This is a genomic window from Sphingomonas aquatilis, from assembly GCF_014196115.1.
GTDB classification, from domain to species: Bacteria; Pseudomonadota; Alphaproteobacteria; order Sphingomonadales; family Sphingomonadaceae; genus Sphingomonas; species Sphingomonas aquatilis.
The window spans coordinates 279449-333023 of the sequence record NZ_JACIDB010000002.1; the positions used below are offsets into that span (position 1 = coordinate 279449).

Below are 53575 nucleotides of genomic sequence, written 5' to 3' on the forward strand. Positions count from 1 at the left end.
AACTGGCTGAGCCACAGGTCGGGGCCGTCCTCGACCAGGGTAGAGGTGCTTTCCAATACGAAGCTGCCGCGGGCGAGATGGGGATCGGCCGCCGCGAAGATCGACTTGGGCAAGGCATCGGCCAGTAGGGGCATGTCGTCGGGGTTGAGGCGCAGCAGCGCGGATTCGCTGGCATCGGCCAGCAGCTCCGCCGCCGCTTCGATCCGCGCGTTCAGCATGTCGGCGCCGACGCCGCATTCGCCGACCAATTTGCTCACCAGCATCATCACCGTGGTGCGCAGCTGGTGCGCGATCCGGTCACGGTCGAGCTGGTGGCCGTTGGCGAGCGCCGCGGCAAGCTGCGTCATCAGCGCCGCGTCGCGGTCGCCACTTTCGCGTGCCGCAGCGGCGGCAGCGGCCAGGCCCTCGGCATAACCGGCGGCATGCGCGGTTTCGACGGGATCGATGAAGGCCGTGGGTTCGGCCTCGGCGTCCAGCGGGTCCCAGCCCTGCGTCGGCTTGTCGCCGTCGCGATCGGCGGGGCTGAAATGCTTCGGTCCGACCGGGCGCTCGTCCGCATCGTCGGCGGCAGCGCGCGCGCGCGAATAATCCGGCGCGTCGCCGCCCAGCTCGCGCTCCAGCGTCGCCCACATGTCGCGCGGGGTGAAGCCGGGCACCGGCGGCGCGAACGCCGCCTGCAACAGATGCGTCGCGGTGTCGTGGCGCGAGGCGAAGCCGGCGACGAAGTCGGTCGGCTGGAGCGGCACGGTGCCGCGCGCGAAGGCGTCAGACATAATCGTCGTCGCCCGCGCCCATCACGATCGTGCCGTCCTTGGCCAGGTTGCGCGCGATGGTGATCATCGCCTTCTGCGCCTCCAGCACCTCGGCCAGCTTCATCGGCCCGCGCGCTTCCATCTCGTCGCGGATGCCGTCGGCGGCGCGCGCCGACATGCAGCCCAGGAAGCGGTTGCGGCCGTTTTCGTCGGTGCCCTTCAGCGCGCGCGACAGGATGTCGCCGTCGACGTTGCGGATCAGCGTGCCCAGGTTCTTGTCGTCCATGTCGAGCAGGTTGTCGAAGATGAACATCGCCTCTTCGATCGCCTTGGCGACTTCCTTGTCGATCTTGAACAGCTTGGGCATCACGCGCTGCTCGGTCGCCTTGCGCGCGCCCTGCAGGATCAGCGCCGCCTCGCGCGTGCCGCCCAGCGTCAGGCCGCCCGACGTGGTGCCGCCGCCGTTGCGCCGGTTGGCGAGCACGGTCTTCAGCGTCTCGATCGCATCGGCGTTGATCGGCCCCAGCCGCGCGATGCGGTGCAGGATGTCGGGCTGCACGCCTTCGGGCAGCAGTTCCAGCACCTTGCCGCCGACCGCGGGTTGCAGATGGGCGATCATCACCGCGGCGATCTGCGGATGCTCCTTTTCGATCATCTGCGCGATTTCGGGTGCATCCAGCCAGTTGAGCATCTCGAGTTCGCTCGACGTTTCGGCCGGTCCGATCCGCGCCAGGATGCTCTCGGCCTTTTCCTCGCCCAGCGCGCGCGTCATCAGCGCCTGCACCTTGGCGCGCGGATCGAAGGTGATGCCGTTGCGCTCGCGTGCCTTGCCGGTGAAATCGTCGAGTACCATCTGCATCTCCTCCTCGGAGACGTCGGCGACGTTGAGCATCGCCGTGCCCAGCTCGCGCACCTCGTCGGGATCGAGCTTCTGGAGCATGGCCGCGGCCTCTTCCTCGTCGACCAGCATCATCAGCACCGCGGCGCGTTCGACGCCGCTGAAGGTGCGCGGGGCGGGGGCTTCGCTCACTGCTCTTCAGCCTTCATCATGTCGCGCAGCGCCAGCGCGGCGCGGGCCGGGTTGTCGCGGGTGAAGCCGCGCACCGCCATGATCCGTTCGTCCATGGTCTGCGGCTGTTCCAACTGCTCGAGCGTCACCGGCTCGTGGACGGCGATGCCCAGCGGCGCGGCGCCGTCGGCGCCGATCCCGGCGGTGGCGCCCTCGGTGCCCTCGGCGCCGTCCGGCGCGTCGGTCTTGTCGGCGGCCTCCGCCTCGGCCTTGGTCTTGGCCAGCGTGTCCTCGCGCTTGCCCATCAGGCCCTTGGCGATCGGACGGACGCCGAGCAGCAGGACGAGCAGGGCGATCAGGATCGCGGTGCCGTTGCGCGCCGCCACCGGCACCCAGGCATTGTCGTACCAGGCGGGCGGGGCGACGTCGGTCGCATCGGCGAACTTGCGGCTGATGACCGTCACCTGATCCTGCCGCGCGCCATCGAAGCCGACCGCGCTCTTCACCAGATCGGTGATCTGCTGGATCTCCATCGCGGTGCGGCGGCTCTTGTCGGGATCGCGCAGCAGTACGGCGACCGACAGGCGCTTGATCGATCCCGGCGTCGCCTTGGTCACCGACACCTCGCGGCCCAGGTCATAGGCGCGCTGGAAGCTGTCGCTCTGCTTGTTCGGGTTGGGGGCGGGGCCACCGGCGACCGGCGAGGGGTCGGGCGTCGGCGCCGCACCCGACGCACCGTTCGCGGCCTGCGGCTGCTGCAACTGGCTGGCGGGCGGCGGCGTGTTGCTCAGCGCACCGGGGATGCCGCCGGGCGTCGTCGGGCTGGGCGCCTGATTGCCGGTCCAATTGCCCGTCTCGGCGCGCAGCGCGCCCTGCTTGTCATAGCTTTCGCGCGTCGCCTGCGTCTGGTCGAGGTTGATGTCGGCCTGCACCTCGGTGGTGAAATTGCCGGCGCCGACCAGCGGGGTCAGCAGCTGGATCAGCTGCTGGCGTACCTTGTCCTCGGTCTTGCGCTGCATTTCCAGCCGCGCGTCGCCCTCGGCATCGACGCCGCTCGCGCCGCCGGGCTTGGAGAGCAGCGCGCCCATCTGGTCGACGATCGTCACGTCCTCGGGCTTCATGCCGGGGACGGAGCTGGCGACGAGGTTGATGATCGACTGGACCTGCGCCTGGCTCAGCGCGCGGCCACCCTGCAGCTTGACCACCACCGATGCGGACGGCGACGCCTTATCGCGCACGAACACGCTGGCTTCGGGCATCGCGAGGTGGACGCGCGCCTCGGCGACCGCGTCGATATCCTCGATCGATCGGGCAAGTTCGGTCTCGCGCGCCTGGCGCAGGCGTTCGCCCTCTACTGCGCGGCTGACGCCCATCGGCAGCTGGTCGAGGATCGCATAGCCGCCGGGTGCCTGCTTGGGCAGGCCCTGGCCCGCCAGCAGCATCCGCGCCTTGCTGTACTGGTCCTCGTCGACGGTCAGGGCACCCGTGCCCTCGTCGATCCGGCTCTTGATGTTCGCCTGGGTCAGCGCGGCGGTGACCGCCTGCTTGTCGGCGTCGGTCAGCCCCTGGAACAGTGTCTTCTGCGTCGGCGTCGACAGTGTCATCCACGCCAGCGCGGCGGCTCCGATCAGCGCGACCAGCATCGCCATCGGCAGGCTGCGGCGCACCGCGGGCTGCGCCAGGACAGACTTGATCTGCAACAGCGGGTTGGCGAACTTCTCGGGCAGCGCGGGCGCGGCACCGGGCGTGGTGGTGGCGAGTGCAGTGGTCATCGATTACACCGGCATGCTCATGATGTCCTTGTAGGCGGACAGCAATTTGTTGCGGACCTGCAGCGTGGCCTCGAACCCTACCGAGGCTTCCTGGCGGGCGAGCATCACCTTGGCGATATCGACCGTCTCACCGCGTTCGTAACTTTCCGACAGCGCGCTCGCCTTGTTCTGGCTGGCGTTCACGTCCTTCAGCGCGTCTTGCAGCGTGTCGGCGAAGCTTGCGGGCTTCGTCGCGGCGCTCTGCGTCGGGGCTGCGCCCTCGGCCGATCCGGCGCGGGCCAGCGCCTGATTGCGTTCCAGGATCTGCGCGCGCAGCTGCATCACGCGGTCGACGCTCATCGCGCCACCGACACCACCGACGCCGCTCATGCCGAAGCCGCCCAGGCAGTGGCGGGCCGGGCGAGGTCGTCACCCTGTTCGCGCGCCTTGGCGAGGCGATAGCGCAGCGTGCGCTCGGAAATGCCCAGGCGCCGCGCGGTCTCGACGCGGCTGCCGCCGCACGCGGCCAGCATCTCGCGGATCGCCTGGAATTCGCTCATCTGCACCACATTGCCCAAGGTCGCCGGCTCGGCGGGCAGGGCAGGGGCGGCAGGCGCGACTGCGAACAGCGGCGTCACCGGGCTGGTCTCGCGGAAGGTGAAGCTGATCGGGCGGTCGAACACGATGTGGCTCGCCTCGATCGTGTCGCCGCCGGCGAACAGCAGCGCGCGCTGGATCACGTTTTCCAGCTCGCGGACGTTGCCCGGCCAGTCGTGGCGGATCAGCGTCTCGACCGCCTCGGCGGTCGGCCACGGCACCACCGCGCGGGTTCCGGCATGGCGCAGGATCATCGTCGCGGCGAGCGCCGGAATGTCCTGCGTGCGGTCGGCGAGCGGCTTGGTGCTGAGCGGGAAGACCGACAGGCGGTAGTAAAGATCGGCGCGGAAGCGGCCCGCGGCGACTTCGGCCTGCAGGTCGCGGTTGGCGCAGGCGACGACGCGCACGTCGATCGGCTGCGGCACGGAGGCGCCGATCGGCACCACCTCGCGCTCCTGCAGCACGCGCAGCAGCTTGGCCTGCAGTTGCAGCGGCATCTCGGCGATCTCGTCGAGCAGGATCGTGCCGCCGTCGGCCGCGCGGAAGAAGCCTTCGCCGCCCGACGATGCGCCGGTGAATGCGCCCTTCTGGTGGCCGAACAGCAGCGCCTCCAGCATGGTTTCGGGCAGCGCCGCGCAGTTGATCGCGACGAACGGCCCGTTCTTGCGGGGCGAATTGTTGTGGATGGCGCGCGCCAGCACTTCCTTGCCGGTGCCGGTCGGCCCGTTGATCAGGACGGTGATGTCCGCCTGCGCGACGCGTTCGGCCAGCGCCAGCAGCGCCAGGCTCTCGGGGTCGGCGGCGGTGGGCGTGTCGGGGCCGGCGACCAGCGCGCGGGCAAAGCCGTTGCCGACCGCGGCGTCTTCGGGACCGAAGGCGATGCGCGCCGGATTGCCGCCCTGCGAGGGCACGACATGGCGCGGGCCATCGCCGATGATGACCGTGCGCGCCGGGGCGGGCGGGGCCTCGCCCTCGGCGACCAGGAACAGGTCGGTCGCTGCGGGCTGGCCGGATTCGAACGATCCGATCCCGAAGCCCTGGGCGCGCAGGCCCGAAACGAGCGCATATTTGCGCTGCATCACTGCAGCGGAAGGAAAAATCGAACGCATGGTCATCCCCCAAGGATGAGCGTCGAAATGCGGCAAGACTGGTAAACGGGTCGTTAAAACGGTTGCCGCCCGGCAAAATATTTCCGGGCGCTCGTGCGCGCGCGCCGCGCCCGCCCCGCACCCGTGCCCGCGTACGCCGCACGTGCCTGCATGCGGGCGCGTGCTTTCTCCTGCCGCGCAATCCGGGTTCCCGGCCATCGCCGATGGCATGCGATTTTTTTGCTTAAAGCCCGTTTCGACCGGCCGTTACCCACCATGACGGCTCGGCCTTCCTCGCCAACGAGGCAGCGACAGGCCGCAGACCAATGGAGGTTCTCATGGCTGTTATCGGTACTAACGTTGCTTCGATCCGCGCCGCGAATGCGTCGACGGCCGCCAACCAGGCGCTGCAGACGTCGATGGAGCGCCTGTCGACCGGGCAGCGCATCAATTCGGCGAAGGACGATGCCGCCGGCATGGCGATCTCGGACACGATGACCGCGCAGATCCGCGGCATGAACCAGGGCATCCGCAACGCCAACGACGGCATCGCGATGGCGCAGACCGCCGAAGGCGCGCTGGGCGAAGTCGCCAACATGCTGCAGCGCGTTCGCGAACTGACCGTGCAGGCGACCAGCGGCACCTACAGCTCGTCGGACAAGACGAACATGCAGGCCGAAGTCTCGGCGCTGAAGACGCAGATCACCTCGACGCTCGCCAACACGCAGTTCAACGGCAACAAGCTGTTCGACGCAACGGCCGGCACCGTCAACACGACCGGCACCGCGCCGGCCCCCGTCGTCGCCGTGTCGAGCACGTTCAAGATCCAGGCGGGCGCCAACGCCGCCGACGCGGTCAGCCTGACGTTCAACAAGCTGACCAACAACGCTTCGCTGACCGCCGTGATCGGCGATGCCACCGCTCCGGCGCCGGCGCCGGTCCCCGGCATCGACCTGACGACCGCCGACAACTCGGCGCTCGCCACCGTCGACACCGCGCTCAAGACGGTCAGCACCTATCGCGCCGGCCTGGGTGCCGCGCAGAACCAGCTCCAGTCGGCGGTGAACAACCTCACCACCAACGCGACCAATCTTACCGCGGCGAAGAGCCAGATCACGGACGCCGATTTCTCGGCCGAAACGACCGCCCTCGCCAAGGCGCAGATCCTGAGCCAGGCATCCACCGCGATGCTGTCCCAGGCCAACCAGAGCCAGCAGGGCGTGCTCAAGCTGCTCCAGTAATGTCCTCCCTGACGGCCGGATAAATTCCGCAAGTTCGGACCGCGTCCGGCCGTATCCCAACATGGTAGCTCAGCCTTTCGCCCAGGGGGGGCGGCGGTGAGGTGCCAATAACCAACCAAGGATTGTCACATGGCTGTTATCGGCACCAACGTCGCCTCGCTCCGCGCGGCTAATGCTTCCACCTCCGCCAACGCGATGCTGCAAACATCCATGCAGCGCCTGTCGACCGGGCAGCGCATCAACTCGGCCAAGGACGACGCCGCCGGCATGGCGATCTCGGACACGATGACCGCGCAGATCCGCGGCATGAACCAGGGCATCCGCAATGCCAACGACGGCATCGCGATGGCGCAGACCGCCGAAGGTGCGCTGGGCGAAGTGTCCAACATGCTCCAGCGTGTCCGCGAACTGACCGTGCAGGCGACCAGCGGCACCTACAGCTCGTCCGACAAGACGAACATGCAGGCCGAAGTCACCGCGCTCAGCGCGCAGATCACCTCGACGCTCGCCAACACGCAGTTCAACGGCAACAAGCTGTTCGACGCGTCGGCCGGCACCGTGACCGCGGCAACCGCCGCACCGGCCCCGGTGGCGCCCGCCTACAGCACGATCAAGATCCAGGCGGGCGCGAACTCGGCGGATGCGATCAACCTGAAGCTCGACAAGCTGACCGACGACACGACGATCACCAATGCGACGTCGCTCGACCTCACCACCGCGACCAACACCGCGCTCGCCACGGTCGACTCGGCGCTCAAGACGGTCAGCACCTACCGCGCCGGCCTGGGTGCCGCGCAGAACCAGCTCCAGTCGGCGGTGAACAACCTCACCACCAACTCCACCAATCTTACCTCGGCGAAGAGCCAGATCACGGACGCCGATTTCTCGGCCGAAACGACTGCCCTCGCCAAGGCGCAGATCCTGAGCCAAGCATCCACCGCGATGCTGTCCCAGGCCAATCAGAGCCAGCAGGGCGTGCTCAAGCTGCTCCAGTAAGGTTCCGCTACCCGCGCAGCTCCGTCACCTTCGTGGTGACGGAGAGGCTCCTTCCTAACCCCCCTTACAGAAGGAACGATCATGACCGTCATCGGCACAAACGTGGCATCGCTGCGCGCCGCCAATGCCTCCACCAACGCGAATGCCGCGTTGTCCACCGCGATGCAGCGCCTGTCGACCGGGCAGCGCATCAATTCGGCGAAGGACGACGCTGCCGGCCTCGCGATTTCCGATACGATGACGGCCCAGATCCGGGGCATGAACCAGGGCATCCGCAACGCCAACGACGGCATCGCGATGGCGCAGACCGCCGAAGGCGCGTTGGGTGAAGTCTCCAACATGCTGCAGCGTGTCCGCGAACTGACCGTGCAGGCGACCAGCGGCACCTACAGCACGTCGGACAAGGCCAACATGCAGGCCGAAGTCTCCGCTCTGTCGACGCAGATCACCTCGACGCTCGCCAACACGCAGTTCAACGGCAACAAGCTGTTCGACGCGTCGGCCGGCACGGTCACCGCCGCCACCGCGGCGCCGGCACCGGTGGCGCCCGCCTACAGCACCTTCAAGATCCAGGCGGGTGCGAATGCGGCCGACTCGGTGAACGTCAAGTTCAACAAGCTGACCGACGACACGACGATCACCAACGCGACGTCGATCGACCTCACCACCGCGACCAACACCGCGCTCGCCACGGTGGACTCCGCGCTGAAGACGGTCAGCACCTATCGCGCCGGCCTCGGCGCCGCGCAGAACCAGCTGCAGTCGGCGGTGAACAACCTCACCACCAACTCCACCAACCTGACCGCGGCGAAGAGCCAGATCACGGACGCGGATTTCTCGTCCGAGACGACCAACCTCGCTAAGGCGCAGATCCTCAGCCAGGCCTCGACCGCGATGCTCGCCCAGGCGAACCAGAGCCAGCAGGGCGTGATGAAGCTGCTCCAGTAACGGCAGTCGACGACTTTCAGTAACCGCGTACTTCGGCGCGGGCACCGCCCCCCCCAAGGGTGCCGGCGCCGGACCGAGCTCGTCCCCCAAGGTCGAGCAAGCCAGAGCCCCGGTGGTCGCCAGCGACCGCCGGGGTTTTCGGCGTAGTGCCGCACGCAACGCCCGCCGCACGCACACCGTCTTCCGACGACCATAATGTCGTTCGGCAAATGTGGCGCGCACCGCCCGCCCCACCCAAATCGTCACCCGGACTCGTTCCGGGGTCCACTCCGCGGCGAGGGGGATGGCCAGAGCCTCCAGCCGCGCCCCCGCGGCCCGGTGGACCCCGGAACCAGTCCGGGGTGACGCGGCGTGCGGGGCGGGTGGACCGCCCCCAACCGGGCGCCGTTACCGATGCGCCGCGCGCGTCAGCCGGTCGTTGATCGCCTCGCCCAACCCCGCATGCGGGATCGGCGCGATCGCGATTCCCCTGGCGTCGCTCGCATCGGCTCGGTGCAGCGCATCGAACAGTCGCGCCGCCGCCTCTGTCAGGTCGCCCGACGCCGACAGCGTGTCGTCCCCTATTAAAGAGTCATAGCCGATCAGCCATTCGCCCGCGCGCCGCTTGGTCGCCTCCAGCCGCAGCGGCTTGACGGGGGCATAATGCGTCGCGAGCTGACCCGGCGCGGTGATCGCCGCGCCCTCGGCACGTCGCGTCACGGGGAAGGGCAGGTCGGCCGCCGCGATCGGCCCCGGCCGCAGGATCGTCCGGCCGGCGACAATCGTCGATTCCACGCCTGCCGCGCACGCGCCGTCGTCGATGATCAGCGGCACCCGCGCACCCAGGCTCCTGGCGACATGCTCCGCCCGCGTCGGGCTCAGCCCGTTGCTCGTATTGGCTGACGGCGCGGCGAGCGGCGCCCCGCTGGCGGCCAGCAGCGCCTGCATCGCGCGATGCCGCGGCACGCGCAGCGCGATCGTCTCCAGCCCCGCCGTCACCAGCGCGGCGATCCCGGCGTCGGCGCGCAGCGGCAGCACCAGCGTCAGCGGCCCCGGCCAGAAGCGCGCCGCCAGCGCCCGCGCGTCCGCGTCGAACACGGCAAGCCGCTCCGCCGCCGCCAGATCGGGCACATGCACGATCAGCGGATTGAAGCTCGGCCGCCCCTTCGCCGCATAGATACCCGCCACGGCCGTCGCATTCCGCGCGTCGGCGGCGAGGCCATAGACCGTCTCGGTCGGCACCGCGACGCATTCGCCGCGGGCGATTCGCGCGGCCGCCTCGTCGATCGCGGCCATGCCGTAGGGTAAGATGCGCGGGTTTGGATCGGCCATTTTCCGACGCTATATCGTGCTGATCCTTGGGAGAGAATGATGTCCTTTACCGCCGCCGTCGCCGACCAGCGTTTCGTGCTGGAGCATGTCGTGAAGATCGACGAACTGGCGAACACGGATCGCTTCGCCGCCGCCAGCCCGGATGTGGTCGATGCCGTGCTGGAGGGCGTCGCGAGCTTCGCCGCGGGCGAATGGGCGCCGCTCAACCGCGAAGGCGACACGGTCGGCGCAAAATGGACCCCCGACGGCGTCCATATGCCGGCCAATTTCATCAAGGCGTATAAGGATTACGTCGAGGGCGGCTGGGGCACGATCGGCGTGCCGGAGGATTTCGGCGGCCAGGGCCTGCCCTTCGCCATCCAGACCGCGGTGCTCGATACGTTGGGCAGCGCCAACATGGGCTTCGCGCTCTGCCCGACGCTCACCGTCGGCGCGATCGAGGCGCTGATCCACCACGGCACGCCCGAACAGCAGGCGCAATATCTGCCCCACCTCGCCACCGGCGCCTGGACGGGCACGATGAACCTCACCGAACCGCAGGCGGGCAGCGACGTCGGCGCACTGCGTTCGACCGCCAAGCCGCTCGGCGACGGCAAATGGTCGATCAAGGGCACGAAAATCTACATCTCGTTCGGCGACCACGACATGGCGGACAATATCGTCCACCTCGTCCTCGCCCGCACCCCCGATGCGCCCGCCGGCACGCGCGGCATCAGCCTGTTCCTCGTCCCCAAATATCGCCTCAACGCGGACGGCACGCCCGGCGACTTCAACGACGTGCGCGTCGTGTCGATCGAGCACAAGATGGGCCTGCACGCCTCGCCGACCTGCGTGCTGTCGTTCGGCGACCATGACGATTGCGTCGGCGAACTGATCGGCCCCGAACATGGCGGCATGCGCGCGATGTTCACTATGATGAACAATGCCCGCCTCAACGTCGGCCTGCAGGGCGTGCAGGTGGCGGAAGGCGCGACGCAAAAGGCGGTCGCCTATGCCCTCGAGCGCGTCCAGTCCGCCCGCGCCGGCTCGCCTGACAAAAATCCGGTCCGCATCGTCGAACACCCCGACGTCCGCCGCATGCTGCTGCGCATGAAGGCGCAGACTCAGGCCGCCCGCGCGCTCGTCTATTACGCCGCGGGCCAGGTCGATCGCGCCGGCCTCGGCGATGCCGCGGCGAAGAATCGGCTGGAGGTGGTGACGCCGCTCGCCAAGGCGCACGGCACCGACATCGGCAACGAAGTCGCCAGCCTCGGCGTCCAGGTCCATGGCGGCATGGGCTATGTCGAGGAAACCGGCGCCGCCCAGTATTTCCGCGATGCGCGCATCACGCCGATCTACGAAGGCACCAACGGCATCCAGGCCGCCGACCTCGTCGGCCGCAAGCTGGGCCTGGAAAACGGCGCTGCCTTCGCCGCGCTCGTCGCCGACATGCGCGCCGAGGCGCAGCATCCGGAGCTCGTCGCGCTGATCGACGCGGTCGACGCCATCGCCCACCGCCTCGCCACCGCGGACGCCGACGACAAGCTCGCCGCCAGTTACCCCTTCCTGACGATGACCTCGGTCGCGACCTGCGGCTGGCTGCTGGAACGCGAAGCCCGCCACGCGACGGGAGGCGAAACCTTCGCCCAGATGAAGCGCGCCAGCGTGGCCTTCTACCTCGACCAGATCGTCCCCGAAGCGCTCGGCCTGAAGGCGGCGGCGACGGCGAAGGCCGACGTCCTCTACGCCATCCCAGCCGAAGCCTTCGCCGCCTAACCAGTCATCCCCCGCCAGGGGGAGGTGGCACCGGCAAAGCCGGTGACGGAGGGGACGGTCAGCGGCGCACCTGATAACAGGACGCCCCGCGACCTCCCCCTCCACCATTCGGCTGACGCTGAACGGTCCCCCTCCCCCTGGCGGGGGAGGAATAAGCGCCGCCCCACCCACACCGTCACCCCGCATTCGTTCCGGGGCCCAAGTCTCCATGGGGGGCAGGAGACTCAAGATCGGGGCACCCGCCCGGAATGACGCCGGACCGAGCGTCACTGAAGCCTTCACAGCGCTGAAATCCTCCCCCGCCAGGGGGAGGGGGACCGTTCGGCGCAAGCCGAATGGTGGAGGGGGCGGTCAGCGACGTCCTTCATAACGGAGGATGCCGCCGACTTTCCCCTCCGTCACCACTTCGCGGCGCCACCTCCCCCTGGCGGGGAAGGACCGGGCATCGCCCCGCCCCCACCGTCACCCCGGACTCGGTCCGGGGTCCACTTTGCCACGAGGGAACGGCAAGAGCCTCCAGCTCCACCCCCAGCCGCCGGCACGCGTCCGCCGTGCGGCAGGAAGGAAAGGCGGCAACACCCACCACCCAACCCTTGCCAACCGCAGCATTCGTCCCGAAAGCGCAGGCATGTTCGATCTCGACGCCTATCTCGCCCGCATCGGCCTGCCGGCCCGCGTGACCCTTGACGCCGAAGGCCTCGGCCGCCTGCAGCGCGAACACCGGTTGGCGATCCCGTTCGAAAACCTCGACGTCCGCCTCGGCCGCGGGATCGCGATCGACAGCGCCAGCGTGTTCGCCAAGCTCGTCACCGCCAAGCGTGGCGGCTATTGCTTCGAACACAATCGCCTGTTCCTCGACGCGCTCGCCGCCTTAGGCTTCGACACGCGCCCGCTGCTCGCCCGCGTCTGGCTCGGCGCAACCGAGGTGCCGCCGCTCACCCACACGTTCAGCCTCGTGACGATCGACGGCGCGGACTGGATCGCCGACGCGGGCTTCGGCGGCAGCTATGCGCCGGTCATGGCGCTGGTCGACGGGTGGGAAGTCGATGCCCCCGACGGCGCGCGCTTCCGTCTGACGCGCGACGCCGCACACGGCTGGATGCTGCTGCGCAAGGGCGCTGCCGGCTCCACCGACGGCCGCGGCACGGGCGAGGGCTGGCAGCCGCAATACAGCTTCCACGAAACCGCCGTCGCCGATGCCGATCTGGCGCTGTCCAACCATTGGACGTCGACCGCGCCCGGCAGCCGCTTCACGCAGATGACGATCGCCAGCATCGTCCTGCCCCACGGCTTTGCCGGCCTGACCGATCGCCGCTACCACCGCCGCGCGGGTGACAACGACACCGAAAGCGAGATCACTGATCCGCGCGTCTACCGCATGCGCATGTCGCTGATGTTCGGGATCGACCTGACCGCGGACGAGGTGGCGGCGCTGGGGCTGTTCTAACGTCGGCCGGAGCGCCGCCAACCCCTGCCGCCCGAAAAGCCGCCGTGGCCGACCGTCACCTCGCAGGCGACGCCGTCGCCATCGCCGTCCATCTCGGGGCGATAGCCGGGTTGGTCGCGGAACAGTGGCGCCTTGCCGGCCGCCCGCACCGCGTCGCATCCGGAATAATAGACGGCCGCGCTTTCAGCCGCAGGCGATAGGGGAAGGAGCGCATGCAGGTCGGCGGCTGCGCTCGTCCCGGGCGGCGTGGCCGCCAGCCAGACACCGCCGAACGTCAGCGCCGACAGGCTGGCCGTCAATGCGAGAAACCGGCGATCCATGATCGCTCGGTTATCATCCTTGTGTTGCTAAACACTTAGGATCGCTGGTTTGCCTGAAGCTTGCCGTTACACCCGTTCGGCGTTCAGCAGGTCCGCCGCATCGAGCCCCAGCAGGTCGATATAGCCCCGGATCCGCGGCCACTGATTTTCGATGAAGCTCGCGCGTTCCGCCGCGCGCAGCTTGTCCGCCGCGCCCGGCAGCACGAACATGCCGACGCCGCGCCGCACCTCGACATAGCCGTCGTCCTGAAAGCTCTGATACGCCTTGGCGACCGTCAGCGGGTTGGCGCCATGTTCGGCGGCGAAGGCGCGAACCGAGGGAAGCTGGTCACCCGTGCGGTAATCGCCGCGCAGGATCCCGGCGGCGATGGTGCCACGCAGCCGGATGTAGACCGGGCTGTCCTCGTTGCTGAGCGCTGTCATGGTTGTTTAATACACCAGTCGCGTGAAAGGTCCATCCCAAACCTTTCCGTCCGAACCTGCCTTAAAATCCGTGTGATCAGGGCCAGTGGCTGATCACGCGTGCCAGATCGGGACGGGGCCGTTCGTCGAGCGGCCGGCCGGGTGTGCCGAGGAAGACGAAGCCCGCAATCCGTTCGTGCGGCCCGCCGAAGGCATCGCGCACGACTTCCGAAAAGGTCGGCCAGCCGGTCAGCCAGCCGCCCGCAAAGCCCATCGCATGCGCTGCATGCAGCAGGTTCATCGTCGCCGCGCCCGCCGACAGCTCCTGCTCCCAGCGCGGGATGTGGCTGGTCGTGCTGGGCGAAGAGAGCACGACGACCAAAGCCGGCGCCTGATGCGCGAACTGCTCCAGCGATTCGATCTCGATCCGCGCCGCCTGCGGGCGTTCGGCGCGATAGGCATCGGTGATCAGCGTCGCGAGCGCGGCGCGATCGTCAACGATGACGAACCGCCAGGGGGCGAGCTTGCCATGATCCGGCGTGCGTGCAGCGATGGCGATCATCTGCTCGAGCTGCTCGGGCGAGGGCCCCGGCGCGGTCAGGTCGCGCGGCTTGCCGGAACGGCGCGTGGTCAGCAACGAAAGCGGCGTGGAGGTGTCGTTGAACATGGGCGCCGCCATAGCCGCGAGACGCCGATGTTTACAGTCGCGGCTTTGTCGTTACTCTTGATACCATTAACGACGATGCGTGCGCAGCGATGCGGCACAGTTCAGGGAGCGTAACGAATGGTGGACACCCCGACCGCGGACAACCGCGGCGAGCCTGACATCAGCCATATCAATCCGGCCGCCGAAAAGACCTGGTTCGGCCACCCCCGCCAGCTCGCGCGCCTGTTCACCACCGAAATGTGGGAACGCTTCGGCTATTACGGCATGCGCGCGCTGCTGACGCTCTATCTGACGCAGCATTTCCTGTTCGGCGACCGCGCCGCGACCGGCCTGTATGGCGGCTATACCGCGCTCGTGTACCTGACGCCGCTGGTCGGCGGCTATCTGGCGGACCAGTATCTGGGGTCGAAGCGCGCGGTGAAGTTCGGCGCGATCCTGATGGCACTCGGCTATTTCACGCTCGCCTTCGGCGGCCAGCCCGCCAAGCCCTATGCGACGATCGACGGCCAGCGGTACGACGTCGCGGTCGCGCAGGTGAACGGTGTCGAGACGCGCTACGTCATCGACGGCACGCAGAAGCTGGCGATCAAGGGCAATGACGACGGCAGCGTCGCGCTGCTCGGGGCCGACGGCCAGCCGCAGCGCACGATCGCCAAGGGCGGCTTCGCGTCGGACGGCGAACGCAGCACCTTCTACACGACGCTGATGCTCATCGCCTTGTGCATGATCTCGGTCGGCAACGGCTTCTTCAAACCGAATATCTCGACCATGGTGGGTGAGCTCTACGCGCAGGGCGATCGCCGTCGCGACAGCGGCTTCACCATCTTCTACATGGGTATCAACCTCGGCTCGCTGCTCTCGCAATTCCTCTGCCCGCTGCTCGCGGTGGGTATTCCGGGCGTGTGGGCGGGGCTCGGCTGGTGGGCGGGCTTCGGCCTCGCCGCGCTCGGCATGCTGCTCTCGTGGATCCTCATCCAGTTCGATGGCGGTCGCCTGACCGGTTACGGCGAACAGCCCGCGGGCCAGCCCGCCAACCGGACGCTCGGCATCTATGCCGCGGCGCTGATCGGTATCCCGCTCTTCTACCTCCTGTTCGTCAACCTGATGAACAGCGCGGAATCGACCGCGGGGGCGGGCTCGATCGTCGCCTATGTCCTGGCGCTGCCGCTGATGGGCAAATTGCTGTTCGGCACCTTCATCATCGCGGTGCCCGGCATCCTGATCTGGAGCTTCGTGTCGGGCAGCCGCACCGAATTCCAGATGATGCTGGCGGCGATGGTGCTCATCACCTTCAACGTCGTGTTCTGGACGCTGTTCGAACAGGCCGGCTCCAGCCTCACGCTGTTCGCCGATCGCAACACCGACCTCCACATCTTTGGCTATCCGATCTCGGCCGGACAGACGCAGACGTTCAACGCGCTGTTCATCGTGCTCTTCGCCCCCGTCATGGCGGCGATGTGGACGAAGCTCGCCGCTGCGGGCCGTGAACCGTCGATTCCCGTCAAGTTCGGCATCGCGCTGATGGGCGTCGGCGCAGGGTTCCTGTTCCTCGTCTTCGGCAGCCGCTTCGTCGGGCCGGATTTCAAGGTCGGCATCTGGTGGCTCGCGGGGCTGTACCTGATCCACAGCCTCGCCGAACTGTGCATCTCGCCGGTCGGCCTGTCGATGATCACCAAGCTGTCAATCGCGCGCATCGTCGGCCTGATGATGGGCGTGTGGTTCCTGTCGATCTCGGTCGCACAATATTTCGCCGGCATGATCGCGCAGGTCGCCAGCGTCGAAACCGTCGGCGGGCAGGTCACGAACCTGAAGGTCAGCCTCGACACCTACAACGGCGTCTTCACCCTCATCGCCGAGTGGGCGATCGGCCTCGGTATCGTCCTGCTGCTGCTGTCCTGGCCGCTCAAGAAGTGGATGCACGGCGTGAAGTAACGCAAACCCGTCACCCCGGCCGCAGAGCCGGGGTCCCGCTTCTTCTGTCTGCGGCTACAGAAGCGGGACCCCGGGTCAGGCCCGGGGTGACGGATTCTGGTCGAGCCTCTTCGCCCGCCCCACCACGCTCGTCACCGCGACGTCCATCGTCACATTCCCCACGGTCCGGAACAGGTCCGGCACCGTCTCCACCGCCACCAGCAAGCCCAGCGCCTCGATCGGCACGCCCATCGCAAAGGCCACCGGCGCCAGGCTCGCGAAGAAGCTGATCGTCCCCGGTAGCGACACCGACCCCATCGTCGTGATCGCCGCGGTCGCCACCCCGGCCGCAAGCTGTCCCGGCCCGATCGGCACCCCCAGCCAGTGCGCGACATATAGCGCCACCGCCAGGTTCATCGCCGGGCTCGTCGCGCGGAATATCGCCACGGCCACCGGCAGCACGATCCCCGCGGTCGCCGGCGCCACGCCGATCGCTTCCGATCCCTTCAGCATCGCCGGCAGCGACGCGAGCGAGGATTGCGTGCTGATCGCGATCCCCTGCGCCGGTGCCACCGCTTTGGCGAAGGCGCGCACCGGCACGCCTCCGAACACCCGCGCCACGACATAGCCGGCCAGCAGCACGATGAAGCCGATCGTCGACACCAAAACGATATAATGCACCAGCGCCCCGAACGCCGCCGCGCCCGTCCGCGCGCCGACGCCATAGGCAAGCGCGAAGATGCCGATCGGCGCCAGCTTCAGCACCCAGCCGATGATGACCAGCATTGCGTCCGTGATGCTCTGGAACAGGTCGGTCAGCCGCTTGCGCGACTCCGCCTCCAGCCGCGTGATCGCAAAGGCGAAGGCGAGCGTGAACACGGTGAGCGGCAGGAACGCGTCACCCGACGCCGCCGCCACGACATTGGTCGGCACGATCGTGTTGAAGAAATCGGCCAGCGTCGGCACCTTGCCCATCACCGGCGCCGCGGTCAGCGCCGCGCGCAGCGCCTGCGACCATGCCTCCGGCAATGGCCAGGCATCCAGCAGCAGCGGCATCACCGCCGCCGACATCAATGTCGTCCCCCACAGCACCACGACGAACAGCGCCACCGCGCGCCCCGCAATCCGCCCGGCGCGCGCGGCTTCGGCAGTCGCGGCGATCCCCGTCACCAGCAACCCGACGATCAGCGGCACGATCACCATCTGCAGGGCATGCAGCCACGCCTCGCCGATCGGCTGGGTAACGGTCGTCACCGCCAGCGCGGCGTCACGGTTCAGCGCGACCCCCAGGATACCGAGCGCGATGCCGGCAACGAGCGCCAGAAGGATACGGGTGGCTTGCGACATCGGGTTCCTTGGCGCATCGGGAAAACACGAAAACGCATAGCGGGACGGAAACCACGCGATGGCAAGGAAATACTTCGGCACCGACGGAATTCGCGGGCTGACCAACGCGGGCGCGATGACCGCGGCGATGGCGATGAAGGTCGGCATGGCGGCCGGCGCCTATTTCCAGCGCGGCGATCACAAGCATCGCGTGCTGATCGGCAAGGACACGCGCCTGTCGGGCTATATGCTCGAATCCGCGCTCGTCGCGGGCTTCACCAGCGCCGGCATGGACGTCATCATGGTCGGACCCTTGCCGACGCCCGCGGTCGCGATGCTCACCCAGACGATGCGCGCCGACATCGGCGTGATGATCTCGGCCAGCCACAATCCCTTCGCCGACAATGGCATCAAGCTGTTCGGTCCCGACGGCTACAAATTGTCCGACGAGGCCGAACTGACGATCGAAGGCCTGATCGACAGCGAGGTGCCCCTGGCGCCCGCCGCGCAGATCGGCCGCGCGCGCCGCATCGACGACGCGCAAGGGCGCTACATCCACTTCGCCAAGAACACCTTCCCCACCGACCTGCGCCTCGACGGCCTGCGCGTCGTCATCGATTGCGCCAACGGCGCCGCGTACAAGGTCGCGCCCTCCGCGCTGTGGGAATTGGGCGCGGATATCATCGCGATCGGCGTCACCCCCAATGGCGTCAACATCAACAATGGCGTCGGCTCCACCGCGCCGCAGACGCTGTCCGAAACCGTCGTTGCATCGGGTGCCGACATCGGCATCGCGCTGGATGGGGATGCCGACCGCCTGATCGTCGTCGACGAACAGGGCAGGGTGATCGACGGCGACCAGCTGATGGCGACGATCGCCGCCGGCTGGGCGCGCCGCGGCCGGCTGGCGGGCGGCGGGCTCGTCGCAACCGTCATGTCGAACCTCGGCCTCGAACGGCATCTCAAGGCGCAGGGCCTCGGCCTCGTCCGCACTGCGGTCGGCGACCGCTACGTGCTCGAAAAGATGCGCTCGTCGGGCTACAATGTCGGCGGCGAACAGTCGGGCCACATCATCCTGTCGGATTACGGCACCACCGGCGACGGCCTCGTCGCGGCATTGCAGGTGCTCGCCGAGTTGAAGCGCGCCGGCGCACCGGCCAGCGAAGTGCTGCACCGCTTCGAACCGCTGCCGCAATTGCTCAAGAACGTCCGTTTCGCCGGCGGCAAGCCGCTGGAGGCGCAGTCGGTCAAGGACGTGATCGCCGCCGCCGAGGCCGAGCTCGCCGGCACCGGCCGCCTCGTTATCCGCCCGTCGGGCACCGAACCGGTGATCCGCGTGATGGCGGAAGGCGACGATGCGCGTCAGGTCGAAACGCTCGTCGACCGCATCTGCGACGCCGTCCGACAGGCCGCCGCCTGATGCTGGAAATGCGCCCCGACTGCGAGCGCTGCGGCATGGACCTGCCCGCCGACGCACCGGGTGCGTTCATCTGCTCGATGGAATGCACCTTCTGCACCGAATGCGCCGACGCGATGGACGAACGCTGCCCCAATTGCAGCGGCGAACTCCTCGACCGCCCGACGCGGCTCGGCAAACTGCTGAAGGCGAACCCGGCCAGCACGGAACGCCGCTTCCAGGGCTGATCCCGCCCCCTTCGTCATCCCGGCGAACGCCGGGATCCATGGACACGGCGCCACCAGCGTCGGCACACCACCGCGACCTCACCACCACCATGGATCCCGGCGTGCGCCGGGATGACGAATAAATTTGGTTCACGCGGAGACGCGGAGACGCGGAGGTGTAGCGCAAGGATCCGCGGCAGCTCTCACCAAAACGGTTCGACAATGGACCCCGCCCGCGAAACACGGCGCTCATTCCACGCGCGCAACCCTCCGCGTCTCCGCGTCTCCGCGCGAACCCAATCTCCATCGCCACACGCACCGCCGATGGTTCACGCAAAGCCGCGAAGCCGCAAAGAAACCTCACCCGCGGCCCCGCCGCCACCCACGCAACCCCTTGGCGTCTTCGCGTCTTCGCGCGAACCAAAACCGCTGTCCTACACGCCCCCAAATATGCCATGGCACACCCTTATGGCTCACCCGACAAGCCACACCCCCGCCATCGTCATCGCCACGCCCCAGCACGGGGAGCGAGTCCGGACATTACGTACCGTCCACTTCGTCCACTTCCGGAAACATTCATGATCCCCCGCGTCCTCATCATCGCCGGTTCCGATTCGGGCGGCGGCGCCGGTATCCAGGCGGATATCAAGACCGTCACGATGCTCGGCGGCCACGCCATGAGCGCGATCACCGCGATCACCGCGCAGAACACGTTGGGCGTAGAGGACGTCGTTCCAATTCCGGCGAAGGCGGTGGTGCGGCAGATGGCCTGCGTTGCGGAGGACATTGGGATCGACGCGGTAAAGATCGGCATGATCGGCGGCGCCGACACCGTCGCTGCGGTCGCCGATGAACTCGCCCACGGCCTGTACGGCGGGCGCATCGTCTTCGATCCCGTCATGATCGCGACCAGCGGCGCGCGCCTTGCCGACGACCGCACCATCGCGGCCATGGAACGGCTTGCGCGCCTGGCCGCGGTGGTGACGCCCAACCTGCCCGAACTCGCCGTCCTGTGCGGCGTCGAAACGCTCGCGGACGAGGATGTCGAATCCGCCGCCATCGCCTTCGCCACCCGGATCGGTGCGGCCGTGCTGGTCAAGGGCGGCCATGCTGAGGGCGACATCGTCCACGACCGGCTGGTCGACGCCTCGGGCGTCATCGCGCATTGGACCCATCCGCGGATCGACACCCGCCACACCCACGGCACCGGCTGCACGCTGGCGAGCGGGATCGCCACCGGTCTTGCCGCCGGGCTGCCGCTTGCCGACGCCGTGGGGCGGGCCATCGCGTATGTGCAGGCCGCGCTTGCCGCCGCACCCGGGCTTGGCGCAGGGCATGGCCCTATGGGACACACGTTGGGCGTCACGCCCTTTGCCACGATCGCCGCTACATGCCCGGACTGAAGCACGAAAAAGCCTGCCTGCCCCCCGTCGCCGGGGTGGACGAGGCGGGGCGCGGCCCGCTCGCCGGACCGGTCGTCGCCGCCGCGGTGGTGCTGCCCGCCAAGGGCATTCCGCGCGGCATCGATGATTCCAAGAAGCTCTCGGCCACCGAACGCGCTCGCCTCTGCACGCTGATCCAGACCCGCGCCGTCTTCGGCATCGGCATCGTCGAGGCGGACGAGATCGATACGCTCAACATCTATTGGGCGACGATGAAGGCGATGACGCTCGCGGTCGATGCCCTCACGCTCAAGCTCGGCTGCGATCCCGGCCATGTGCTGGTCGACGGCAACCGCCTGCCGCGCTGGTCCTACCCGGCGACGGCGATCGTCAGCGGCGACGCGCACAGCCTGTCGATCGCCGCTGCGTCGATCCTCGCCAAGGAAACGCGCGACGCGATCATGCTCGAACATGCCGCGGTTCACCCGCATTATCACTGGCATTCGAACAAGGGCTACGGCTGCAAACACCATCTGGCGGCGCTGCTCGAACACGGGCCGACCCCGATTCACCGCCGCAGCTTCGCGCCCGTCGCGGCCGCCTACGCGCGAATCACGCCGGATGCGGCGGCGGGACCGCTGTTTACCGCCTCTGCCGCTAACCAATTTCATGGCTGAGTCTTTTGAGTCACACCCCCAGCGCTGGGGGACGCGCGGAATCGCCGCTCCCATATCTTGCGGGGCCGAGTCGTTGGTCGGGCCGCTTAACGGGATGGCAAGCTTTATCGTTAACCACTCAGGCCTTGACGCGAGTCCACCATCTGACGCGAATAGGGGTCCAAGGGGGACGTGATGGCGGTTATCGAGAAGGTCAGGCAGCCGAAGGTTGCGCGCGCGACGGTGCGCAAGGTGGCGGCGCCGCTCGACACGCGCGTGCTGCCGCTCGACCAGATCGTCCGCGGCGATTGCATCGCGGCGATGCGCGCCATGCCCGACAAGTCGGTCGACATGATCTTCGCCGATCCGCCCTACAATCTGCAATTGGGCGGCGAGCTGTTCCGTCCCGACGGCAGCCATGTCGATGCCGTCACCGACGATTGGGACAAGTTCGACACCTTCGCCGCCTATGACGCCTTCACCCGCGCCTGGCTGGCCGAGGCGCACCGCATCCTCAAGGACACCGGCTCGATCTGGGTGATCGGCAGCTATCACAACATCTTCCGCGTCGGCACGGCGGTGCAGGATCTGGGCTATTGGATCCTCAACGACATCGTGTGGCGCAAAGCCAATCCGATGCCCAATTTCCGCGGCACCCGCTTCACCAACGCGCATGAGACGCTCATCTGGGCGTCGAAGGGCGAGGGCGCGAAATACACCTTCAACTACCGCAGCATGAAGACCCTGAACGACGAGTTGCAGATGCGCTCCGACTGGGAATTCCCGATCTGCGGTGGGCAGGAACGCCTGAAGAAGGACGGCGTGAAGGTCCACCCGACGCAAAAGCCCGAGGCGTTGCTCTACCGCATCCTGCTCGCCTGCACGAAGCCCGGCGACGTCGTCGTCGACCCGTTCTTCGGCACCGGCACCACCGGCGCGGTCGCCAAGCGCCTGGGCCGCCACTGGATCGGCATCGAGCGTGAGGGCGATTACATCGCCGCCGCCGAGGAACGCATCGCCGCCGCGCTGCCGCTCGATGAATCGGCACTGTCGACGATGCAGTCGCCGCGTCAGCAGCCCAAGGTCGCTTTCGGCGTGCTGGTCGAAAACGGCTATCTCCAGCCCGGCGCGGTGCTCACCGACACCAAGCGCCGCTTCCGCGTGACGGTCCGCGCCGACGGCAGCCTGCTGTCGGACTGCGGCGCCAGCGGCTCGATCCACAAGCTCGGCGCGACGCTGCAAGGCGCACCCGCCTGCAACGGCTGGACCTTCTGGCAGCATGAAGCCGGCGGCAAGCTCCAGCCGATCGACACGCTGAGACAGACCTACCTGCTCGCGACGCAGCCGTAAGGTCCCCCTCGGCAAAAGCCGGGGAAGGAGCGAGTGCCTGTCTCCCCCCGTCACCCCGGACTTGTTCCGGGGTCCACTCCGCGGCGAGGGGGATGGTTTGAGCCTCTTGCCACCCCCTTGCGGCCCGGTGGACCCCGGAACAAGTCCGGGGTGACGGAGGGCGGTCCGAAAGAGGGTGAACGACACCAAACTCCTCCCCCGCCAGGGGGAGGTGGCACCGCAAAGCGGTGACGGAGGGGGCGGTAAGCGATGCCCCCGTTGTCTCGACCGACCGCCTCTTGCCTTGTCGCCCCACAGCAAGGACACGGGACCGATGACCCTCCACCTCCGCCCCGTCCAGTTCGTCGACACCCCCGTCACCCAGCCCGACGGCAGCGTCGCCCGCCTCGCCGGCGGCCTGCAATGGTTCGCGGCCTATGAGGTGAGCGAAAACGGCGCCAAACGCACCGTCCCGGTTGCCGATATCGCCACCCTCGGCGAACGCGCCCAGACGCTCCACGCCGCGATCACCTCACCGCGCCCACCGCTCGTCCTCGGCGACCGCACGCTCCGCCTCGACCAGCCGCTCGTCGCCGGCATCCTCAACGTCACGCCGGACAGCTTCTCCGACGGCGGCCAGCACAGCGCCGACCCCGCCGCCGCCGCCGCGGCCGGCGTCGACATGGCCGCGGCCGGCGCAGCGCTGATCGATCTCGGCGGCGAATCCACCCGGCCCGGCGCCGCGCAGGTCTGGGAGGGCGACGAAATCGCCCGCATCCAGCCGGTCGTCCAACGCCTCGCCCGCAGCGGCACGCTCGTCTCGATCGACACCCGCAAGGCCGCGGTGATGGAAGCCGCGCTCGCCGCCGGCGCGCAGATCGTCAACGACGTCTCCGCGTTGCTCTGGGACGATCGCGCGCTCGCCGTCGTAGCGCAGGCCGGTTGCCCCGTCGTGCTGATGCACTCGCCCGACCCAAAGGAGGGTGGCCACGCCCGCACCGGCTATCGCGACGTGCTGACCGAGGTGTTCGACTGGCTCGACGCGCGCATCGCCGCGGTTATGGCCGCCGGCATCGACCGATCGCGCATCATCGTCGATCCCGGCATCGGCTTCGGCAAGACGCTGTCGGAGAATCTCGCGCTTCTCAACGGCCTCGCGCTGTTCCACGGTCTCGGCTGCCCGATCATGCTCGGTGCCAGTCGCAAGCGGATGATCGGCGCGCTCGACAACGAAGCCCCGGTGGCGGCGCGCCTCGGCGGCAGTCTCGCGCTTGCGCTGAAGGGGGCGGAAGCCGGCGTGCAACTCCTGCGCGTTCATGACGTTTCCGCAACGGTTCAGGCGCTGCGCGTGTGGCGCGGCCTGCGCGACCGGGCCCTCGCGGGTGGCTGAACAGTAAAATAGTGTTGCGGTGCAGCATAGCGCGCGGATGTGCGTTATGGCCGCTCCGTCATCATTCGTGAGGTTCCATGATCGTCGCATCCTCCCCTCGACTGAACCGTATCATTGCCGAGGTCTGGAAGCCGCTGACGCTCCTGTTCGTCTGGGACGTCATCGTCACGGTCACCTATTACGTCCTGCCGTTCAAGGCGCCGTCGCTGCCACTGACGCTGTTCGGGTCGGTGCTGGCGCTGTTCCTGGGCACGCGCGCCAATTCGGCCTATGCGCGCTGGTGGGAAGGGCGTTCGCTGTGGGGGCTGATGATCAATGCCTCGCGCAACATCAGCCGCGAAGCGCGCAATTTCCTGCCGGCCGAAGAGGCGCATGACCTGCGCCGCACGATCGTGCTGCGCCAGATCGCCTATGTGAACGCGCTACGCTGTCAGCTGCGCAAGCAGCCGGTCGACGAACAGGTGTTGAAATATCTGTCGCGCGGCGAGGCGGAGCCGGCGCTCGCCCGCACCAACATTGCCAACGGCCTGCTCGACGGCACCGGCCGCCGTATCGACGATGCGCGCCGCGCCGGGCTGATCGATACGATCCAGCAGACGCGGATGGAATCGACCCTGGTCGACATCGCCAATTCGCAAGGGGGGATGGAGCGGCTCAAGAATACGCCGCTGCCGAACCAGTTCCGTTTCTTCCCGACGCTGTTCACCCACGTCTTCTGCATCCTGCTGCCGATCGGCCTCGTCGAGACCTTGGGCTTCGCGACGCCGCTGGGGTCGACGGTGGCGGGGCTGATGTTCCTGGCGGTGCTCGCGATCGGTGACGATCTGGTCGATCCGTTCGCCAATACGGTTCACGATCTGCCGCTGACCGCGATGTGCCGGACGATCGAGATCGATCTGCTCCAGTCGATCGGTGACGAGGCGCCGCCGCCGCTGACCCCGGTCAAGGGCGTGCTCTGGTAAGCTAAAGCGTGTAGCCGCCGTCGCTGAGCAGGCAGCTGCCGGTGACGAGCGCGGCGGCGTCGGACAGCAGGAAGCCGATCTGCGCGGCAATCTCCTCCGCCTTGGCATAGCGGCCGAGCGGCGTGGCCATCGCCGCCATTTCCGCAAAGGCGGCGTCACGACCGATCGCGGCGACCCGGTTCGCGAACATCGGGATCGCATCCCACACCGGGGTTTCGACCCCGGCGGGCGCGATGGCGTTGACGCGGATGCGCCGCGCCGCGGCCTCCTTGGCGGCGACCTTCACCAGATGGATCAGCGCCGCCTTCGACGCGCCATAGGCGGCGACGCCCGCCTCCGCCTTGATACCCGCTGCCGATGCGGTCGCGACGATCGCGCCGCCGTCCGCCATCGCCCGCAACGCCGCGCGCAGCGTCAGGAACGCGCCATCCAGGTTCACCGACAGGATGCGTCGCCATTCGGCGAAGTCGAGGTCGGCGATGACGCCCGCACCGGCCACCCCGGCATTCACCACCGCACCGTCGATACCGGCAAGATAGGGTGCCGCAGTGTCCCAGAACGCCTCGTCCGCGACGTCGCCGGGCAGCAGGTCGAGCGTGCACGGCAGGTCGATCGCGGCCAGCGCCGCTGCATCGCGGTCGACCAGCACCAGCCGGCGCGCGCCCTCGGCGGCGAGATGTTGCGCGGTGGCGAGGCCGATGCCCGATGCGGCACCGGTGACGAGGATGTGACGGTTCGCGAAGCGGCTCATGCCGTCCCGCATAGCAGGATCTACGCCGCGGCGTTATCGATGCCCAACTCGCCAAGCTTGCGGTACAAGGTCGACCGCCCGATCCCCAGCCGCCGTGCGACTTCGGTCATCCGCCCGCGATAATGGCCGATGGCGAGCCGGATCACGTCCGCCTCGATATCCTCGAGCGGGCGCAGGTTGCCGTCGGGCCGGAACAGCGTCACCCCGCCGCCGGACAGCGTCGCGGTGCCCGCGCTCCCCGGTCGGCGATTGCCCAGCGAGGCGATCTGCGGGAAATCCGCCCGCGTCAGCGCCGCGCCCTCGCACAGCACCGCGGCGCGAAACAGCGCGTTCTGCAACTGGCGGACGTTGCCCGGCCAGTCATATTGCACCAGCAGCGCCAGCGCATCGTCGGTGATCCCCAGCGGCCTTAGCCCCGGTTGCTGCGCGATCCGCGCCAGCAGGTGTCGCGCCAGCGCCGGCACGTCGGCCAGCCGCTCGCGTAAGGGCGGGATCGTCACCTGCACCACGTTGAGCCGGTAATAGAGGTCCTCGCGGAACCGCCCGGCGGCAACCTCGTCGAGCAGCGTCTTGTTGGTCGCGGCGATCACGCGGACGTCCACCTGCCGCGCATGACGCGCGCCGATCGGCTGGATTTCGCCCGATTGCAGCACGCGCAGCAGCTTCACCTGCGCCTCGAGCGGCATTTCGCCCACTTCGTCGAGCAGGATGGTGCCGCCGTCGGCATCGGCGAACTTGCCGAACTTGCGCTCGAACGCGCCGGTGAACGCGCCCTTTTCATGCCCGAACAATTCGGATTCGACGAGGTTCGCCGGAATGGCCCCGCAATTGACGGTGACCATCGGTTTCTTGGACCGCGGCGAGGCGGCATGGATCGCATCGGCGACCACTTCCTTACCGACGCCGCTTTCGCCTTCCACCAGCACCGGCACGCGCGCCCGCGCCGCCTTGGCGGCGATGGCGAGCGCGGCGCGGAAATCGGGGGAAGACCCGACGATCTCGTCGAACGCCAGCAGCGCCGGAATCTTCTCGGTCAGCGGGCGCAATTCCCCCGCCGCCGTGCCCGCCACCGCTGCCTCCAGCGCGGCGAGCAGGCGTTCGGGCGCCAGCGGCTTGACCAGGAAATCGGTCGCGCCCGCGCGCATCGCCGCGACGGCATGCGCGACCGATCCGTTGGCGGTGAGCATCAGGATGGGGAGCGCCGGGCGTCGTTCGCGCAGCTCGGCGATCAGCGGGCCGGCATCGGCATCGGGCGCCCAATGGTCGAGCAGGATCGCGTCCAGCTGCATTCCGTCCTGCGTGCCGAGCTGTGCCAGCGCCATCTCGCCATCGGCGGCGAAGATCGATCGCCAGCCGGCACGCGCGGCCAGCGCCGACACCAATCGCCGCTGCGCAGGTTCGTCGTCGATCAGCAGAAGCAGCCGCTGCCCGTTGCGCGTCATAAGGTTTTCCGTCCCGGTTCGGGGCAAGCGATACACCGTCGGAGTAAAGGCGGGCTTAAGCCGGTGCAGGCGTACCTTGCCTTGACGCCCATGGCGCTTTGCGGGCAGTGATCGTGCAACAGGGGCGAAGGCGCCACAGGCAAACAGGGGTTGGATGATGGCCGGCAACGGTGACATGAAGGCGCATGTGGCGACCTATTCGAGCGTCACGAAGATGCTGTTCTGGGGCGCCATCGCCTGTGCGGTGATCGCCGCGCTGGTGATCTGGCTGATCGCCTGAGCGCCCGCCGATATGAAGATCGCCGTCCTCAAGGAACATGTTGACGGCGAGCGGCGCGTTGCCGCCACGCCGGAAACCGCCAAGAAATTCATCGCTCTGGGTGCGACCGTCGCGGTGGAAACCGGCGCCGGTGCCGCCGCCCGTTATGCCGATCAGGCCTATGCCGATGTCGGCGCCAGCGTCGCCGACCGCGCGACCACGCTCGCCGGCGCGGACATCATCCTCGGCGTGCAGGGTCCCGATCCCGCCGGTCTGACGGGCGCTGCGGCTGGGGCGTGGATCGTCGCCGGCCTCAACCCCTTCGGGGACCGTGCGCGAATCGACGCCTATGCCGCCGCCGGCTACGAAGCCCTGGCGATGGAATTCATGCCGCGCATCACCCGCGCGCAGTCGATGGACATATTGTCGTCGCAGTCGAACCTCGCCGGGTACAAGGCGGTGCTCGACGCCGCGGCCGAATATGGCCGCGCCTTCCCGATGATGATGACCGCGGCCGGCACGGTCAGCGCCGCCAAGGTGTTCGTCATGGGCGTCGGAGTCGCCGGCTTGCAGGCGATCGCCACCGCGCGGCGCCTCGGCGCGCAGGTTTCCGCGACCGATGTCCGCTCGGCCACCAAGGAACAGATCCAGAGCCTCGGCGCCAAGCCGATCTTCGTCGAGAATGTGAAGGGCATCGAAGGCGAAGGCGCCGGCGGCTATGCCGGCGAGATGAGCGACGAGTATAAGGCGGCACAGGCCGAACTCGTGTCGTCGCATATCGCCAAGCAGGATATCGTCATCACCACGGCGCTGATCCCCGGCCGCCCGGCGCCACGCCTGATCAGCGATGCGCAGGTCGCCAGCATGCGCCCGGGCAGCGTCATCGTCGACCTCGCCGTCGAACAGGGCGGCAATGTCGAAGGCGCGGTGGCGGGCGAGATCGTCAAGCGCCACGGCGTCACGATCGTCGGTCATCGCAACGTCGCCGGCCGCCTGCCCGCCGACGCTTCGGCGTTGTTCAGTCGCAACCTCTACAACTTTCTCTCGACCTTCTGGGACAAGGAGGCCGGCCGCCCGGTGCTCGACGCCGAGATCGGCGACGCCGTCCGTTTGACGAAGGACGGGCAGGTGGTGAACGCCCGGCTGCTCGGCGCATGAGGGGGGCTGTCCTACACGCCGCTCTCAGGCCTAGTCTTGCGGCTATGAACCGCGAATCGCGCTTCCGCTCCGTCGCTACGAACCGTTCGGGTTCGCGGTATGGCAAACAGGGGGATACCGTTTCGCTCACTTTGTCCACTTTCGAAGCGCCGGTACGCCGCGCCGAAACGGTCGGGAGCTGAATCATGGACTTCGTCGCGATCCTCTCGATCTTCGTGCTGGCCTGCTTTGTTGGATATTATGTCGTCTGGTCGGTCACGCCGGCGTTGCATACGCCGCTGATGGCGGTGACCAACGCCATCTCCAGCGTCATCATCGTCGGCGCCCTGATCGCCGGCGCGGCGGCGGGCAGTGCCTCGTCGAAATGGCTGGGGCTGCTTGGCGTGGTGCTGGCCAGCATCAACATCTTCGGCGGATTCGCGGTCACCAGCCGCATGCTCGCCATGTACAAGAAGAAGGACCGGCCGGCGCCGGCCAAACACTAGGCAATTCGTCACCCCGGCCTTGGGGTCCCATCAAAGTATTACTTTGATGGGGTCCCTGAGCCGGGGTCCCGCTTCTTCTGGCGGCGGGACAAGACAGCGGGACCCCGGCTCAAGGCCGGGGTGACGAAGGGGGATACGGGGACATGGAACACGCAACCGCCGGCAGCTCGTTCGCAGCGCTCGCCTATCTGATCGCCGGGGTGTGCTTCATCCTCGCCTTGCGCGGCCTGTCGTCGCCGACGTCCAGCCAGCGCGGCAATCGCTTCGGCATGATCGGCATGACCATCGCCGTGGTGACGACGCTGGTGACGCATGTGCCGATCGACCAGTTGCTCGTGACCGGCGCGACGCCGACCTATGATTACACGGCGATCCTCAGCCGCGTCGATTACGTCACGATGCTCGAAATCCTCGCCGCCATCGGCATCGGCGCGGTCATCGGCATCACCACTGCGCGCCGTATCGCGATGACCGCGATGCCGCAGCTCGTCGCCGCCTTCCACAGCCTCGTCGGCTTGGCCGCTGTCCTCGTCGCTTGCGCCGCCTTCCTTAACCCCATCGCCTTCGGCATCGCCGACATGGTGATCCCGATGATCGGCCAGCCCTTTGCCGTCATCCATGGCGTCAGCCGGGTCGAAATGGGCCTCGGCGTCGCGATCGGTGCGATCACCTTTTCGGGCAGCGTCATCGCCTTCCTCAAACTGAACGGCAACATGGGTGGCAAGCCGATCCTGCTGCCCGGCCGCCACGCCATCAACCTCGCCGTGCTGGCCGCGATCCTGCTGCTCGTCGCCTATTTCACGCAGGATCAGAGCCCCTGGATCTTCTGGACGATCACGATCCTCAGCTTCGCGATCGGTTTCCTGCTCATCATCCCGATCGGCGGCGCGGACATGCCCGTCGTCGTCAGCATGCTCAACAGCTATTCCGGTTGGGCGGCGGCGGCGATGGGCTTCACGCTGCACAACAGCGCGATGATCATCACCGGTGCGCTGGTCGGCTCGTCGGGTGCGATCCTCAGCTACATCATGTGCCGCGCGATGAACCGCAGCTTCATCAGCGTCATCGCCGGCGGCTTCGGGGCAGAGGCCGCGGCGGGCGGCGGCGGCGACAAGGTCGATCGCCCGTGGAAGCGCGGCTCGGCAGAAGACGCCGCCTTCCTGATGAGCCAGGCCGAACAGGTCGTCATCGTGCCGGGTTACGGCATGGCGGTCGCGCAGGCACAGCACGTCCTGCGCGAAATGGCCGACAAGCTGAAGGAGCATGGCGTCCGGGTGAAATACGCGATCCATCCCGTCGCGGGCCGCATGCCGGGCCATATGAACGTGCTGCTCGCCGAAGCGAACGTGCCCTATGACGAGGTGTTCGAACTGGAGGACATCAACTCCGAATTCGCACAGACCGACGTCGCTTTCGTCATCGGTGCCAACGACGTCACCAACCCGGCGGCCAAAACGGACAAATCCTCGCCGATCTATGGCATGCCCGTGCTCGACGTCGAAAAGGCGAAGACCGTGCTGTTCATCAAGCGCTCGATGGGCGGCGTCGGCTATGCCGGGGTCGATAACGACGTGTTCTACATGGACAATACCATGATGCTGCTCGCCGACGCGAAGAAGATGGTGGAGGAGATCGTCAAGGCGCTCGACTGATGGTGTCGGCTGTCTCCATTTTGGATGTAATTGGCATTTGGGCGCCATTTACCTCGGAAATGGAGGTGACTGACCGCGATCCCGCCCCCGGCCCGCGTATCGTGCCGCCATGGGGAAGGCGACGTTTACCGAATGGGCGGGGCAGGGCGGTGCCGGCTGCTACAGGCACCGCGGCCGCGCGATGCTGCTGATCGCCGACAGCGACATGGGCGCTGCCGCCGACGCAGCGATCGCCGCCGCCGGGGGACGGCCCTTGCGGCGCATCGCCTGGGCCGATGTGGAGGCGGGTCTCGCCGCCGTCGTCGCCGCGCCCGTCGTGCTGGCGGAGGCGGGCGGCGTGGCTCCCGAACGGCTGGAACAGGCGCTGCCCACGCTCTGCCGCTTCCTCGACGCCATGGAGACGCGCGGCGTCGTCACCTTCGGGCCGGACCAGATCGATCTCGTCGCCCGCCATTTGATGGGTGCCCCCGTCGAATTGCTCTGCGACGCCACCATCCCGCAGCGCGCGCTGGCGCTGGCCCAGGCGGCACTGCCCCGGGCGCTGATGCTGAACGACAGCATGCCCGACCGGGTCGAGGACGATCGCCACGCCTACAATCCGCAGGGCTCCGAATCCGACGACCAGCACATCCGCCGCATGGCCGAAGGGATCGCGCAAATCTCACGCATCACCGCCGGCCTCCTCTCCCATACCGCGCCGACGGAGGGTGCCCCGGGCACCCGCGACCTCGCCGACCGCCGCCGCAGCTTCGCAAGCGAGCCTGCGCCCGGCGGTCAGGTCGTCACGCCGCAGGAGGTGCGCCGCGTCATCCAGTTGCGCCAATCCCGCAGCCGCTTCTTCGGCCAGTTCATCGGCGAGGGCCTGTTCGAGGACCCGGCGTGGGACATGCTGCTCGACCTGTTCGCCGCCGAGCTGGAGGGCAATCGCGTCAGCGTGTCCAGCCTGTGCATCGCCGCCGGTGTCGCGCCGACCACCGCGTTGCGCTGGATCGCCCGCATGACCGACATGGGCCTGTTCGTCCGCCACCCCGACCCCGTCGACCGCCGCCGCGCCTTCATGACCCTGTCGCCGCGCGCCAGCGAGGCGATGCGCGCCTATCTGGTGGCGGCGCGGAAGGCGTGAGTGCGCTTCCCTCTTGCGATTCCGCTCCGGCTTTGGCAGGGCGGACATCCCCGAGAGGGGGCGCTTAGCTCAGTTGGTAGAGCATCTCGTTTACACCCCGCACGCCAAGATGGCTGTGACCCGCAGAAACCCTAGGGTTTTTGGCGCTTGGCCTTCGGGACTTCGGGAATAGTCCGGGAGTTTATTCCGCGCGCACACTCCGATAACGTTATCGGTAGACGGTTGGCTCACGCATGCACCGTAATACGAGGCAAATCTCGCATTCCAATGGTGCATGGGTTGCGATGTTCGTAGGGCGTACACACTTGGGTTCGGCAAGGCGTGGCATCGTGTGCGGCGATACGGTATTGGCATTTGTCACAAAAATCCGCTTGCAACGGCGCGGTGAAAATCCAATATTGAATTGGCAGCGCAGTTCGAGTAGCGGGCGCGCAGCTAGTCCGGGTTTAACCGATCGTAAACGGGAACCCGGCTATCGACAAACGTGTTAGGTTTCCGTTCGCCATGGAGGCGGACGGATTTTTGTTGGAAGGAGGCAGTCGTGGCAACCATGACAGAGCAGAAGAGCCTCGCCGATCGGTATGAGGCGATGGCAAAGGAAAGCGGCCTCGTCGACGTCAAATTCTTGGTCAGCAATCTGGCCGAAACGACGAACGAAGAGGTGTGTCGCGAAGTGAATGCGATGTATGCAGCGCTTGAGCGCAACGAATTCAAGGTACTTGATTTCGGCGATCGCACGATCAACTGACCGTCTTTCCAGCAACTTGTCAGAAAGGCTCTACTGCGGTAGGGCCTTTTTTTTATCCTCTCGCGAGACCCTGATGCAACCTGACATGGCTAAGCTGGCAACCGTGTTGAAAAAGGTCGACCAGGTTCGTGACGAGATCAAACGCTATTGCGTGGGCGCGCCTGGGCCAGCTTTAAGCGTGATGGATCTCCATTATGTAGTCCAGCAGATGTACGGACTGCGTATCGATATGATCGAAGTCGATTTCGCGGCTGTGCATTTCCAAGGAAAGGTTGAAAGGTACTCGGATAAGCATGCGCGTATTATTGTTCGCGCGAGTCTGTCTGAGCGGGAAAAGCGCTTGGTAACCGTGAAGGAGATCTGTCATCTCATCATTGATGAGGAGGAGGATTGGTCCATTCATGGTACAGACACTATCGATGACCTGCTGGGTGAAGTTCTCCAGGTATCCCAAAATGGGACTGGGAATCAATCGCCGACAAGTGCTTTGCACTCAGAACTGATGGCAATGATTGCGGCGGGTGAGCTCATGTATCCTGCTGAATATCGACCATCGGATATGCAGGACTTGGCTGATAAGAAAAGCACGCTGTCTGCCATTGCAGTTCAACATGACATGCCAGCATACGCTATCGCCCATATGCACAAGCATCATGCCCTGTTGGAGTCTGCGCGCCAGCAGCATGCTATCGCAGCCTGATCGCGAGGAAAGTGCTTCAAATCCGGAAGCTGTGTTAATCAGCCTTACGTGCTGATGCATGTTTGGTATTTGGTCTATCGACCCTGCTGACGTCGGAAGCATCGAGCGCATCCCGTACGTCGTCATCAGTGGCATGCGCGTAACGCAGCGTCGTCTTGATTGACTTGTGCGCTAGGGCGCGCTGGGCGGCCTTCAGGTTTCCCGTTGCGCGAAGGATGCGGGTGCCTCTTGTGTGGCGCAGATCGTGGAAGCGGAAATCCTCAACGCCGGCGTTGGCGAGGGCTGCGGCCCATGGTTTCCGGATTACTGTCGCCGTCATCGGATAGCGCTCACCCTTTTTCCGCGCCGGTTGTTTGCGGCCGAGCTTATCGACAAACGCTGATTTCGTCCGGACGGCCTTATAGGTGAACACGAACGGGCCGACCTTTGGTTGGTTGGCAATGATGAGCAGCATGTCCTGGGTGAGCGGTCGACGGACGACGTCGCCGCCCTTAATGCGCGTGCCGGCGGTGCGCGCGCCGAGATCGACGTCGGACCAGCGAAGTCCCATCACCTCGCTTTTGCGCCATCCGGCCTTCAGCGCGAAATCGCAGAAGTCGTATAGGTCGCCCCGGATCTCTTCGAATAGCGCGGTCTCTTCCGCCGCGCTCAATTCGCGGGGTGCCTTGTCGACCACCTTCAGCATGAGGGCGCCCCAGTCAGGCATTTCCCCGACGTCGTAGCGAGCCTTGGCGGCCCATCGCCAGATCGCGCGCCATACCTCGATCTCGCGATTGACGGACGCGTTGACCCGACCATTGCGGCGCTTCGCTACCAAGGCGAGCAGATCGCGCTGGGTGATTTCCGAAAGCAGTGCGCCCGCGCCTTGCGCCTCGATCAGGATGCCGATCGTCCGCTCGCTATCGTTCCACGACGGCAGATCGCCGGCCTTGTCCTCATACAGGCCGCAAGCCTCGTCGAGTGTGATGGGCGGGCGTGCGTTCCCGCCGTTGCGGGCCTTTGCCCGCTCGGTTTCCTCTACGCGTTCGGCCGCGCGCCGCGTCTTTGCCCCCGTCGATCCGTGAAAGCGACGACCCTTCCAGACGAAGTCGAAGTGGAAATACGGCGAGTTTTTCGGCTTGTAGATAGACATTCGGGTGCCTTCCGGGCGCGGCTGGCGATGAACTCGTCGCAGTCCTCCGGCCGGTAGCGAATCTTGCGATCGGTAATTGCGACGTAACGAATGTGACCGTCCTGCCGGAGTCGGCGCAAGGTCTTCGTGCAGACGTGGATGCGCTTGGCGGCTTCCTCGGGCGTCAGGAGCTCCATCATGCTGCCGCCCTCGCTTCATGAACCGCGCCCGCCGATCGCTCGACGTCCACCCTCAGGACGATCCACGCGACGCCATGCCGGGTGCGCTGTAGCCAGGCCAGCGCCTCGTAGAGGTCGGCCAGCTGCGCGGCGCCTTCGTCGGCCGGCTTGCGCTTGGCGATCATCCGCTGCCGCTCGGCCGCGCGCACGAGCTCGGCCTCCATCTCGAAGCTGTAGGCGCCGAACAAGTCTGTGTTCTCGTCCCACGCGGGGCAGGGTGGCCGAGCATGGTCCGTGATCCAGCGCCACTGGTCGACGATGCACCGCGCCAGCCGCAGGCCACGCTCGGCATCGGCCGGGGTGATCTTGTTCGCCCTGATTGCGGCCGGATAGCCTTCCTCCCGCCCGCGTAGCAGCGCCACCGCGGCGCGGCCGCAAAGGTGACGGTGCTGCGGGGCGGCGTAGACGGGAAGCGTCAATTTTGCTCGCCTTTGCTCATCGCCATGCTGGCGCATTGCAGCCATGCGAAGTCGAGCGCCTGGTGCAGCGCTTCACGGGCGCTGTCCGGTGGGGTGTTGACGTGCATAGCGTAGGCGATCTGCACGATCGCCATGATCCCTCCCGTCCAAATGGCTTCCTCGGTGCTCCCTGTCTTCGGAGCTTTCCGCAAACGACGTAGGGTATGTTCGGTCCACGCTAAGCGCTCACGCTCGCAGGCTGCGTCATGAGCATCGTTTGGGTTGAACGGTCCCCAGCCGCTGGTGTCGATGTTCATGCGGCGGCTCATCAGTCGATCGTCGCAACGTCGTTGCGCTCCAGCCACTGGTCGCGATCGTCGCCGAGGCGGCGGTCCATCTGCTCTTCGGTTTCGGGCCAAAGGTGCATGTCATGCACCAGCCGTTCGTAGGTGCAGTTCCACCAACAACGGATAAGGTTGTCGGGGTGCTTGTATCCGAGGATTTGCGCGGCGTGGAGAAAGTGCAGCTGAAAATGATGCGGCAGCGCGTCGAGTTCACGGAGATAACTGCTTACAAGATCATCCATAGCGACCTGCCAGCCGGTGCGATGGTCAACAGCTGTGGCGAAGAAGCTGGGACCTGTGAACGATCCTCCACCTTGTTCATGCGGTGTCTTTAAGATGCGACGATCCATCGCGGACAGCAGGACGCAGCGCCGATACCACCGCACAAGCATCTTGGACGGACCGTATTTTGGCGTGCCATCGGGTCCGCGGATTGCGGTGAGCAGAACCGTCTGCTGCATCAGCGTCAGACTCGAAACCCACGGTTGCAACACCGTGGTCAAATTCGTGCTTTCGGGTAGCATTGTCACAGTTCCCAATGCTGAAGGTCTTCGTCGACCAGGGCGTGCGCGGCGTCGCGATCCCAAGGCAAGCTTGGGTGGCCGAAAGGGACGCCCAACACGTCGAGCGAGGCGCCGTAGGTGGCGTAAGCAAGCTCCATCGCCTGCTGGCGGCTGATAGTGTTCACTCGGATGCCGAACAGCCAGCGGCTAGTTCGCCGACGGTAATGCTTCGCCATGTGGACGATGAAGCCGCTAATCTCAGCGTGCAATTCCGCGGAAACGGGTTGCTTTTGGCGCATCGCCTCTCGAACGATGGCGGCCAGCCAGACCCGGCCGTCGTCGTTCAGTTCTTCCCATTCGGCAGAAGCATAGGCCGAGACGACGGCGTGGCTGTCGACGATCGCCGCGGCCATCGCCATCTGCTCGATGGATGGCTGCTCGAAGCGCGGTAGGGTCGGAGCGGCATGCGTTACCATACTGTTGCCCCCATTTCCTCTAGCCAGTTCGACCAGCGCCTGTCTGGAATGGCGTCGTACCGCGAGCGTCCATATTGACCGCGATCGTCCAAGCTGACGGAGCACAGCAGGCCGATTTCGCCGTCAAATCGGCGTCTGGCCGTCTTGGGAGCAATGCCATTGAGGATGCGCCATGCACGGACGGCCGAGCGGCTGCGTCCCACCTTTAGCGCAACCTGCCGGTCTCCCATGTCAGTGGCGAAAAGCGAGGTGCGACGGGCAGCGTCCGCAGCGTTTATCGTCGACGTGAGATGATGATGTGGAGGCAACTGCCGGCGTGTTCGCCACGCAGCGACCGCGTTTTTTGTCACGCCCTGGACAGCGGCAATGGCGGCGTCTGAGAGGCCGTCATCATATAATCTCATACGCTGCTGCTGCTTCGACTTCGGCAGCCCACGAATGCCGGGGCCAAGTCCCGCGATCATTCGGGAACGCCAGTTCGCGGATGCGCCGACGCTAAGTTGAGTCATGGCAGCACCGCTTTCACGGCCAAGCCGAGTGCGTTGAGGGCAAACTCTCGGCCATCGGTGCCCGCGCGGCTGATGGTCAGCGCCGGCCGTTTGGCTTTGCGGTGCTCCAGGCGTTTCGCGGCCGTCGATGCACAGCCGAGGGTGCAATATTGGTCGCTCAGGCCGCGGATCGTCAGACGCTGACCGATCGACAGGCTGGCTGCGATCTTTCGCGGGTCCGCCGCGGGCTTGGTGCTGGAATGATCCATTAGAACCGCCCCATCGCCCATGCGCCGATGAAGCCCGATGCAAGCCAACCTGCGATCAGTATCGACGTCAGACTGCAAATCCGGCCCAGCGTTATGCTGGGGGCGGCGTCCGCCGGCTCGTGCAGGCCGTGCAACGTGCGGGCGTGAACAACGATCTCGGTGCCGTCGGGAGGCGTTGCCTCATCCATACGCCAGCGGCGGACTGCGGACCTGAGCCGTTCTGCGTTCGGGTCGGGCGCCAGGACAACGGCTCTCCCCGGCTGACAGGCCGCGGCCACGTGTGCGCGAAGCGAAGCGGGAGGACGCCGCCTGCCCCCCGCGAGAGGGTCAACATCATCGACGCGGGTGATTTGCCGAGCGCTAATGAGGGGCCATACGCGCGGCTGCGGTAGCTCGTGACCTAAGCGCTTATAGAACGCCCCTAGCGACTTGTCGGCTTGCTCTCGGCTCAGGATCTGCGGTTGCGACACGCTGTTCTCCCATCGGGCGGGATGCCCTGACGGGTGCTATATCTGCCAATATGGCATTTTTCGTCAATCGGAAAAATGCCATATTGGCATTAACCTAAATCGCGTGTTGCCAACCGTATTCGTTTTGTTCCACTTTCCTCGGGTCGATTGGGAGTGAGTCGTGGGCCAGAAGGTCGTGGAGTGGTGCCGGGCGACAAGTTTCGGGCTTCCTGTTGGACCATGGCGGTTTGGTCGCCGCGTCGCCCGTCAGGATCTGATCGATCAAGGGCTAGGCTCTTATGACGAATACGGCTGCTTCTACACGACGGTGCCTGGAGGCATGGATGTTCGCCGTGAATGGATGGAGTACGGTGAGGCGCAATCGTTAGCGCTGTCGGTGCAGCGCCGTCACGCGGCCGAAAACCTGAAACGAAGTGCCGTCACCGATGATAATCGTCGAGTGAATAGGGTTCGTCGATCGAGGAATAAGCCGGGCGGGGTCACCCTCGAACTGTTTGAAGGTAGCCTCGCCGTCAATAATCACGACGTATAAACGACCTGGAAATAATGCCTTGTCGTTACGGTCAACGATGACCGTGCCCCCATCCTCGATTTCCATATCCATGGAATCGCCATCAACGCGCAGCGCTACGGCTCCCTCCGGCGTCGATGCTGGCACCGGCAGCTCGCCAAGTGCTTGTTGAACCGCCTCCTTCATGCTCCCAGCTGCGACGAGCCCGATAATAGGAATGATCCGCACGCCAGCTTCGGGGAGCGATGGCTCCGCGCCTTCGTAGCCGAGCCAAGCCTCGACCTTTTTCATCTCGGGATGCTTGAACGGACGTTTGTTTGTCAGGCGCTTTGAGACGGCGGTTGGATCAATGCCGAGCAGATTGGCAAGGTCAGCCTGATTAAGGTTGCGCTCTTTCATGCGCTTGCGGATTTCGTCGATATCCATGGGGGCCGTTAGGGCACTGCGCATGCCAGTTTGGCAAATGCCATTACGGCATATTTCGCTTGCGCCGAAAATGCCATTTTGGCATATTCTTGTTCATGGATGCCTTCGCTAACGCTCTGATCGACGCCATGGGCGGAACAACCGCTGTCGCCACTCGCGCCAAAACCGGTGTTTCGACCGTCCATCACTGGCGTCGCACGGGGCTTTCTCCTTCGCGCCTCGATCATTTGTGCCGCATCGCGCATGATGAGTTGCCCTCACTTGATCTGGAAGCAATCGCCGAAGAGCACGGCGTACAACTTCCGTTTAGCGGTGAAGACGTCGGCTCGTCAGTTGGAAAGGCGGGTGAAATTTCCGGTTCGGTGGCGGCATGACGCCCGAACGCCTGGCGCTCAAGCGCGCGACCGCTGAAATGATAAAGGGTGTCGGCGGTCTGGAAGCTGGGGCGGGCTATACCCGCGTCGGCAAGTCGATGCTGGCGGACTATGGGTCGGTCCACAAGCCGGACTGCTTCGTGCCGATCGATATCGTCGCCGATCTGGAGCCGTTGTCGCGCGAGCGCGGCGGATGGCCGCATGCCACGCGGGCGCTGTGCAAGATGATGGGCGGCACATTCGTGCCCGAGCCCGAATTGCCCGTCACTGGTGCCGACATCTTCGCCAAACTGGGCACCCTCCATAGCGAGTTCGCCGACGTCACAGGCGCCGTGTGCAACGGCATGCGCGACGGGGTGTGGAGCGGGGAGGACGGCGCTGAACTGGAGCGCCAGCTCGACGACGTGATCGAAATTGCGATCCGCATGCGGGCGCTCGCCCGCCTCACCAAGGGAGACAACGCATGAAAAAGCTGCACCTAAAGGGTGTGCCGACGAACGAAGGCGCGCGGCTGCTCGGACGTCGGGTCATGGCGGCCTATGGCGGCATCGTGCCCGTCGCCGCCACGGCCATGAAGCTATCGGCGACCACGATCATGCGCCTGATCGATGGCGAGATCGTGCCTGGAGAAGAGTTGGTCGCCGACGTCGCGCGCGCGACCGGCGACCGCATCACGCGCGCGCATTGGCGGATGGAGCCGCTGGGCGGCTGGTTCGACGCCGATATCGTCAACATCGCCGCGTGAGCCGGCAAGGGGGATTTCCAATGGCCCGTTTGGCGGGATCGGCCGTGCTTCGGCCTGACGGACATGCGATCGACGTCGACGACGTCGAGCAGTGGGTCGCTTCGGCCGACGTCGGGGCGGAATTGGTCTATGCCTGGGGCTCCGCGCCCCCGCGTGACCGCGCCGCATGGACGCGCGCCCGGTCGTTGTTCGACGAGGGCGAGGTGCGCTTACACGACCGGCGCCGGGAATCAGGTGGCCGCGAATGGTATATGGTCAAGCGGCAGGCGCCGGTCGGGTTGGAGGCCGTGCCGGTGGAAGCCGATCCGGTGCCGGAGACGGAGGAAGCGGCGGTGCTGCGCATCCTTCGTCGGCATGTCCGCATGGGTATGCATTGCCCGACCAATGCGGAGATCGGGCGGCAGGTCGAATTGACCGCGCCGCAGGTGGCCTATCGCATTCGGTTGCTTCGCGCGGCGCGGCTAATCCTGATGGAAGAGCGCGGGCCGGGGCAGCGTCGTATCTGTACCATAGGCGGGCGCTCGACGCCGGGCGGTGCGCTGTGACGGGCGGGGTCACGGGATTGCAGCTTCATCGCGAGGTGACGTTGTACGTGGGCCGCACGGGCACGAGCTGGGAAACGCTGGCGATCGCCGCGGGTGTAGGCGGGTCGACTATTCGCAGCCTCAACCGCAAGGGGTATCCCGCCACGCAGACGGTCAGCCGCCTGCGCAAGGTCATGAAGGCAAACCCCAAGGGCATCGCGCGTCATACGGCGTGCCAGTTCGTCGGCACCGCGCCAGCCCCAACGCCGATGACGCCGGTCGTTGACCCTGCGTCGGTCACGCTTCTGGAATCGCGTGTCTTTCCGCGGCCGGTGCCGATGCGCCCGGTCGACATGCTGGCCGCGCCGACCGTGGCGGAGGCGATAGCTTCCGGCCTGGTCGAGACGCCGTCGGACCTGATTGCGACGGTGCAACGGCGCTGGCCGTCCGTGTGGATGCGCATCGTCGAACGGGCACGGGCGGCCAAGGTAATGCCGGGCGCGCTGCTGGTCGAGGCGATCGAACGGGGTTTTGAGGCGGCATGAGCCTCAAGCCGCTCAGTGCATCAGCCGGCAGCGCCTTTTCACGCGCGCAGACCGACGATCCGGTAAATCGCGAGACCCACGACTTCTACCCGACGCATCCCGGCGCGACGCGCGCGCTGCTGACCGTCGAGCACTTCGACGGGCCGATATGGGAACCTGCCTGCGGCGATGGTGCCATGTCGCAGGTGTTAGAGGCGGCAGGCCATGCTGTGCTGAGCACGGACCTTATCGACCGCGGCTATGGGGAGGGCGGGCGCGACTTCCTGATGGAATGGTCGCCGCGGTCCGACCATGTCGTGACGAACCCCCCGTTCCGGTGGGCTATGGAGTTTGCCGATCGCGCGCTGCTGCTGACGCGTTCGCCGGGTGGCAAGGTCGCCCTGTTCCTGCGCCTTGCCTTTCTCGAAGGGTTGGAGCGGCAGCGCTGGTTCGCGGGAACGCCCTTGGCGCGCGTGTGGGTCATGTCGCGGCGGGTTCCGATGCAGCGAGGTCGACTCGCCGACATGGACAGCCGGGAGGAGGCGCGTGGCGGGGTCATCGCCTTCGCCTGGTTCGTTTGGGAACATGGCCATACGGGTGCCCCGGCGCTCGGCTGGCTCGACTGGAAGGCGGCGTAATGGCGCATTCCCGGTTTGCCCTGACCACGATGCTCGATTGGATCGAGCGGTGCCTTACCGACGGCATCGCGCTGCTGCCGACCGATGCGGAGATCATGGAGCGCTACGGCTTCACCTCACCAGAACACGCGCGCACACTGCTCGCCGAACTGGCTGACGCCGGCAAGATCACGATCCGGGGTTATGGCGCCGATCGCGTGATCGTGCTCGGCCGGGTCAGAGCCGCCGTCGCGCCGTTGCCGCGTGTGGTGCCGCCCGCGCGCAGGGTCGACGCCGAGATCGATCAAGCGGTCACCAAGATCAGGGGCATCGTCAATCGACAGGGGGCCGCCGTCCGCAAGGCCGTCGAGGCGAACGCGGAGGAACTGCTCAACATGGTCAATCCCTCGCCTGCGGCACCGACGCCGCCCCTCAGGAAACAGGAGAATCGTGCAATGGCTGGTGCCAAGTCCATCCAATTGCCGAGCGCCGCGGCGTCGGCGATCGAAGCCGTCGAACGCCTCGCCGAGGCGGACGGTATCTCGCTGGGCATTGCCGCCGCCACGCTGATCGAGCGCGGCATGTCGGTGCAGCGACCGACTGCGAATGCCGTTGCGCCTTCGCTCGAAGAGGCGATCGAAATGTTGCGGGCAGCTTTTGGAGCGCGCCCCGACCATTCGGCCGAGCTGGCGGAAGAGCGCGATGCGCGTGTTGCGGCCGAAGCGCGGGCGGTTGCCGCAGAACTGAAGCTGGAGGCGGTTCGCGCTGCCTTTGCATGACCGACCAGCGGGAAAGCCTCTTCGACCGCGCGCGTAAGGTCACGCCCGCCGACGTCGCTCGTGAACACGGGGTCAAGCTCTACAAGTCAGGACGGAAGCGCTCACGCGGGACGTGTCCGGTCTGCGAGAGCGGAGACGCATTCATCGCCGACGAGGACGGGCCGATCTGGCATTGCTTCTCTTGCGGCGAAACCGGCGATTCGGTCGCGTTGGAAATGGAACTCGGTGGCCATGCCGATCGCGTCGCCGCGGCGCGCGTGCTGGCAGGCGAGGCGGACCGAGTTCGACAAGAGCGCCCACGCCGCCAAAGGGTGGAAGCGGCGGCCGAAGTCGTCGATAGCAGCGTCGTCGCCCACCACATCGCCCAGCACATGGTGCCGGCGCCTGGAACGATCGTAGAGGCGTGGTTGAGCAGCCGCGGGATCGACGTCGGTCGCGTCGTCGGTGCTATCGATCGACTTTACTTTCTGCCGCGGTGCCCGGCCGCGTCGTGGCGGATCGATCGCGATCCTTCCACGGTCATTCACGCCCCAGCGATGATCGCACCGCTGCGCGAGACCGCGTTCGGTCCGATCGTCGGCATACACGCGACCTATCTGTCGCGCGACGGCCGGCGTAAGGCGGCGTTCGGCGCCCTGCCGAACGGCAAGCCCCGGCCATCGCGTAAGATGTGGGGACAGGCGCGCGGTGCGGCATGCTTCCTTGGCGAAATGGACGGCGCCGGTCCGCCGGTGACGATCGCGGGGGAGGGCGTCGAGACGGTTCTGTCCTACGCCGCAGACCTGCCGATGGCGAGCACGCCTCTTGCCTTGCTTAGCCTCGATAACCTGCAAGGCAGGGCGATGCGCGACGCGGAGGGCGTCGTGCCATTGTGGAACCTGCGCAGCGACCCGGAATCGCCGCCCTTCACCCTGCAGGGTGCCGGCGAGGTGCATCTGCTGATCGATGCGGACATGCGGCCGGTTTCGATGCGATGCCAGCTGGCGCGGCGTGGCAAGCGCGATCGGGTGCGGATCGACGGTCTGAAACGGTCGGAGATCTGCGCCACGCTGGCGGCGCAAGCGTGGAGACGGTCGGGTGCGGCGCCGGTGCGGTGCTACCGTGCGCCCGCCGGCATGGACTTCAACGACCTGGGCCGCGCGGCATGAGCGACGACGAAGCGCTCTATCAGCGTGCGGCCGCGCTGGTGCTGGAGCATCAAAAGGCGTCGACGTCATGGCTGCAACGGCAGCTGCGCGTCGGTTACAATTCAGCGGCGCGCATGATCGAGCGCATGGAAACCGAGGGCTATGTCAGCCACCCGGATGCGGTCGGCCGGCGCGAGGTATTGCGGCCGCCGTCGGCAGCGATGCTGGGGTCGAGCGTCGTCATCCAGCCCGAGGTGCCGGCGTGGGAGCGCAACGCCGGCAAGTATGACCGGCCATCGAGTTCGGTGCCGACCCCCGACGCGGACGCGCGGCCGGTCGTTGTAGAGCGCGACGACCCGCCGGTCATCGCCTCCGCATCCGTTATGCCGCTGGACGACGCGCATAGTGCATTGGCGCAGGCGCTGGTGGCGGCGCTGGGGCTCGAAGGCGCGCGGCGGATCGTGCGGGCGGCCGGTGAGGCTATGGGCGAGGTCAAGCCAGTGCGCGCGGCCGACGGCTCCGCATCGCACCTCGAACAGGTCGTGCTGCACGTCGAAGGGCTGATGGAGCGCCGCGACGACGCCAATCAGGATATTCGGGATGCGCTGAAGTTCGCCAAGGAAATCGGGCTGATGCCGTCGGAAATTCGCGGCGTCATCGCCGATCGCAAGGCTGATCGCGACAAGCGGTTCGAACGGGAGGCGACCCGGACAGTCTACCGCCACGCGCTCGGGGTTGAGGACCCCGACATTGCGATCGACCTGCCGGCGCCTGTGGCGCTGCCGCCGCCCAAAGGCCGCAAGCTGACCGCCAAAGAAAAAGCATATCAGGAAACGCTGGCATCGATCGCGGCAAGCCGCGCGACGCTTATCCAATAAGGAATAGGACTGTGGGGGAAGTCGTAAAGCGGGCCGTCCTGATGACGACGGTCGATCCGCTGGCGCTGTGTTGGCGCGAAATGTCCGATCTCGGCAATGCCGAGCGGCTGGAAGTCCGCGCCGGGGGCAAGCTGGTCCATGTACGGGAATGGGGATGGGTCGCCTATAACGGCATCCGCTGGTCGGCCGAGGATGGGCAGCGGCTGGCGATGCTGAAGACCCATGAGGTCGCGCGGGGTATCCGCGACGAAATTGCCGCCCTGGCCGAAGTGCCGGACGAGGAATTGCGCTCCCGCTTCGGCGAATGGTGCACGACCGAACGCCGGCAGGATCGGGTCATCAACCTGCATAAGCATGCGGTGCAGAGCGGGAATGCGAGCAAGGCGACGGCGATGCTGGCGCAGGCTGCGACGCTCGACGAGCTCAACCGGCGGATGGACGATTTCGACGGTGACTTGCTGGTCGTAAACACGTCGAATCGCACGCTGCGGTTTCGGCGCACCAAGGATGCGCCCGAGGGGAAGCGTTGGCACATCATCGATGCGCCGCACGATCCGGCCGATCTGCTGACACGGGCCATGACGTGCGATTATGATCCCAAGGCGGAGGCGCCGGGCTGGCATAAGCATCTGACGACGGTGCTGCCCGATCCCGCCGTTCGGGACTATTTCCAGCAGGTCATTGGCTATGCCCTGTCCGGTTTGACGGTCGAACAGTGCATGTTCATGCTGCAGGGCAAAGGCGGCGACGGCAAGTCGACCACCATGAACATCCTGCGCGAGCTGATGGGCGGCTATGGCGTGGCGGCCGACGTACAGACGTTCATGGCGGCCGGGCAGCGATCCGGCGCCGATGCCACCCCCGACCTTGTCCGGCTGGCCGGCGATACTCGCCTCGTCTGCACGCAGGAGCCAAAGCGCGGGTCTGCAATCGACGAACAGCGCATCAAGCAATTCACCGGCGGCTCGCCGATCCAGGCGCGGGCCAATTATGGCGACGCGTTCGAGTTCAAAGCGCGGGGCAAGCTATTCATGGAATGCAACAGCCGGCCGCGCATTTCCGGGGACGACGACGGCATATGGCGCCGCATCGTCATCATCCTGTTCCCTCACCAGTTCAAAGGTGCGGCGATCGACAAGGGTGTCGAGGATCGGCTGTTGGCGGAAGGGCCAGGCATCCTGAATTGGATGCTGGAAGGGCTGCGCCTCTGGCTTGAGGCTGGGCGCTTGGTGCAGCCGCCGTCGGTCGCCGAGGCTGTCGAGGAGTACCGCCGTTCGGCAAACCCTTTCGGGGAATGGATGGCGGCGCGCGTCGACACCAGCGATCCGAACGTGCTGACGCTCTCAAGCTCCCTCTATAACGACTATAAGTCGTGGTGCGAGGCCGAGGGCGTCAGCGACCGCGAACTGATGAACAGCACGGCGTTCGGCCGCGCGCTGGGCGACCGGCAAATCCTGCTCGGACCGAAGGACGGGAAGGGGCTGAAACGGCGCCGTGGGGCGCGGTTGCGCGATAACGACGCACCGCTATCCGCTGCCGCCGACAGCGCACCCAGCATGCCCGCGTCGCCAGACAGTGGTGCATATGACGATCCGTTCGACATACCGTAGGCACCCCGGGCACCGCCGAAGCGGCAGGTGAGAACGGATAGTCTACGGACAGTTGGGTGAGACTATCCGTATTTCAAAGGCGAGCGGCTTCGAGAGGCAGAAATGAGGCCATGGGTCAAGATGAAATATAGCCTTCACGCCGATTAGAAACTGTCCGGCTGTCCGTTTACTGTCCGTTGCCGTGAACCCCGGAAAAGCTGGGTTTACGGACAGTACGGATAGTACGGACACTTACGCCAACACCTTTCCATATGTGCGCCTGTGCATGCGCGATAATGCTTATACTATCCGACTATCCGTAAGAGAGAACCAATGGATAATCATCAAGAATGGACCTTCGATCTGGTCGTGGAGCGGTTAATCGAAGCATGGGGCTTTATGTGGCGCATGCCGGATCGGGAGGCCGGTTGGCTGCGGGCGCCGCAAGCCGGAGCGATATACCAGCGCGGCGTGCTCACCCGGCAGGAAGCATGGGCGCTCTACCAGTTGGACAGCGACGACTATGACCGGGATGCGCTGCCGAAGCTACCCGGTCTGCGCACTGCGGAGGTCGATCGCATGGATGAAGCGCTGGGTTGGATCGAATGGGTCGATCCGGCGCACCGTCGATTGGTCGGTCTCGTTCTGCAATCCATGCACCGGGGCGACGAAGCGGAGGTGCCGTGGGGGCGCATCGCGAAGCGGATAGGTTGGGCCGGGCACCCCGATACGCTGTCGAAGCGGTGGAGCCGTTCCATCACGCGCATCGCCCAACGCCTTGCACGGGCAGGAAATGGCGGATTTCCGCACCTAGAGGGCGTCAACCCCTGGAATGCTCTAGGGGTCAAATAAACAATTCGGTCTCTAGGGGTCTGTGGCCCTATTCAGATCTAGGTTTGGCGAAACGTGCATCCCCCGGCGGATTGTCTAACCCTCTCCCTGCACCTCACGGCGGGCGGCGCGGCTTCGGCCACGGCGCCCGTCGTCGTTTTGACGCTCGGGCAGGGATGCACCCGCCCCCTCGCGGGTCCCTTCCGGGGGGCGCCGTGTATTGCGGTGTGGCTGAGCGCGTGATGTCGGTGTTCAGGGGCGATTTTGCATTATGAACTTCGTGAACTGAACTGGTTCACGGGCGTGAACGGGACGCGATTATGACGCTGATGACCAAGGGGCAGTTCGCTGCGCACCGTGGCGTCGGCAAGTCGGCGGTGTCGAACTGGGCAGCCAAGCAACTGCTCGTGATGGGCGAATGCCCTGGCACCGGTAAGCTTCTCGTCGATGTCGAGCGGACCGAAGCGCGCATCAACACACGCATCGATCCAATGCGCGGGCGTCCCGCCGCCAATCTGCCCATGGTCGCATCCCCGGCGGCTGAAGAGTTCGGTGACACTGCCGAACCCGCGCTGTCGGGCCGTAGCGTTGCCAAGGTCCGCGCGGAGCTTGCTGAAGAAAATCTGATTACGCTGCGGCTGAAGAATGCGGAGCGGGCGGGTGAGTTGGGGCCGCGGATCGAACTGGATCGGCGCGGGGCCGAGCTGGGTCGCGTTGCGCGTGAGCGCATGCAGGCGATGTTTCGAGCAATCGCCGAACGTCTGGCTGCAGAGCGGGACGTACGCAATGTGATGGCGATCGGCAGCGCCGAGATCGATCGCGTCTTCGCCGAACTGGCGAATGACGTCGAGGCGGGCAAGTTGTCCGAGGTTGATGAGCCGGACGATGCGGCAATCGAGAACGAAATGGAGGCGGCAGCCGCGGAGGTATGATGGCGTTCGACTATGATCGCTTCGGCAGCGTTGCCGGCGACGCGATCCGTGCGAACGCTGAGGGCCTCGACCGGGCGATAGCGTCGGGCCTTCGGCCGCCTCCGCGCATGTCGGTTGCCACTTGGGCCAGCCGCTTTCGTCGTTTTGCTGATGATGATCCGTTGCCGGGGCCATGGCGGCATGAGACGGCTCCTGAGCTCGTCGAGATCATGGATGCGCTGACGCCGGACGATCCTTGCGAGGAAGCCGACATCATCAAATGCGCCCAGTCGGGCGGGTCGGCTTCGGCAGAGTGCTGGATCGGATTCATATCCGACCTCGCGCCCGGGCCAATGTTGTTTGTGCAGGCGACGCTGACCGCGGCGCTGGCCTGGGCGGCGGAAAAGTTCTGGCCGATGGTCGAGAACACGCCGCGGCTCAACCCGGAGCGGGGTGGCACGATCCGCGCCCTCGGCACTCCCGATGGCGACGGGTCGACCAAGGGCAAGATCAGGTTCAGCCGTTCGAACGGCTTCGTTCTGCTAGCTGGTGCCAGCTCGGCCGCTTCGCTGCGGCAGCGCACGGTCCGCTACGCCGTAGAGGACGATCTCGACCAGTTCCCTGACGACCTCGACGGGCAGGGATCGCCCGAGACGATGGTCGATCAGCGTTTGAAGGTCTGGCGCCGGCAGGGACTGTCCAAGCGGCTGAAGATCTCGACGCCGACGATCAAAGGCACGAGCAAGATCGGCCGCGCCTACGCGACCTCGGACCGGCGCCGCTACTATCTGGCCTGCCCCGAGTGCGGCAGCCGTTTCGTGCCGGAGTGGGATGACATCCGGTGGCCGGACGGCAAACCGGCGGAGGCGCACCTCATCCCGCCATGCTGCGGGTTTGACCATATCGAGCACTGGCAAAAGGCGCTGATGAAGCGCCCCGACGGATGGCTGTCGATGGAGATCGACGACGAACCGGTGCCGCGGGTGCTCACCGAAGAAGAATTCCAGGCTGCCCGTGGGCGGATGCCGGCCAGTGTGAAGCGCGGCTTCCATCTGACCGGCATCATTTCATCGTTTCAGACATGGGCGGACATGGCGGTGTCGTTCGTCGCTGCGCTTGGCGACCTCAACAAGATGAAGTCGTGGACCAATCTGGTGCATGGGTTCGAGTTCGAGTTGAAAGGCGGGACGCCCGATTACGAGAAGCTGAAGGAACTGCGCGAGCCGGGCTGGGGGCCGCGGCAGATGGCAGCGATGCCTTTCGGCCCGCTCGTCATCACTATGGGCGTCGACGTCCAGGGCGACGGCGTCTACCTCGAGCTCGTAGGCTGGGGGCCGAACGCGGAAAGCTGGACGCTCGATGCCCGCTTCCTGCCGGGCGCGACGGACGTGAAGGGCGAAGGCGCCTGGGTCGACCTCGACACCTACGCCCGGCGACGCATTCGATTTCCCGGCGGCCGCAAGTTCGGTATCGACCAGATCTGCGTCGACGCCGGCTACAACACCGAGGCCGCCGAGGCATTCTGCCGTGCGCATCCCAACCGGCTCGCCGTGTTCGGCCGCGCTGGTTGGACGTTGCCGATCCTCGGGCGCGGCGAAAACCTGCGCTACGAGCAGCAGGGCAGCCGGGCTGGTCAGGCAAAGAAGCGTGCCGAGGACAAGGCGTACATCGTCGGCACGTTCGGCATCAAACTCGGCTGGTACGGTTTCCTACGTAATTCGCTGAATGCCTATGCGGAGGAAATTGCCGGCGCGCTGACGGCAGTTCGGGGGCGCGTCCATTTCAATATGGACCTGCCAGACGACTATTTCGAGCAGGTTACGGCTGAAACGGTCATCACAGAGACGGTTGGGGGGCAGCCGCGCAGGGTGTGGAAACCGCTCGCCGGCCGCCCGAACCACTGGCTGGACTGCCGTGTCTACAACACCGCGGCGCAGGAAAAGCTGATGCTCGACACCCTCACAGACGCCGACTGGGCGGCGCTGCGGGTCGAGCGATACGCCGAGGCGGATCAGGCACAGGGCGGTCTGTTCGACGGCCCTGTCCATGTCGCGCCAACGCAAGCGATGCCGGCCGAAGATGCGGCCGGCGTGCAGCACGAAACAACCGCCGGGGACACCTACCTCGGCACAAATACAGGATGGCTGTGATGCCCGCACCGGATTTTGCGATGGAGATTGCCGAACTGGAGCGCGGCCTGGGCTCCGGCGTTGCGCGCATCGAGAGCGAGGGCGAGAGCATCACGTATCGCGGCGTGAAGGACATCACGTCGGCGCTGAGCTACTTTCAGCAGCGTGCGGCCGCCGTGCCTGCCGGCGTCGCCCGTTCGGCAAGCACCTACGCCGCATACGATCCGGACTGATCATGGGCCTCGGCGAGATCATCGACAGCGCGATCGAGCCGTTCGCGCCGCGCTGGGCCGCGTCCCGCACGTCGGCACGCATCGGTCTGGCGGCTGTCCGCCAGTATGACGCCGCGACGCGCGGACGGCGCACCAAGGGCTGGAAGCGCCCGAGCAGCTCGGCGGACAGCGAAAATGCGCAGGGCCTTGTCCTGCTGCGCAACGGTGCGCAGGATCTTGTGCGCAACAACAAATACGCCGCTGCCGGCGTCCGCCAGATCGTCGCGAACATGATCGGCGACGGCATCGCCGTGCAGCTGCGCCACGACGATCCGATCTTGCAGCGCACCGCGCAGGATGACTGGGATCGCTGGGCCGAGAGCAAGGTCGACGGCAACGGCGACTTCTACGAGCATCAGAAGCTGACCGGCCGTAGCGTCGTCGTCGGCGGGGAATCGCTCACCACCTGGCACGCCGATCGAGACGGTCCGAACGCAAGGATCGAGGGGCTGGAGGGGGATTACCTCGACATGTCCCGCACCGCGGCCACCACCGCCGGCGGTCGCATCGTGCAGGGCGTCGAGTTCGACGCGGATCGGGCTCGGTCGGCCTATTGGCTGTTCGCCGAGCATCCGGGCGACGTGCTGTTCGGCGGGGCGAGCCAGTCGGCGCCGACGCCCGCCGAGCATGTCGATCACGTCTTCGAACGGCTCCGGTGGAGCCAGACCCGCGGCGTCTCCTGGCTGTCGTCGGTCGCGATGACGCTGCGTGACATCGGCGACATCGAGGACGCCGTCCGCATGCAGCAGAAGGTGCAGGCGTGCCTCGGCCTCATCATCACGCCGGGTGAGGGCAATGTTGGATCCCCAATGGCGGCGAACGGAAGCAAGGCCGACGAAGCGGGCCGGCCGGTCGAGACGCTGTCGCCGGGCTTCATCATGCGGGCGCGGCCGGGCGAGACGGTCAACACCCTCAACCCGACCCAGTCGGGCGGCGCCGTTGAGTTCATCCGCCAGCAGATGGCGGCGGTCTCCGCCAATATGGCGCCCTACCACCTAATGACGGGCGACGTCAGCCAGGCCAATTATTCGAGCCTGCGCGCGGCGATGCTGGGCCACTGGGCGCTGCTCGACGACTGGCAGCAGAACGTCATCATCCCGCACCTCATCCGGCCGGCGGTCGACCGACGCATGCGGCGGCTCGCGCTGCGCACCGGGAAGCGCCAATATGAGGCGATGAAGGTCAGCTACGCGCTGCCCGTCCGCCGGTTCGTCGACCCCGTGAAGGACCTCATGGGCGAGCTAATCGAGATCCGTAGCGGCTTGAAGCTGCTGAGCCGTTCGCTTGCCGAGCGCGGCATCAACGCCGAGGAGCATCTGCGCGAGATCGCCAAGCTCAATGAGCAGATCGATACGCTCGGTCTCGCCCTCGACAGCGATCCCCGCCGGGTCACCGACAGCGGCGTGCTGCAGGCGGCGGCCGGTTACCTCGCCCCCAAGACCGACGCCGCCCAGGCGGCCTGAAACCACAGGAGCAACACCATGTCCGATGACCGCTCGGCCGAGCCGAAGCGGGTCGCGCCCACGCGCGACCTCAAGCCCGGTGACAGCGTCGCCGCTGGTGACAAGCGCGCGCCGCGGCCGGAGGGGCCCGCTCGCCACATGACGCGCGAGGCGCCGCCTGCCGGCAGCAACGGCGAGCGTGGCGCGCCCCCGCCGTCGCGCGGCGCGCGTGCGGCGGCCTTCACCGGTTCGTCCTACGATGCCGCCGCGCGCACGATCGAAGCGGTCTTTTCGGCCGGGTCCCCCGTGGTGCGCTGGTTCGGCACCGAACAGCTGGCGGTTTCGCCCGACGCAATCGACCTCGCCCGCGTCGGCGCCAACCTCTGCCCGTTCCTCAACGCGCACAACGCCTACGACGTCGAGGGCGTCCTCGGCCGCGTGATCGAAGCGCGTATCGACGGCGCGCAGCTGGTCGGCACCATCCAGTTCGCCGACACTGATGCCGGCCGCAACGCCGAGGGCATGGTCTCGCGCGGCGAAGTGACCGGCATCTCCATCGGCTACAATGTCCGCACCTGGACGCTCACCGAGCAGACCGACGACGCCGACACGTGGACGGCGACGCGCTGGGAATTGCTCGAGGTGAGCCTCGTCCCCGTTCCCGCAGATCCGGCCGCCGGGGTCCGATCTGCACCTGGCACCACCATTCCCGGCAATACCCAAGAGGATAACGATATGCGACGCAACCTCCCTGGCGCGGCTGCGGCCGCGCTCGCCACCACCAGCCCGGCCGCGGTCGCTGCAGCCGATCAGACGCGCGCCGAACCGGCCTCGACGGCCACGCCTGCGCCGACGCCGACCGTAACGCGCTTCTCGACCATCGAAGCGCTTAACTTTATCGATCAGATGCGCACCTTCGGCGTCGAGACCCGCGCGCGCGAGCTCGTTGACCAGAATGTGCGGGGCGAGATCGGCACCGACGCTGTGCGCGACGCCGCAATGCAGGCTGCTGCCGAAGCGCAGCGCGCTGCGACCGGCGGCACCCGCGCAACGCCCGGCTTCGGCGCCAACGGCCGGCAGGAGGAAGGCTCGCGCAACGCGATCGCCGATGCGCTGGTCGCCCGCACCCTGCGCGAGCAGCCGAACGACGCCGCCCGCGAGTTCATGGGTATGCGCCTGCTCGAAATCGCCGCCACGCGCGCAGGCCTGTCGCCGCGCGAGCGCGATCCGATCACCATCCTGCGCGCCGCGCACACCAGTTCGGACTTCCCGATGCTGATGGAAACGGCGGGCAACCGCGTGCTTCTCGCCCGTTACAATGCCGCGGAGCCGACCTATCGCGACATCGCGGCACGTCGCGATCTCACCGACTTCAAGCCGACGAACCTGCTGCGCGTCGGCGACTTCCCGACGCTGCTGCCCTACGCCGAGGACGGCGAGATCAAGGCCGGCACGATCGGTGAGGGCAAGGAACAGGTGATCCTCGGCTCCTACGGCCGCATCCTGCGCCTGTCGCGTCAGGCGATCGTCAATGACGATCTCGGTGCATTCGATCAGGTGTTCGGCTCGATCGGCCGGATGATTGCCCGTTTCGAGAACAACACCTTCTACGCCATGAAGGCGCAGAATGGCGGCCTCGGGCCAAAGCTGTCGGACGGTAAGCCGGTGTTCGACGTCGCGCACGGAAACCTGGGTACCGGTGCGGCCGCGGTCGATATGACGATCGAAAGCCTCGGTGCCGGTCGCGCATCGATCCGTAGCCAGAAGGACGCGGACGGGCAGCTGCTCAACATTGCGCCGACCCGCGTGCTGGTCGGGCCGCAGATGGAGACTAAGGCCGAACAGCTGATTTCGCCGCTGCAGCCGCAGCAGGCGGGCAACGTCAACCCGTTCGCCGGTCGCCTCACCCCGACGGTCGACGGTACGATCCAGGGCAAGGCGTGGGAGCTCTACGCGGACCCCAACGACGTGCCGACCTTCGTCTACGGGTATCTCGCCGATGCGCCTGGGCCGCGCGTCCTGTCCGAGGAATCGTTCAACGTCGACGGCATGGCGTGGCGCGTCACCGAGGACTTCTACGCAGGTGCGGTCGATTACCGCGGCGCTTACCGCAACAACGGCGCGCAGTAAGCCTCAACATTACCACCGCCTCATGTGACCGGCCGGGCGCTTCCGCCCGCGCCGGATGGAGACCTATGTCATGAAGATCTTCGTACAGGAGGGCCACGCCCTCGATTTCGTCGCGCCCGCGGGCGGCGTGACCTCCGGTGTCCCTCTGCTGGTCGGCACCGTCCTGGTGATCCCGGCGACAACGGCGAAAGAAGGCGAGACCTTCGCCGGATGGATCGAGGGCGTCTATACGCTCCCGTGCGCAACCGGCACTGCATGGGCGACACCCTGCCTGCCGATCTACTGGG

Annotated in this window: 58 protein-coding genes and 1 pseudogene (2 of these 59 cut by a window edge); 38 read left to right on the forward strand and 21 right to left on the reverse strand. The window is 66.6% G+C overall.

Annotation, left to right across the window (positions count from 1 at the left end; all coding sequences use genetic code 11):
• The 5 genes in view from GGR47_RS07310 to GGR47_RS07330 are tightly spaced (at most 3 nt apart) and all read right to left on the reverse strand, a layout consistent with a single transcriptional unit that may run on beyond the window.
• On the reverse strand, nt 1-773 hold the 5' portion of the coding sequence (locus tag GGR47_RS07310) for a FliH/SctL family protein (protein ID WP_147036192.1). 55 nt of this gene lie to the left of the window's left edge; only the first 773 of its 828 coding nucleotides appear in the window; it begins with the start codon at nt 771-773; the stop codon falls past the left edge of the window.
• Complete coding sequence (gene fliG / locus GGR47_RS07315) at nt 766-1782, reverse strand: flagellar motor switch protein FliG (RefSeq protein ID WP_017980123.1); 1017 nt, start codon at nt 1780-1782, stop codon at nt 766-768. The genes GGR47_RS07310 and fliG overlap by 8 nt, the downstream gene beginning before the upstream one ends.
• Nucleotides 1779-3533 carry a flagellar basal-body MS-ring/collar protein FliF gene (gene fliF / locus GGR47_RS07320; protein WP_147036191.1) on the reverse strand — a complete coding sequence of 585 codons (1755 nt, stop codon included), beginning with the start codon at nt 3531-3533 and terminating at the stop codon, nt 1779-1781. The genes fliG and fliF overlap by 4 nt, the downstream gene beginning before the upstream one ends.
• 3 nt (nt 3534-3536) lie before the next feature.
• Nucleotides 3537-3902: a flagellar hook-basal body complex protein FliE gene (gene fliE, locus GGR47_RS07325; RefSeq protein ID WP_017980121.1), complete on the reverse strand. Its 366-nt coding sequence runs from the start codon at nt 3900-3902 to the stop codon at nt 3537-3539.
• Entirely contained in the window at nt 3899-5218 is a 1320-nt protein-coding gene (locus tag GGR47_RS07330; RefSeq protein ID WP_024310346.1) for a sigma-54 interaction domain-containing protein, read from the reverse strand. The genes fliE and GGR47_RS07330 overlap by 4 nt, the downstream gene beginning before the upstream one ends.
• A 317-nt stretch (nt 5219-5535) precedes the next feature.
• On the opposite strand from GGR47_RS07330, the gene GGR47_RS07335 reads away from it, so the two are divergent.
• From GGR47_RS07335 to GGR47_RS07345, 3 genes are all read left to right on the forward strand, one after another.
• A complete protein-coding gene (locus GGR47_RS07335) occupies nt 5536-6438 on the forward strand; it encodes a flagellin N-terminal helical domain-containing protein (RefSeq protein ID WP_018250613.1) in 903 nt (300 codons plus the stop codon).
• Between the two features lie 129 nt (nt 6439-6567).
• Nucleotides 6568-7434 carry a flagellin N-terminal helical domain-containing protein gene (locus tag GGR47_RS07340; RefSeq protein ID WP_147036190.1) on the forward strand — a complete coding sequence of 289 codons (867 nt, stop codon included), beginning with the start codon at nt 6568-6570 and terminating at the stop codon, nt 7432-7434.
• 81 nt (nt 7435-7515) lie between these two features.
• A complete protein-coding gene (locus GGR47_RS07345) occupies nt 7516-8382 on the forward strand; it encodes a flagellin N-terminal helical domain-containing protein (RefSeq protein ID WP_017980117.1) in 867 nt (288 codons plus the stop codon).
• Between the two features lie 387 nt (nt 8383-8769).
• Here the strand turns inward: GGR47_RS07345 and GGR47_RS07350 are convergent, their stop codons facing one another.
• Nucleotides 8770-9693, reverse strand: a complete 924-nt coding sequence (locus GGR47_RS07350) for an L-threonylcarbamoyladenylate synthase (RefSeq protein ID WP_244305058.1) — start codon at nt 9691-9693, stop codon at nt 8770-8772.
• A gap of 36 nt (nt 9694-9729) precedes the next feature.
• On the opposite strand from GGR47_RS07350, the gene GGR47_RS07355 reads away from it, so the two are divergent.
• Together GGR47_RS07355 and GGR47_RS07360 are read left to right on the forward strand one after the other, a co-directional pair.
• Nucleotides 9730-11448, forward strand: a complete 1719-nt coding sequence (locus GGR47_RS07355; protein WP_147036189.1) for an acyl-CoA dehydrogenase family protein — start codon at nt 9730-9732, stop codon at nt 11446-11448.
• A 628-nt stretch (nt 11449-12076) separates the two neighbouring features.
• Nucleotides 12077-12895, forward strand: coding sequence for an arylamine N-acetyltransferase family protein (locus GGR47_RS07360; protein ID WP_147036188.1), 819 nt, complete (start codon nt 12077-12079; stop codon nt 12893-12895).
• Here the strand turns inward: GGR47_RS07360 and GGR47_RS07365 are convergent.
• The 3 genes from GGR47_RS07365 to GGR47_RS07375 all read right to left on the reverse strand — a co-directional run bounded on the left by GGR47_RS07365 (nt 12892) and on the right by GGR47_RS07375 (nt 14284).
• The gene (locus GGR47_RS07365) at nt 12892-13215 is read right to left on the reverse strand and encodes an excalibur calcium-binding domain-containing protein (RefSeq protein ID WP_147036187.1); all 324 of its coding nucleotides are present in this window, start codon (nt 13213-13215) and stop codon (nt 12892-12894) included. The two genes, GGR47_RS07360 and GGR47_RS07365, sit on opposite strands and share 4 nt — an antisense overlap.
• A 66-nt stretch (nt 13216-13281) precedes the next feature.
• Complete coding sequence (locus GGR47_RS07370) at nt 13282-13638, reverse strand: GntR family transcriptional regulator (protein WP_017980112.1); 357 nt, start codon at nt 13636-13638, stop codon at nt 13282-13284.
• A 76-nt stretch (nt 13639-13714) separates the two neighbouring features.
• The gene (locus GGR47_RS07375; protein ID WP_147036186.1) at nt 13715-14284 is read right to left on the reverse strand and encodes a nitroreductase family protein; all 570 of its coding nucleotides are present in this window, start codon (nt 14282-14284) and stop codon (nt 13715-13717) included.
• Between the two features lie 117 nt (nt 14285-14401).
• On the opposite strand from GGR47_RS07375, the gene GGR47_RS07380 reads away from it, so the two are divergent.
• Nucleotides 14402-16216 (forward strand): peptide MFS transporter, encoded by a 1815-nt coding sequence (locus GGR47_RS07380; RefSeq protein ID WP_147036185.1) that lies wholly within the window; start codon nt 14402-14404, stop codon nt 16214-16216.
• A 75-nt stretch (nt 16217-16291) separates the two neighbouring features.
• Here GGR47_RS07380 and GGR47_RS07385 read toward each other — a convergent pair whose 3' ends face one another.
• Nucleotides 16292-17542: a dicarboxylate/amino acid:cation symporter gene (locus tag GGR47_RS07385; RefSeq protein ID WP_147036184.1), complete on the reverse strand. Its 1251-nt coding sequence runs from the start codon at nt 17540-17542 to the stop codon at nt 16292-16294.
• Nucleotides 17543-17600: 58 nt separating this feature from the next.
• On the opposite strand from GGR47_RS07385, the gene glmM reads away from it, so the two are divergent.
• From glmM to GGR47_RS07420, 7 genes are all read left to right on the forward strand, one after another.
• On the forward strand, nt 17601-18941 hold the full coding sequence (gene glmM, locus GGR47_RS07390; protein WP_147036183.1) for a phosphoglucosamine mutase: 1341 nt from the start codon (nt 17601-17603) through the stop codon (nt 18939-18941).
• Entirely contained in the window at nt 18941-19165 is a 225-nt protein-coding gene (locus GGR47_RS07395) for a DUF1272 domain-containing protein (protein ID WP_147036182.1), read from the forward strand. Before glmM ends, GGR47_RS07395 begins: the two co-directional genes overlap by 1 nt.
• 557 nt (nt 19166-19722) lie before the next feature.
• Nucleotides 19723-20547, forward strand: coding sequence for a bifunctional hydroxymethylpyrimidine kinase/phosphomethylpyrimidine kinase (gene thiD / locus GGR47_RS07400; protein ID WP_147036181.1), 825 nt, complete (start codon nt 19723-19725; stop codon nt 20545-20547).
• Entirely contained in the window at nt 20535-21203 is a 669-nt protein-coding gene (locus GGR47_RS07405) for a ribonuclease HII (protein WP_147036180.1), read from the forward strand. The genes thiD and GGR47_RS07405 overlap by 13 nt, the downstream gene beginning before the upstream one ends.
• Before the next feature lie 174 nt (nt 21204-21377).
• Nucleotides 21378-22532 (forward strand): site-specific DNA-methyltransferase, encoded by a 1155-nt coding sequence (locus GGR47_RS07410; protein WP_147036179.1) that lies wholly within the window; start codon nt 21378-21380, stop codon nt 22530-22532.
• A 313-nt stretch (nt 22533-22845) separates the two neighbouring features.
• On the forward strand, nt 22846-23901 hold the full coding sequence (folP, locus tag GGR47_RS07415; protein ID WP_147036075.1) for a dihydropteroate synthase: 1056 nt from the start codon (nt 22846-22848) through the stop codon (nt 23899-23901).
• Between the two features lie 77 nt (nt 23902-23978).
• On the forward strand, nt 23979-24863 hold the full coding sequence (locus GGR47_RS07420) for a bestrophin family protein (RefSeq protein ID WP_017980102.1): 885 nt from the start codon (nt 23979-23981) through the stop codon (nt 24861-24863).
• 1 nt (nt 24864) lies between these two features.
• Here the strand turns inward: GGR47_RS07420 and GGR47_RS07425 are convergent, their stop codons facing one another.
• Together GGR47_RS07425 and GGR47_RS07430 are read right to left on the reverse strand one after the other, a co-directional pair.
• Entirely contained in the window at nt 24865-25626 is a 762-nt protein-coding gene (locus tag GGR47_RS07425; protein ID WP_017980101.1) for an SDR family NAD(P)-dependent oxidoreductase, read from the reverse strand.
• 8 nt (nt 25627-25634) lie between these two features.
• On the reverse strand, nt 25635-27056 hold the full coding sequence (locus tag GGR47_RS07430; protein ID WP_147036074.1) for a sigma-54-dependent transcriptional regulator: 1422 nt from the start codon (nt 27054-27056) through the stop codon (nt 25635-25637).
• A gap of 154 nt (nt 27057-27210) precedes the next feature.
• Between GGR47_RS07430 and GGR47_RS07435 the strand changes: the two genes are divergently transcribed.
• The 7 genes from GGR47_RS07435 to GGR47_RS07465 all read left to right on the forward strand — a co-directional run bounded on the left by GGR47_RS07435 (nt 27211) and on the right by GGR47_RS07465 (nt 33181).
• Nucleotides 27211-27336, forward strand: a complete 126-nt coding sequence (locus GGR47_RS07435; RefSeq protein ID WP_017980099.1) for an aa3-type cytochrome c oxidase subunit IV — start codon at nt 27211-27213, stop codon at nt 27334-27336.
• 12 nt (nt 27337-27348) lie between these two features.
• On the forward strand, nt 27349-28473 hold the full coding sequence (locus tag GGR47_RS07440; RefSeq protein WP_147036073.1) for an NAD(P) transhydrogenase subunit alpha: 1125 nt from the start codon (nt 27349-27351) through the stop codon (nt 28471-28473).
• 185 nt (nt 28474-28658) lie between these two features.
• Nucleotides 28659-28958 carry an NAD(P) transhydrogenase subunit alpha part 2 gene (locus tag GGR47_RS07445; RefSeq protein ID WP_043060847.1) on the forward strand — a complete coding sequence of 100 codons (300 nt, stop codon included), beginning with the start codon at nt 28659-28661 and terminating at the stop codon, nt 28956-28958.
• 143 nt (nt 28959-29101) lie between these two features.
• A complete protein-coding gene (locus GGR47_RS07450; RefSeq protein ID WP_017980096.1) occupies nt 29102-30610 on the forward strand; it encodes an NAD(P)(+) transhydrogenase (Re/Si-specific) subunit beta in 1509 nt (502 codons plus the stop codon).
• Nucleotides 30611-30719: 109 nt separating this feature from the next.
• Complete coding sequence (locus tag GGR47_RS07455; protein WP_147036072.1) at nt 30720-31733, forward strand: MarR family winged helix-turn-helix transcriptional regulator; 1014 nt, start codon at nt 30720-30722, stop codon at nt 31731-31733.
• 541 nt (nt 31734-32274) lie between these two features.
• Nucleotides 32275-32481, forward strand: coding sequence for a hypothetical protein (locus GGR47_RS07460; RefSeq protein ID WP_147036071.1), 207 nt, complete (start codon nt 32275-32277; stop codon nt 32479-32481).
• A gap of 85 nt (nt 32482-32566) precedes the next feature.
• A complete protein-coding gene (locus tag GGR47_RS07465) occupies nt 32567-33181 on the forward strand; it encodes a hypothetical protein (protein ID WP_147036070.1) in 615 nt (204 codons plus the stop codon).
• A gap of 34 nt (nt 33182-33215) precedes the next feature.
• Here GGR47_RS07465 and GGR47_RS07470 read toward each other — a convergent pair whose 3' ends face one another.
• From GGR47_RS07470 to GGR47_RS07510, 9 genes are all read right to left on the reverse strand, one after another.
• A complete protein-coding gene (locus GGR47_RS07470) occupies nt 33216-34313 on the reverse strand; it encodes a tyrosine-type recombinase/integrase (protein ID WP_147036069.1) in 1098 nt (365 codons plus the stop codon).
• Nucleotides 34199-34492: a helix-turn-helix domain-containing protein gene (locus GGR47_RS19370; protein WP_147036068.1), complete on the reverse strand. Its 294-nt coding sequence runs from the start codon at nt 34490-34492 to the stop codon at nt 34199-34201. The genes GGR47_RS07470 and GGR47_RS19370 overlap by 115 nt, the downstream gene beginning before the upstream one ends.
• The gene (locus GGR47_RS07480; RefSeq protein ID WP_147036067.1) at nt 34489-34950 is read right to left on the reverse strand and encodes a hypothetical protein; all 462 of its coding nucleotides are present in this window, start codon (nt 34948-34950) and stop codon (nt 34489-34491) included. The genes GGR47_RS19370 and GGR47_RS07480 overlap by 4 nt, the downstream gene beginning before the upstream one ends.
• Complete coding sequence (locus GGR47_RS07485; RefSeq protein WP_147036066.1) at nt 34947-35246, reverse strand: hypothetical protein; 300 nt, start codon at nt 35244-35246, stop codon at nt 34947-34949. The genes GGR47_RS07480 and GGR47_RS07485 overlap by 4 nt, the downstream gene beginning before the upstream one ends.
• Nucleotides 35247-35257: 11 nt before the next feature.
• Nucleotides 35258-35797, reverse strand: a complete 540-nt coding sequence (locus GGR47_RS07490) for a hypothetical protein (protein WP_147036065.1) — start codon at nt 35795-35797, stop codon at nt 35258-35260.
• A gap of 2 nt (nt 35798-35799) precedes the next feature.
• Complete coding sequence (locus tag GGR47_RS07495) at nt 35800-36252, reverse strand: hypothetical protein (protein WP_147036064.1); 453 nt, start codon at nt 36250-36252, stop codon at nt 35800-35802.
• Nucleotides 36246-36761, reverse strand: coding sequence for a hypothetical protein (locus GGR47_RS07500; protein ID WP_147036063.1), 516 nt, complete (start codon nt 36759-36761; stop codon nt 36246-36248). Before GGR47_RS07500 ends, GGR47_RS07495 begins: the two co-directional genes overlap by 7 nt.
• Entirely contained in the window at nt 36758-37009 is a 252-nt protein-coding gene (locus GGR47_RS07505; RefSeq protein WP_147036062.1) for a hypothetical protein, read from the reverse strand. Before GGR47_RS07505 ends, GGR47_RS07500 begins: the two co-directional genes overlap by 4 nt.
• Nucleotides 37010-37843: 834 nt before the next feature.
• Nucleotides 37844-38416: a LexA family protein gene (locus tag GGR47_RS07510; protein ID WP_167509735.1), complete on the reverse strand. Its 573-nt coding sequence runs from the start codon at nt 38414-38416 to the stop codon at nt 37844-37846.
• Between the two features lie 95 nt (nt 38417-38511).
• Here GGR47_RS07510 and GGR47_RS07515 point away from each other — a divergent pair, with 95 nt between their 5' ends.
• The 18 genes and pseudogenes from GGR47_RS07515 to GGR47_RS07590 all read left to right on the forward strand — a co-directional run.
• The gene (locus GGR47_RS07515; protein ID WP_221204682.1) at nt 38512-38790 is read left to right on the forward strand and encodes a hypothetical protein; all 279 of its coding nucleotides are present in this window, start codon (nt 38512-38514) and stop codon (nt 38788-38790) included.
• A complete protein-coding gene (locus GGR47_RS07520) occupies nt 38787-39257 on the forward strand; it encodes a hypothetical protein (protein ID WP_147036059.1) in 471 nt (156 codons plus the stop codon). Before GGR47_RS07515 ends, GGR47_RS07520 begins: the two co-directional genes overlap by 4 nt.
• Nucleotides 39254-39535 carry a hypothetical protein gene (locus GGR47_RS07525; RefSeq protein WP_147036058.1) on the forward strand — a complete coding sequence of 94 codons (282 nt, stop codon included), beginning with the start codon at nt 39254-39256 and terminating at the stop codon, nt 39533-39535. Before GGR47_RS07520 ends, GGR47_RS07525 begins: the two co-directional genes overlap by 4 nt.
• Before the next feature lie 20 nt (nt 39536-39555).
• Complete coding sequence (locus GGR47_RS07530) at nt 39556-40080, forward strand: AsnC family protein (RefSeq protein ID WP_147036057.1); 525 nt, start codon at nt 39556-39558, stop codon at nt 40078-40080.
• A complete protein-coding gene (locus GGR47_RS07535; protein ID WP_147036056.1) occupies nt 40077-40604 on the forward strand; it encodes a hypothetical protein in 528 nt (175 codons plus the stop codon). The genes GGR47_RS07530 and GGR47_RS07535 overlap by 4 nt, the downstream gene beginning before the upstream one ends.
• The gene (locus tag GGR47_RS07540) at nt 40601-41221 is read left to right on the forward strand and encodes a hypothetical protein (RefSeq protein WP_147036055.1); all 621 of its coding nucleotides are present in this window, start codon (nt 40601-40603) and stop codon (nt 41219-41221) included. Before GGR47_RS07535 ends, GGR47_RS07540 begins: the two co-directional genes overlap by 4 nt.
• Entirely contained in the window at nt 41221-41979 is a 759-nt protein-coding gene (locus GGR47_RS07545) for a transcriptional repressor LexA (RefSeq protein WP_147036054.1), read from the forward strand. The genes GGR47_RS07540 and GGR47_RS07545 overlap by 1 nt, the downstream gene beginning before the upstream one ends.
• Entirely contained in the window at nt 41976-43127 is a 1152-nt protein-coding gene (locus tag GGR47_RS19115; RefSeq protein ID WP_244305034.1) for a DUF7146 domain-containing protein, read from the forward strand. Before GGR47_RS07545 ends, GGR47_RS19115 begins: the two co-directional genes overlap by 4 nt.
• A pseudogene (locus GGR47_RS19120) lies at nt 43127-43333 on the forward strand (DNA translocase FtsK); the annotation flags it as partial. The gene GGR47_RS19115 and the pseudogene GGR47_RS19120, both read left to right, overlap by 1 nt.
• Nucleotides 43328-43984, forward strand: coding sequence for a GapR family DNA-binding domain-containing protein (locus GGR47_RS19335; RefSeq protein WP_307724547.1), 657 nt, complete (start codon nt 43328-43330; stop codon nt 43982-43984). The pseudogene GGR47_RS19120 and the gene GGR47_RS19335, both read left to right, overlap by 6 nt.
• A gap of 41 nt (nt 43985-44025) precedes the next feature.
• Entirely contained in the window at nt 44026-45594 is a 1569-nt protein-coding gene (locus GGR47_RS07555; protein ID WP_147036052.1) for a DNA primase family protein, read from the forward strand.
• 312 nt (nt 45595-45906) lie between these two features.
• Nucleotides 45907-46425 carry a DUF6362 family protein gene (locus GGR47_RS07560; protein WP_147036051.1) on the forward strand — a complete coding sequence of 173 codons (519 nt, stop codon included), beginning with the start codon at nt 45907-45909 and terminating at the stop codon, nt 46423-46425.
• Nucleotides 46426-46724: 299 nt separating this feature from the next.
• Entirely contained in the window at nt 46725-47336 is a 612-nt protein-coding gene (locus GGR47_RS07565) for a hypothetical protein (protein WP_147036050.1), read from the forward strand.
• The gene (locus GGR47_RS07570; RefSeq protein WP_244305033.1) at nt 47333-49465 is read left to right on the forward strand and encodes a phage terminase large subunit family protein; all 2133 of its coding nucleotides are present in this window, start codon (nt 47333-47335) and stop codon (nt 49463-49465) included. Before GGR47_RS07565 ends, GGR47_RS07570 begins: the two co-directional genes overlap by 4 nt.
• Entirely contained in the window at nt 49465-49677 is a 213-nt protein-coding gene (locus GGR47_RS07575; protein ID WP_147036049.1) for a hypothetical protein, read from the forward strand. Before GGR47_RS07570 ends, GGR47_RS07575 begins: the two co-directional genes overlap by 1 nt.
• A gap of 2 nt (nt 49678-49679) precedes the next feature.
• The gene (locus GGR47_RS07580; protein ID WP_147036048.1) at nt 49680-51179 is read left to right on the forward strand and encodes a phage portal protein; all 1500 of its coding nucleotides are present in this window, start codon (nt 49680-49682) and stop codon (nt 51177-51179) included.
• Between the two features lie 18 nt (nt 51180-51197).
• Nucleotides 51198-53288: a prohead protease/major capsid protein fusion protein gene (locus GGR47_RS07585; RefSeq protein ID WP_183949488.1), complete on the forward strand. Its 2091-nt coding sequence runs from the start codon at nt 51198-51200 to the stop codon at nt 53286-53288.
• A gap of 70 nt (nt 53289-53358) precedes the next feature.
• Nucleotides 53359-53575: the 5' portion of a DUF2190 family protein gene (locus tag GGR47_RS07590; RefSeq protein ID WP_147035315.1), read on the forward strand. 119 nt of this gene lie beyond the right edge of the window; the window shows 217 of its 336 coding nt (coding positions 1-217); it begins with the start codon at nt 53359-53361; the stop codon falls past the right edge of the window.

Bases quoted from the DNA above. Each gene is read 5' to 3' on its own strand.
- fliF (WP_147036191.1), bottom strand. From the start codon at position 3,533: ATGACCACTGCACTCGCCACCACCACGCCCGGTGCCGCGCCCGCGCTG.
- fliE (WP_017980121.1), bottom strand. From the start codon at position 3,902: ATGAGCGGCGTCGGTGGTGTCGGTGGCGCGATGAGCGTCGACCGCGTG.
- GGR47_RS07330 (WP_024310346.1), bottom strand. From the start codon at position 5,218: ATGCGTTCGATTTTTCCTTCCGCTGCAGTGATGCAGCGCAAATATGCG.
- GGR47_RS07335 (WP_018250613.1), top strand. From the start codon at position 5,536: ATGGCTGTTATCGGTACTAACGTTGCTTCGATCCGCGCCGCGAATGCG.
- GGR47_RS07340 (WP_147036190.1), top strand. From the start codon at position 6,568: ATGGCTGTTATCGGCACCAACGTCGCCTCGCTCCGCGCGGCTAATGCT.
- GGR47_RS07345 (WP_017980117.1), top strand. From the start codon at position 7,516: ATGACCGTCATCGGCACAAACGTGGCATCGCTGCGCGCCGCCAATGCC.
- GGR47_RS07350 (WP_244305058.1), bottom strand. From the start codon at position 9,693: ATGGCCGATCCAAACCCGCGCATCTTACCCTACGGCATGGCCGCGATC.
- GGR47_RS07355 (WP_147036189.1), top strand. From the start codon at position 9,730: ATGATGTCCTTTACCGCCGCCGTCGCCGACCAGCGTTTCGTGCTGGAG.
- GGR47_RS07360 (WP_147036188.1), top strand. From the start codon at position 12,077: ATGTTCGATCTCGACGCCTATCTCGCCCGCATCGGCCTGCCGGCCCGC.
- GGR47_RS07365 (WP_147036187.1), bottom strand. From the start codon at position 13,215: ATGGATCGCCGGTTTCTCGCATTGACGGCCAGCCTGTCGGCGCTGACG.
- GGR47_RS07370 (WP_017980112.1), bottom strand. From the start codon at position 13,638: ATGACAGCGCTCAGCAACGAGGACAGCCCGGTCTACATCCGGCTGCGT.
- GGR47_RS07375 (WP_147036186.1), bottom strand. From the start codon at position 14,284: ATGTTCAACGACACCTCCACGCCGCTTTCGTTGCTGACCACGCGCCGT.
- GGR47_RS07380 (WP_147036185.1), top strand. From the start codon at position 14,402: ATGGTGGACACCCCGACCGCGGACAACCGCGGCGAGCCTGACATCAGC.
- GGR47_RS07385 (WP_147036184.1), bottom strand. From the start codon at position 17,542: ATGTCGCAAGCCACCCGTATCCTTCTGGCGCTCGTTGCCGGCATCGCG.
- glmM (WP_147036183.1), top strand. From the start codon at position 17,601: ATGGCAAGGAAATACTTCGGCACCGACGGAATTCGCGGGCTGACCAAC.
- GGR47_RS07395 (WP_147036182.1), top strand. From the start codon at position 18,941: ATGCTGGAAATGCGCCCCGACTGCGAGCGCTGCGGCATGGACCTGCCC.
- thiD (WP_147036181.1), top strand. From the start codon at position 19,723: ATGATCCCCCGCGTCCTCATCATCGCCGGTTCCGATTCGGGCGGCGGC.
- GGR47_RS07405 (WP_147036180.1), top strand. From the start codon at position 20,535: ATGCCCGGACTGAAGCACGAAAAAGCCTGCCTGCCCCCCGTCGCCGGG.
- GGR47_RS07410 (WP_147036179.1), top strand. From the start codon at position 21,378: ATGGCGGTTATCGAGAAGGTCAGGCAGCCGAAGGTTGCGCGCGCGACG.
- folP (WP_147036075.1), top strand. From the start codon at position 22,846: ATGACCCTCCACCTCCGCCCCGTCCAGTTCGTCGACACCCCCGTCACC.
- GGR47_RS07420 (WP_017980102.1), top strand. From the start codon at position 23,979: ATGATCGTCGCATCCTCCCCTCGACTGAACCGTATCATTGCCGAGGTC.
- GGR47_RS07425 (WP_017980101.1), bottom strand. From the start codon at position 25,626: ATGCGGGACGGCATGAGCCGCTTCGCGAACCGTCACATCCTCGTCACC.
- GGR47_RS07430 (WP_147036074.1), bottom strand. From the start codon at position 27,056: ATGACGCGCAACGGGCAGCGGCTGCTTCTGCTGATCGACGACGAACCT.
- GGR47_RS07435 (WP_017980099.1), top strand. From the start codon at position 27,211: ATGATGGCCGGCAACGGTGACATGAAGGCGCATGTGGCGACCTATTCG.
- GGR47_RS07440 (WP_147036073.1), top strand. From the start codon at position 27,349: ATGAAGATCGCCGTCCTCAAGGAACATGTTGACGGCGAGCGGCGCGTT.
- GGR47_RS07445 (WP_043060847.1), top strand. From the start codon at position 28,659: ATGGACTTCGTCGCGATCCTCTCGATCTTCGTGCTGGCCTGCTTTGTT.
- GGR47_RS07450 (WP_017980096.1), top strand. From the start codon at position 29,102: ATGGAACACGCAACCGCCGGCAGCTCGTTCGCAGCGCTCGCCTATCTG.
- GGR47_RS07455 (WP_147036072.1), top strand. From the start codon at position 30,720: ATGGGGAAGGCGACGTTTACCGAATGGGCGGGGCAGGGCGGTGCCGGC.
- GGR47_RS07465 (WP_147036070.1), top strand. From the start codon at position 32,567: ATGGCTAAGCTGGCAACCGTGTTGAAAAAGGTCGACCAGGTTCGTGAC.
- GGR47_RS07470 (WP_147036069.1), bottom strand. From the start codon at position 34,313: ATGTCTATCTACAAGCCGAAAAACTCGCCGTATTTCCACTTCGACTTC.
- GGR47_RS19370 (WP_147036068.1), bottom strand. From the start codon at position 34,492: ATGATGGAGCTCCTGACGCCCGAGGAAGCCGCCAAGCGCATCCACGTC.
- GGR47_RS07485 (WP_147036066.1), bottom strand. From the start codon at position 35,246: ATGAACATCGACACCAGCGGCTGGGGACCGTTCAACCCAAACGATGCT.
- GGR47_RS07490 (WP_147036065.1), bottom strand. From the start codon at position 35,797: ATGCTACCCGAAAGCACGAATTTGACCACGGTGTTGCAACCGTGGGTT.
- GGR47_RS07495 (WP_147036064.1), bottom strand. From the start codon at position 36,252: ATGGTAACGCATGCCGCTCCGACCCTACCGCGCTTCGAGCAGCCATCC.
- GGR47_RS07500 (WP_147036063.1), bottom strand. From the start codon at position 36,761: ATGACTCAACTTAGCGTCGGCGCATCCGCGAACTGGCGTTCCCGAATG.
- GGR47_RS07505 (WP_147036062.1), bottom strand. From the start codon at position 37,009: ATGGATCATTCCAGCACCAAGCCCGCGGCGGACCCGCGAAAGATCGCA.
- GGR47_RS07510 (WP_167509735.1), bottom strand. From the start codon at position 38,416: ATGGATATCGACGAAATCCGCAAGCGCATGAAAGAGCGCAACCTTAAT.
- GGR47_RS07515 (WP_221204682.1), top strand. From the start codon at position 38,512: ATGGATGCCTTCGCTAACGCTCTGATCGACGCCATGGGCGGAACAACC.
- GGR47_RS07520 (WP_147036059.1), top strand. From the start codon at position 38,787: ATGACGCCCGAACGCCTGGCGCTCAAGCGCGCGACCGCTGAAATGATA.
- GGR47_RS07525 (WP_147036058.1), top strand. From the start codon at position 39,254: ATGAAAAAGCTGCACCTAAAGGGTGTGCCGACGAACGAAGGCGCGCGG.
- GGR47_RS07530 (WP_147036057.1), top strand. From the start codon at position 39,556: ATGGCCCGTTTGGCGGGATCGGCCGTGCTTCGGCCTGACGGACATGCG.
- GGR47_RS07540 (WP_147036055.1), top strand. From the start codon at position 40,601: ATGAGCCTCAAGCCGCTCAGTGCATCAGCCGGCAGCGCCTTTTCACGC.
- GGR47_RS07545 (WP_147036054.1), top strand. From the start codon at position 41,221: ATGGCGCATTCCCGGTTTGCCCTGACCACGATGCTCGATTGGATCGAG.
- GGR47_RS19115 (WP_244305034.1), top strand. From the start codon at position 41,976: ATGACCGACCAGCGGGAAAGCCTCTTCGACCGCGCGCGTAAGGTCACG.
- GGR47_RS19335 (WP_307724547.1), top strand. From the start codon at position 43,328: ATGCTGGGGTCGAGCGTCGTCATCCAGCCCGAGGTGCCGGCGTGGGAG.
- GGR47_RS07555 (WP_147036052.1), top strand. From the start codon at position 44,026: ATGACGACGGTCGATCCGCTGGCGCTGTGTTGGCGCGAAATGTCCGAT.
- GGR47_RS07560 (WP_147036051.1), top strand. From the start codon at position 45,907: ATGGATAATCATCAAGAATGGACCTTCGATCTGGTCGTGGAGCGGTTA.
- GGR47_RS07565 (WP_147036050.1), top strand. From the start codon at position 46,725: ATGACGCTGATGACCAAGGGGCAGTTCGCTGCGCACCGTGGCGTCGGC.
- GGR47_RS07570 (WP_244305033.1), top strand. From the start codon at position 47,333: ATGATGGCGTTCGACTATGATCGCTTCGGCAGCGTTGCCGGCGACGCG.
- GGR47_RS07575 (WP_147036049.1), top strand. From the start codon at position 49,465: ATGCCCGCACCGGATTTTGCGATGGAGATTGCCGAACTGGAGCGCGGC.
- GGR47_RS07580 (WP_147036048.1), top strand. From the start codon at position 49,680: ATGGGCCTCGGCGAGATCATCGACAGCGCGATCGAGCCGTTCGCGCCG.
- GGR47_RS07585 (WP_183949488.1), top strand. From the start codon at position 51,198: ATGTCCGATGACCGCTCGGCCGAGCCGAAGCGGGTCGCGCCCACGCGC.